We start from the raw sequence: 51546 nt of genomic DNA on the forward strand, positions 1-51546 counted from the left end.
AGCAACTCGCGGCTGGCCCTGATCCGTGATGATCGCGGATCTGTTGTTGTCGATGCTGATCTCAGCGCATTGGGGCCCAATCTCACCATTCTTGGCGGCATGGAAAAGGGCGAAGCCCTTGTTAGCTCTGACTACCGCGACCGCCCTGATTTTTGGAGACTCTCATGATCCGATTTTTTCTCTCGTTGTCGTCCTCGGGCTTCTCGCATCTTGCGCCCAATACCAAGAGCCGCAAGCGAACTGCTTTACGTTTCTAGCAGCCGTCGCACCTGTTGAGCCGATTGCCCTGGCCGCGCGAGACTGCCTCTTCACACCCATCGACGGGTCGGAGGGCGACATTGAAGCCTAGCCTCGCCCTTCTGTTTTGGCTCTCTGCAGCTGTCAGTGCCGCGCATGCCCAAGGTGTGCCGACCAATGATAGTGGGCTGACGGTGCGCGATATCGTGGAAACAGGGGATCGCGAAGTCGATCTCGCGACCCAAGCCGATAAGCTCTCTGTGCACGAGCTGATCGCCGAGATTGAGCGCGAGCAATTAGAAACGCTGGCGCGCATCCTTGATGCCCAATCAAGCTTTGGGGGTCAGGGACTGCCCGCAATGGTGTCGGGCTTAGAAGATGGCAGTGGTGATCCAGATCGTTCTGTTAAGGCCGTATACGGCTCTGGCGACATCGATCCTAATCCCGGTGGAACTCAGATGTTTGGCGATGCGTCCCAGAACATCGAACAGCTCATCATCCGCGTCGCCCAAGAGACAAGTGGCTTTGCGGGTGTCGGGCGCGCCGGATTGTCTCCCGTCCAATGGCGCGCCCTCCTTCAGGCTCTGATCTGGCAGGAAAGCCGCTTTACCATTGGTGCCCGTTCTCCCGTAGGCGCGTTTGGCCTTACGCAAATCATGCCGGGCACAGCGAGCGATCTCGGTATTAACCCCGCATACTATGACAGCCCCTATCTTCAGGTGCATGGCGGCGCGCGGTATTTGGCCACGCAACTCAACACGTTTGATGGCAACATCATCAACGCACTTGCCGCCTACAACGCTGGACCAGGTCGCGTGTTTGAGTACAGCGGCGTGCCCCCGTTCGTTGAGACCCAGCATTACGTCACCGTTATCCCTGAACGCTACAATCTCTATCTCAGCCGGATCGGCGGCATCGAAGCCTTGGGCACTATCGATCCTGCTCTACTGGCAAACGCCAACATGTCGATCACGGGACATGGCGCTGCTTTTTACGGCAACAATTCACCCGAAGCCATAAGACAAGCGGCGCTGCGCATCCGTGACATTGTGGAACGCATTTCTGAAACCACCGACATTCAAGAAAGCATGGCGCTCAACACGTATGCGCGGGCGGAACTGGTGCGCTTGATGGCGGCGCGCATCAGATTGCAGGCCGCTCGCACCAAACCGCTGTCCGCGGCCCAACTCGCCCAAGCCTCCGCGCGCATGGCCGAAGGCGATTTCATGGATTTTACAATTGAGGAGCTGGATTGATGCAGAATTCTAAATGGCTTTTGAGAACTGCGTTGGCGGGAACCCTCGCATGCGGCCTGCAGGTGGCAGCACCCTCCTCCGCATTTGCGCAAGGCGTTCCCGTCGTCGACACGCAGAACATCGCCCAAAACATCCAACAGCTCCGGCAGATGATCGAAGATGAGATCCTGCAAAACGAGCAACTGGTGCAGCTTCGCGAACAACTTGCCACCCTCACGGACCAACTCGCGGAGCTGCAGCGGACTTATGAGGCGCTCACCCGCCTCGCCGAACTGCCGGAAATCATCCGCACGCAGATGGAAGATGAGCTCAACGGGCTTTTGGACCAAGAGTTTGGCGACATTATCGCGACGATTGAGGCCATCAAGAACGGTGACTTTTCTGGGTTGTCTGGATCAGGCGCAGGCGAGATCGAAACCCAGATGGACCGCGTTCTGGCCGATCTTGGATTTGATGACGACACGCTGTCCGAAATGGCCAGCAGCGGAAATGCGAGCGCCAACCGGATTGCGACCCAAGCCACGACTGGCGCACTTGTTTCTGCCGCGGCCCAGAACAGTTATGAGGATGCGGGACAGTCTCTCGAACGTGTGGACCGTCTTGTCGGCCTCATCGACGACATGGATGAGTTGAAGGAAAGTGTCGATCTCAACACACGCGTGACCGCAGAACTTGCCATTGCACTGGTCGCCATGTGGCAGCTTGAAGCCATTCAAACCGTCGGTGATGGCACCGGTGGGGTCATCGATGCCGCCACCATCGCCAAAGAGCAGCGGTTCATAGATTTCACCTTGCCTGACCTCAGCGCAGATTGAGGCGGCAAGCGTGGTGAGTGAAAAAGACATCATCGAAGAAGAGCTGGTCTACGGTGCTTTGCGCCGCGAGCGGACATGGCAGCGGCTCGGCCTCATTGGCCTGATCTTTGGCATCTTGGGATGTTTGAGCGCTGCTGCAGTCGCGATCCTCGACGTCGATCCACCGCCCGTCGTCGTGCTTTATGATCCCGAGACGGGATTTGCATTGCCTGAGGTATCAGTCGGCGCGACCACGGTCACAGAAAACCAAGCTATTATCGAAGCCGAGGCGTTTCGCTACATCACCGATCGAGAGGTCTACAACCAACTCGACAATGATGTGCGTGTTAGAAGTGTCCTGCGACGATCAGATGGTGCAGCCGAAGCGTCTTTGCGCCAGATCTGGAACAGCGCCAATGAGGACTACCCTCCCACGCTCTACGGTACAAACGGACGCTTGGACGTCGAAGTCCTGAGTATTAACCGGATCGGCATCAATCGCGCCACGGTCCGACTGCGCAAACGCCTCAATTCTATTAACGGCGTCCAGACCGGCCTCTTCACCGCGACGTTGTTGTTCGAGTTCCGACCCGAGGCCAGCCGATCCATCGATCAGGTTTGGACAAACCCCTTCGGCTTCACAGTGTTGGAATATTCCATCCGCTCCGACAGATTGGAAAATTAGATTGTATCGAATTGCTCAAATTGCACTCTTTGTGGCGCTGCTGCCGTCGTTCGTTCTTGCGGAGGCTATTCCAAGGCGTGGGCCCAATGACAGTCGTGTGCGTGTTGCAACCTATCAAGAGGCGCAGGTCTATCGACTGAACGTATCGCTCACACACGTCACGACCATCGAATTCGGGGAAGGCGAAAGCATCCGTTCGATCATTGCAGGCGACACCGAAGGGTTTGAGATCGACGGTGTTCCCGGCGGCCAGGCCTTCGCCATTAAGCCCGTCGCGCGCGGTGTGCATACCAATGTGACGGTCTACATTAATCGCCGAAGCTATTACTTCAACGTCCAAGAAACCCAAAGCCCTACCTTCTATGTGGTGCAATTTCGCTATCCTGATGATGACGCAAGGACGACCAACGTCGTCGCTCAGCAGGCCCCCAACTATAACTACGGGGCCAGCGCGCAATCTGAGTTCACCCCGACCCGCGTTTGGGATGACGGGACCTTTACCTATTTCCAGTTACCGAGAAACGCGCCAGTTCCAGCGATCTTCCGATATTCAAGCGGTCGCGAGAGGACAGTGAACACACAGGCGCAAGAGAACGGCGTGATCCGTGTATCTGGCGTGAATGCGAAGTGGGTGCTCAGGCTTGGTGATGAGGTAGTTTGCATTCAGGCGACACCGCCAGCGGGGGCGTCGTCATGAGCGATACTGGCAACGTTGATCTCGAAAAGCGTCTCGCGGCTTTAGAAAAAGGTGGCAGTCGAAGTGCTACCGCAAGACCGCGGCGATCACCGCTTTTGGCTATTGCGGTGGTCTTGGTTGTCGGCGCCGGAGGCACAGCGCTCTATATGTTGTCTGGCTCTGATGAAGAGCAAACTTTGCCGACCGCGACCCCGGATGTGTTTCAGAACGAAGGTGACGGCTTCGGCGCCATTGAGGCCATCCCTCCACCCCCCGCGCCGGAAACTCAGATTGTCGTGGCCCCTGCCGCACCCAATGAGCCTAACGCGGAGCTTCTCGCTCAACTGGCCGCCCTTCAGACCCAGATCGAAGAACTGCGCAATGCGCCAGAACCCGCCCTGGAAGAAGATACGGCTGCCGCCGAAGCCATCGATGGGCTGACAGCCCAGATCGCAGCGCTTCAAACAGCGTCACAAGCGGCCCAGCAACAGTTTCAAGACGAATTGGCAGCGCGGGACCGAGAGCTAGAGCAAATTCGTATGGACTTGGAATTGGCCCGATTGGAAGCCAACCGCCCGACACCTGCGCCTGTCCCGCTCGGACCATCTGATGATGAACTACGTGCCCGCGAAGAAGAACGGTTGCGGCGGGAGGAAGAGGCACGCCGCATGGCTGATCTCGAACGCCGCGCCGCAGAGGAGCGCGCATTTCAGGAACGCCGCATCACCTCTCCTACGATTGCCTTTGGTGGAACGTCCGGAGCGAATGAAACGGCTTTGAGTGAACGCACATTTGGCGATGTGACCGACTTTGTGCTGAACGGAGCGCTGCCTACATCCGTTACCCAAGCCGAAATCATCGCCAATCCCTCTAATACGATCATTCAAGGCACTATGATCCAAGCCGTCATGGAAACCGCCCTCGACAGTTCCCTGCCCGGCCAGACCCGCGCCGTCGTCTCAGAAGATGTCTTCAGCTTTGACGGATCGCGCCTTCTCATCCCGCGCGGGTCGCGCCTGATTGGGCGCTATCGTTCTGGCATTGATATCGCACAGCGCCGCGTCACCATCGCCTGGGACCGGATCATCCTGCCGGATAATCAAACCATCCAAATCAGTTCCTTTGGTGGGGATGAACTTGGTCGGTCCGGCGTGACTGGGTTTGTTGATACGCTCTTTGCTGAGCGCTTCGGCTCGGCAGCATTGATTTCTTTAATCTCAGCGGCTCCTAGTGCGGCGGCAGCCTCTGTTGAAGACGAAGCCGCCGCTGGTGTTTTGGAAGATGTGGGCGACGACCTCGCTGATGCCACTGACAGTGTGATCAGTGACTACCTCTCCATCGGCCCTGTCATCTATGTCGATCAGGGTGCGCGTGTCACCGTCATGGTCGATCGTGATTTGGAGATTTTTTGACTCCATGACGCTCAGCTATCTTCAAACCTCGCTTGATAAGCTCACCGCCGCCGCCCGCGACGATGTCATCGAGATTTGCATCAATCCAGACGGGACCTGTTGGGGGGAATTCCAAGGCGATCATTTCATGCGGCTTCTGGATCAGTCGCTAACTGAAACTGAAGTAAAGGATCTCGGCAATCAGATCGCCTCCAGCGCCAATACCACCATGAGCAAGGACAGGCCCATCGTGTCTGTTTCGATTGCTTACAAAGACCGCCCAATCCGCGCGCAGGTCATCACGCCACCCGCCGTACTCTCGGCCATGTCGATCAGCTTGCGGTTTTTCTCAAGTCTCCCGCTTGAACAGATCGAGCTGGCGTTTCTGTTCGGCAAGGAACGTAAGCTTGAGGAGTTGCGGCAGGAAAAAACTCGACAACTACGCGAAGTCGTGGCCTCCGGCGTGATTGACGATGCCCTCGCCTTTTGTGTGGAAAACAAGCTGAACATGATCGTTTCCGGGGGCACCTCGACGGGCAAAACCGTGGCCGCTCGTAAGATCCTCTCTCACGTCCCCCCTGAAGAACGGATCATAACGATTGAAGAAGCCGCAGAACTGCTGCCGGACCAGCCGAATGCAGTGACACTCATCGCCAACCGCGACGCAGAATTCCAATCGGCTGATGTGCTGCTGACAGCGACCCTGCGCATGCGCCCGGATCGGATCATCCTCGGTGAGGTGCGCGGCAAAGAGGCGATGACCTTCCTAGAAGCTATCAACACCGGACATGGTGGCTCGATGACCACTTTGCACGCCGAGACACCGCAACTGGCCGTGCAGCGATTGGCAATTGCCGCCCTCAAGACGGAAATCCCGATGACTTATGCGGATATGGTTCGCTACATCGAGAACTCTATCGACATAAATGCCTGCGTCTCGGACGAGTTGCTGCTGGCGGCTCGCTTTTCGATGAAGAGCGCGCCATCGCTGGATTTCAGCGGACGGATCGACCGCCCCGTTACTTCCGCGACCGCCTCATCCCCGAACGCCCAAAGGATTTGATCCAAAGCCGATGGGATCGGGGCCAGCGCCATCAGATCCATCATGGCCTCGTCCCGCAGGGCAAGCGCTTCGCGAGAGACGACCAAGGCTCCTGTCTCGTCCCGCAGCGGCTCGGCCACGATATTGCCGTCGATCTCAACTAGTTTTTGGGTGTGGATCGGGAACGCCTGTTCAAGATAGCCGAGCACGTAATCGCGCGGCGTCAGCGCGCCTTCGACCAGTTCATCATCGGGGGCCATCATCTCCAAGCGACGCTTCAACAGACTTTCGCCCGTGGAAACCACTTGGATGACGCAGGCATAGCCGTCGGACAGGTCCTGCTGAATGGCGCTGACAATGGACGGCGCTTTCATCCCCATCAGCAGGTGATTGAAGAAGTGCTGCTTTGTACTCTCGAAGCGTGACTTAGCTGACGCTTTGGCGGCAGAGGCATTGGTCTCGCCCGATGCATCATTGACGCCAGTCGCGGTCAGCGCGGCTTCAAGATTGTGATGGATGGTGCGGAACGCACCCGCATAGGCATCATAAATCTCCGTTTGTGCGGGCGTCAGAGCATGTTCCAAGACGTCGTATTCTACCCCGTCAAAGCTCAGGGCCCGCGCCGTGTAAAACCCCAGCGTTTTGAGATCACGTGCGACCACCTCCATGGCTGCCACACCGCCCGCTTCCATCGCCGAGACTAAGCTCTCACGGCTGGGGAAGGGGTATTCGGGTCCTTGGCCCCAGAGCCCGAGACGGGAGGCATAGGCGAGATTGTGGACCGATGTGGCCCCCGTCGCCGAGACATAGAAGACGCGCGCGCGCGGCGTGGCGAGTTGTAGGCGCAACCCCGCAAGACCCTGCTGGGAGGGTTTTGCCCCCCTGCCCTGCTCGGATCCAGCAGCATTCTGCATCGCGTGCGCCTCATCGAAGGCGAGCACGCCGTCAAAGTCGCCCCCCATCCAGTCGAGAAGCTGGTTCAGGCGTGTGGTTCCGCATTTGCCAGAAGACCGCAGCGTCGCGTAAGTCACAAACAGGATACCGTCGCCCATGGTGACAGATTGATCCGGTTTCCATTTGGAGAGCGGCTGAATATCCGCGGGCGAGCCGCCGAGATCGGTCCAGTCGCGCACGGCATCCTCAATCAACGCTGCAGACTTCGATACCCAGACGGCCTTGCGCCGCCCGGAGAGCCAATTGACCAAAATGAGCCCTGCGCACTCGCGACCCTTACCGCAGCCGGTGCCATCACCGAGGAAATACCCCAAGCGGTAAGCCCGCGCCTCTGCATCTTCATCACTGCGCATCATCTTAGTTTGATCGTCATCGATGGTAAACTTGCCCGGTAGATCGCGCGCATGCGCGTCGTTGGCCATGATGATGGTTTCAAGCTGGGCCTCGGAGAGATGACCCTCGGCAATCAAGCGGTTGGGCAGGCGCAGTCCTTCAGCGGCGTGCAGTGATGGCACCGGCGGCGCGACAGAGGCCATAGCGATGCTCTCGACCAGCGGCGTCGGGTGTTCTTGTGCGCCCGCGATGTCGATCCGTTGAGGTCGATAGCGGGCATAGATGTCCGAGATGGGAGTGTTTTCGCGCGGTGTCTCAAGTGTGGTGAAGGACAGCGGTGTAGCAGCGTGTTTAGGCGTTTTGGCGGCAGCGACCCCTGTTTCGGCGGGCTTGCGTCCTTTGGCCCCCGTCGAACGCGTCAGTAGGCCGTGAACAAGCTTTGAGCGTGGTGCCGTCGCTGGCGTTACAATCACGCGCGTCGTGGCGACCTGGTCCACGATGCTGACCGCGGCATCGAGATCGTCAACCGATACGCGGATCATCTCATGGTCGTCCTGGACCTTATCGAAGACCATGAGCTGCGTATCAACGCTGGTGCCGAGCTTGCGATAGACATGATCGGGCATGGTCAGGGCAAGACGCGGTGTGAGAAGGGTCATCGCACGCACCCAATATGCTGCGTCTCGCTCGGGGCTGAAGCCCATCGGCATGATCGCAACAAGTCGTCCACTCGGTGCCAGTCGTTTCGCTGCCCCAATGAGGTGCTTTGCTGCGATGTGCTTATCGCGCGAGCGATCGACCGAGGATGCAATGGGCGGGTTCATCACGATAACACTGGGGGCTGTGGATGAGGTCAGAAGATCATCGATATGTTCGACATCGTGTCCGGTCGCCTCTCTGTCGAACACCACATCGAGCAGCCGCTGGCGAAACGGATCGACTTCGTTGAGCATGAGTTTGGCCCCTTCCCGCTTGGCGAAACCCGCCAATGAGCCGGTTCCCGCAGAGGGTTCCAGCACAGTCTCACCGTTGCGGATCGCAGCCGCGCGCACGGCGAGGGCAGCATAGGGAAGCGGCGTCGAGAATTGTTGCAAGCGGATTTGCTGCTCGGAACGGCGTGTTTCGGTCAGAAGGCGCATGGCGATGTTCTTTTCGGTGCCAAGCGGGTCGGACCCGTTCGCGTCCAAGGAAAGCGCCTGAACCGCTGCGGCCTGCATCATGTCGTAGGCCATGCGCCAATTCCATGTCCCGCTTGCATCACTGCCGCCAAAAGTGTCGCACATGATTTTCGAGAGGAAAGAGCTGCGCAGAGGATTACGGGCGATCTCGCCGGCTATTAGCGACAGGGCGGATTTGAGCTGCGCATTGGTTGGTGTTTGATCGGGGTGCTTCGGGTTGGGATGGGCCATGGTTTCTGTCCTTTGTGATCTGGTTTGAGATTCACAGGACAAAAAGCCTCCTCTACGCTTTCTGACGCGGAGGAGGCCCAAGAAGGGGCTGGAATGAGACCAGGAACGCGCTGTAGGGGGCCTCCTATGGCGCCTGCTGGGCAAAAAACTCTGCCAGCACCGCACTCCCCTCGGCAATTTCGCGACTGATGAGCTCCGATCCCGCCAATGACGCCTTTGAGAGCCGCACAAGGCTGCCGGTTTCCTCAATACGGTAGCACCGCCGTTTTTTGCCGCCCGCGCTTGTAATGGGTCGCTGTGACGATCTGGCAGCTGCTGCCATCGCTGAGATTCACAGGGGATGCGAGCTTGATCTTGTCGCCCTCCGCGTAGTCGGAAATCGCGGCCCAGTCCCGGCACCGCTGGCGCCAGGCATGGCCGTAGCTGTCCGGGACCTTCAACTCTGAAAGTAGCTTAAGAATGCTCAGCGGCGCGCGGGACTCGCAGGGACCGGCACTTTCCTCCATGTCCTTGTAGCCCCAGCACCCGTCGTCCATGCGCGTCAGAAAAACTGCCCCAAAAGTGAACGATCCATCATCATCAATCATGTAGGTGCGATCTTCCAAAGGCGTGCCATCGAGGCATTCAACTTTCGCCGCCGCATACCAAGTCGAGCCAACTTTACTGGCTTTGACCAGGGTCGTGCGTCGCGTATCGGTCTCGAAGGTGCAAAGACGTGTGATCTCTGCCTTTTCATCGGCATAGGTCTGAACCCGCTGATCGGTGTAAAATAGCCAACCCATTTCAGAGTCCTTTCATTCATAAAGATATGTTTTGTCGCCAATGTCCCGAGAAGGCCGAAGGCCTGGCAGGGTATTGGTGATGCGAGTGAAGAAAGGGCGCGTTAAGCCGCCCTCCGGTCTTCAAGTTCCATCAGCGCATCGAGCGGGACGCGATACGGTTGCATAGCATCGAAGTCCTCACAGTTGCCGCAGTTCTGGACGATGGCGAAGGTGTCGCGTGCGTCCTTGAGGGTCACCCGAAATCGTCCACCAAGACCAGATGGAACTTCATAGGTTCCGCCGATGAGAAAGTCCGACGCTCGGCGGCCGAAGACGCGGATGGAATGGCCGTCGGTTGCCAGTCGAATGGCCCCCTGCCCGCGGTCGATCAGGGTTTGCACGTCATCCAGAATGTCCGTGTAAAACTGCCCCGTCAGATCGCGGAACGCCATTTGACGCTGTGCCATCCAATCGCTGTCCCGAAACGGATTGATGCCGTTCGCAAAGGCAAAGCTGGGATCGGACTGCTCGGTGGTGACAATACGGGTGGTAAATCCGTCAATGCCGTTGGAGCGCAGATGCACACCGTTGCCAACGATGAGGATCAGGGCGGGTTTGTCGATTGGCCCGTTCCAGTTGGGCAGGAAGGATGTACAGGAGCGCGCATGCGCCATTTGCGCCGCGACAGCAGTCGCAGAGAACTTGAGAATAGCCATGGGGATGTCTTTCGTGAACGGCGGTCTGAGCCGCATGTTTCTGGGAGTTGTTGGGGAGTTGGATGACCCGCGCCTGGTTGTTCCCAAGCGCAGGCCATCTCGTTGGATCAGGCAGCTTTGGCCAGGTCCGTCTCGGACTGCGCTGCGTCTTCCACCGCATCGGCCGCCAAGCGGGCGCCACCGGTCGTTTGCATCATCGGCGGACACCAGCCTGCGACCGCTGCATGTTGGGCCTCTGTCAGCGTCGCAAACGGTTCGGCAAAGAGCTTGTCGCAGGAGTTGACGATCTCCTTCTTGCTCATGGAGGCCAGTGTCACCGCCTCTTGTGCTAGCCCCAGCTCCTCGCCGAGGATTTTGAGCAACCACGCCTTCTTGAAACGGTTGAACAGCGCTGCGTTCGGCGTCCAATGGGCGCGGACATCCGGCATCACCTCAATTTCAAAGTCGTGCATCAAGCTGTCGCTTTGGCGGCTGCGCGCGAAACAGGATTGCGTGGTGCTTGCCGTGGCATAGGCGACCAACTTTGCCTTCTCGCTCTGATCAAGGGCGCGGAACGCCGCAAACTGATCTGCAGGAGACGTCGCTTCATCCGCCCAAGAGAGATCGAGCGCATCATGCGCCTGAGCAACCTGTTCTAGCGACGTGCCGTCGATCTCGTCCATCTTGGCATGGCTGCGATATTCTTTGCGAGCCTCAACCTTGATGCCATGGGTCACGCTCATGGTGGCCAGGACGTCCGTCACCAGTTTGAACAAGGTCAGATCAAGTGTGGCTTCGGGATGCAGCGTCATCGCAGCCCCAAGCGCCATTGCTCGTTCGGTCTTGAGGTCCTGGGTCAGCGATGCGGGATAGGCGATTGCGCCTGCGCCTTGCCCTTCGACGTCACCTGACGTTCCGCCAGCGCTCGTTGTCTGCGACGTCGTCTCGAGCTTATCTGCAGGCCGGACCAAACCGACATGCAGCGTGATCTGACCGTTTGACCAGGACGCGATGACACCGGCCCGTGCGAGGTCTTCGGCACTATAAGCCTCCTGCAAATCGCGTGCTTCATCCTCAAGCGCATCCACGCGGTCGTAGAGGGCATTGTAGGCGTCAGTCTCGAGATCTTCATCTTCCATCTCGAGCTGGAGTTTTTCCAACTCCGCTGTGATGGCATCGACACGCTTTTGTCCCTCCACATCAGGCTCGATCGGACCTGGATATACGCGGCCGTATTCTGCCATCGATCCATAGTCGTAGCGCACCATCGCATCTGCCCATGCAAACCCCATCTGCGCTTTTGCATTTTCAGCGGCATCAGTGAGTTTTTCCACCATGATTGTCTCAACCAAGCCAATGTCTTCCAGCACAGAATGCTCTTCAAGCAGATCGGCTGCGATTGGCCCACCCCGCGCCTCATAGTCCTCGCGCACAAACGCCCCGATATCATCGCTGACTTGCACACCGCGGGTCTTGAGCGCCTGACGCACCGTATAGGCCTGCACATAGCTGTCGTCGCTTGTCAGCGCCTCGAACACCTCACGCTGCACGTCTTGGCTTGGATGATCCGCAAAGGCCTTCATCGTATCGAGCGTGATCGTTTTAGCGCGGGCCGCCGCGCGAATATCGGGATGGATGAGGCCATAGCGCAGGCGGCCTTTGACCGCTGCGACTGTCGTCCCAAATGTCTTGGCGATGGTGTCTGGCGATTGACCGTCGACCTCCATCATACGTGCAAAGGCCTCAAACTCGTCGATGGCGTTCATTGGAGCCTGCGTAATGTTTTCTGCAAGCGAGAGAGCCGTGGTCACATCGCAGTTCTCCGGCACCAAGCGGCATTCGATCTTGGTCTTCTTAGTGAAGCCTTTGGCAGTCTTATCTGAAAACAGTTCATTGAGTGCTGCATGACGGCGACCACCGGCCAATACGCCAAATTTGCCATCAATCTTTTGCACGAGCAGTGGCTGGATAATCCCCAGCACACCAATGCTGGCTTTGAGATGCGCAATGGCGTCAGTCTCATAGGTTTCGGGTGAGTTGCTGCGCACATTGGCGGGATGGGATGTAAGTTCGCCAATGGCGACGGAGATGGATTTGAGAGCATGTGTCATGGGATGTCCTTTGAGTTGTTACGCCACTCCGACGTTCGAGAGCAGCCTGACCAATCCCCGGATTTGAGGATCACATGACAAAAGGCCTGCTTTCCCTTTGGAGGGGTAAGCAGGCCTTCAGATTGGGAAGGAGGTTCCCTGCCCTACCAGTCGGATGCCATCATGATGGTCAGCACGCGCATGGTCGTGGCAGCATTGTCGGGTGCCTCAGCGCCATAGCGGAAATCACTGTCCGCTTCATACAAATCGATCTTCCAGAAGATTTTCTCTCCGCGGATGTCTACCGCACCAAAATCGTGCCAACCGCTCGGATCGTTCTCAGGCTCGAATAACTAGAACTCACCAACGGCTTGCACGGCCTCAAGGGCCAAGCCGTCTTCAGCCATCGCCAAGGAACTGGTGAGGTGCATCCGGCCCGGAATGGGCTTGGATGGGGTTTCACCCAGGCAAGTGAGTTTGCGAAACGCATCGTTCTGTTCGGCGATGACGGTTGGGTTAGGACCATCTGTCGTGGAAGCTAAGGAAGTGGTCATGGGTCTGTCCTTTCAAGGAAGTTGAAAACACAAAACCCAAAGCTTGCCTTCCCTTTTTGAGAACCGCCGTATGCGACAAAACCAAACCTCTCAGGCTGCCTGACCGGTGGCCCCTGCCCTGCCCGCCTCTGAGCGTGCAATCAGATAATCGCAGGCCTTCTGGGCATCCGCCGCATGTTTGAAGATCGCCGTCTTGTCCGAGCGCAGCACACGCAGCCAGTGATACAGATACGACGCGTTCAGCTCGAGCGTATGCGCGGTGAACCCAAGTTCTTGGCCCAAGAAACAGGACGTCAGTTCTGCACCAATCTCTTCGCGGGAATAGGCCGTGTTGCCAAACCGGCTGAGACCGTAGTCTCGGTTCAAACGATGCGGCGCCTTCGTCGCATGGGCAAGCTCATGGGCCCAGACGCCGTAGAAGTTCAGCGGGTTCTTGAAACGCTCGATGTTTGGCATGAAGACCTTGTCGACAGGTGGGCTGTAGCGCGCCTCCGTCCCCGAGAAGACGGTGGTGATGTCGATGGCATCGAAGAAGGCCTGCATGTCCGGGATAGGCTCTGCAGGCGGATGATCTGGGAGCAGACAAAGGTCTGGATGGAATGCCTCCGGCAACCCATCGATCTGGTCGGCATTGAACACGCGATAGGACTTTTGAAACCGAAACACGCGAGCTTCATCGGGATCGGTGCTGCCCACCTGTGCATCGTCATCGGCCTGTGATCTGCTTTGCCCATAGTAGACAACAACGAACGATCGCTCGCCTTTGCGGATGTTGGCATCCAGCGCGTTCGCCTGTGGCACGGTCATCCAGAACGGAGAGGTATATCCGGCTATCACCGTGCGCATGGTCAGCAGGAAGTTGTTCACGCCCTGATAGGGCTCGCTGTTGTGGCGCAACGGGCGCGCGCTGCCACCGGCGGTCCATGGTTTGCGCCATGGCAGAACACCACGCTCGATGATGCGGATAAGCTCATTGGTAATTGCTTCAGGGGCGTCGAATTTAGACGTGCGGGAACGGTCCATGACTGGCCTCCTTTCGGTTGGGTTAGATTGCGCGATCGATGCGCGGATCGTTGATGATGCGTGCGCCGAGGAGTTCGGCCGCATCGAGATATGCTAGGAGCGATACTCGGCTGGAGGACGTCCAAGGCTCTGGATCAACCGCGCCGTCCATCGTGACCCTCGGCAGGTTTGCGAAGGCGACGATCTCGTGGACGGGGTGGCAGTCGATCAATGGCGTTCCAAGCCGAACGGCCAAACTGGTGAGCGGGAAACGTTCAACGGGTGCATAGAGCGAGACTGTTGTCAGCCCGAGGTGAAGAATGGTTCCTCCCCCACCGCAGCTCACATAGGCGTTGGGGTTGTTGAGTGCTTTGTGGAGATAAACCATATCCCGGCGGATGGCTATGCGCTCAAGCTGGCGCGCCTCCTCAAGCTCACCGGATCTCCTTAGCTCTCGGTGTCGCCACCACGACCGAGCTTCTGCGCGTAGCACGCGCAATACTTCTGTTTGGATGGGAAATTCCTTGTCAGGACAGACAGGCCGGAAACCGGACCGGACCCTTCAGGAACACCCCACAAGGGTTCTTGAAGACAGTCCCAAAACAAGAAGGAAACTTTTACTTTAGGATAGTGCTAGGCTGCATCTGCAATGGTGGAACGCAAAATCTCTCAAGACACTGGTGAACCGGTTATCAGGAAATTATAACAAAAAACCACACGCACTTATCTTTTAAGCTATTGATAATTATATGTAAATGTATCAAAAAGCGTGTTTTCGTACCATCCCTGAGTGTTTAATTGGGCTCCATAGCGGCTGAGGTTAGCAGTGCGCGTAACGTATAGGCTATGCGCCGTGGTATTCTGTAGATTGACCAACTGGCCCTGCCCCATCTGTTGTGGATCCTCTGAAATCGGTGCAGCTATCGACCGCAAGTCTTTGCGCCTCATACTAGTGTTGACTGAGCGGCGGTTCATCAAAGCCGGCATTGCCGCTTGGAAAATTGTCCGCGGACAATTTCGAAATCAGACTGCATATTTTTGCGCCGAAGCCAAACGCCGGATGAGCTTCTCTGGGCTAAAACCTTCGCTCTTTGACCCCGTGGTTATTGATCTAAAATAAGCTCCGACTGCTTTGATCTTGTCATGGAATTGCATGATGGCCCAAACAGTTGCTGCGGTTCTTAACGCACCCAGTTGTTTATGCGCTGCCTCGTAGCTTTGAGGACTGATCCCTATCATAGGGGCCAGCGTTCGTGCGTGAACAATGACATCATGTACAGTTTCAATTCTTCTTAGCGAAAATTCGGCTGCTTCGGGACAAGCCGATAGCAATTCTGGTATTGTGATTGGAGCATCTGAAGGCACAGGTGTGGTCTGTTTTTTTTGTGGGATGTTCTCTTTATCAATATATTCTTTATTTGACCTATGATGGTGCCGGACATTTTGACCGTCACTGGCGGTCATTGTAGTCGTTAAATTAAAAGTTTCATCATCTGGTGACTCTGCTTTAACTTCTTTGATTGGTAAGGCTGAGAGAATTTCCTCACATTCTTTAAGGGACAATTTTCGACGTAGAACACGAAAGACGTTCAGAGCCATCTCATCGTTTGGGTTGTCGATCAGGCTTGCATTGGCTGCCGCGCGTATTTTGGCACGCAGATAGTCAATTTGCTCTCGTTCCTTCATGACCTTAGCAGCCATCGAAGCAATCTCATGCAGACGATCGAAAAGTGGCGAGAGGTCAAAGCCAAAGCGAAGGGCTTGACCTGCGTGGCTGTTGTGTTTGGTGAACCGTTTGCGATTGGGGCTGTCACGACGAACGAGCAGGCCAATTTCTTGAAGCGTCGCGGCGTGGCGTCTGATTGTTCTGTCTGAGATGCCATTTCGCCGGAACGTGAGTGTTGCGTTTGATGCAAACACGGTGTGGTGGTTGCGCTTTGGGGCGAGGCACGAAAGCATCGCGTCCAATGTCGAAATCACCGACGCACTGAGACCGAGCCGCGGGGCTGCGTTTCGGAGGGTTGCCACGACGATGTGTCGCTCTGGAATGGAATTGTCCGCGGACAATATTTCTCTGGTCCGCAGCCCAGTGGGTGCAGTTGCTTGTGTAAATGCCATGTTTTTTCACGACAACCTGATGTGAAAGGCTCCGGTATCTCTGAAAATCAGAAAAAAGGCCGCAAATATCCAGCAACCGAATCGGTTGTTGTTGACTGGCGCGGAGAAGCTGGTAAATCTGAAAGTGCAAAGAACAGATTGGGCTCTCCTAGGGAAACCTTGGGGGGCTCTTTCTTTTTTGGGTTGTTGGTCGTGCTCCTTTTTTAAGTTTTACTGCTCGGTCGACATCAGTCAGGCTTTTGCTCTGACTGCCACGCCTCATAGAGGCGCGTAAGCTCCGCTTCTGCGTTGTTATGCATCCACTGGGCAAATTCTGGGGCATCAGACTTCGACAGCTTGAATGTCAAAGCACGGGCCGTTTCTTTGACTTCTGCCAAAGCCGTCCCATCACTAAGTTTGATGGAGAGGGTAGGGGGTGCGGCGGGTTTGTCTGGAGCCTTAGATTTCAACGCCTGAGCAATGGCATCACTGACCAAGCCAAAGCGGTCGTCGGAGCTCTTGGCAGCATTAAACTGAAGCGTTGCGGTGATCTGTTCAAGATCGACGCTATCGCTGCGTGACTGGTCTGCCAGCTCTTCCCAACGTCTGCGTCCAATGCCATGCGCAGAGCCGATCTTCTCGATGACTGACTTTGGAATGGACCGTGCAACTTTGGTCATGCGCGATAGCATTGGCTTGTCCACAGCGAGTGCATCCAGAATGATTGCTTGCTCGTAGCCACTCGTAGCCAGCTCGGTGGCGAAAAGCGCTTTTTCAATGAAGCTGGGATCCAAGCGTTGAGTATTCTCTTGTCCCTGGGCAAGAATAGCCTCTTCATCAGAAAGAGACCTGACAAGTGTTTTCGCGGGGATTCCGAGTGATCGCAAGGCACGCAATCGGCGGCGACCATACACGATTTTGTAGTGTCCGGGTTTGTCCGCGATGGGGCGCACCATAATCGGCACTTGTTGGCCGTGTGCCTTAATGCTCTCGGCTAGCGCCACAACATGAGCATCGGTGAAAGTGAGGCGGTCCTTGGGGCCGTTCTCTTCAATGACATCAACGGAGATTTCTCTTACCGCGTTGCTCGCGACATCCTTCAAAGTGGACTTAACGCCGCTCATTGCGCCGGTATTCGGGAACCGAGCCTTTTGTTCTCCGGCTGGTGCCGCAGTGTCGGCCGCTTCGGGTGGGGGAGGGGGCTGGAACAGGTTTCTACGGGCCATTAGTCAGTTTCCCTTCCCCAAGCTTGTTGGATCGTCTTTTCAAACTCGTCAGCCACGCCATTAACAGACTCTAATATGCGGGTTAGTGTCTTCTTTACGACTTGTGAGGGATCCAGCTCATAGATGGTTTGCTGGGTCATCCCAGCGTCGGAGATTGCTGTGGATTTGAGCATGGGGGTGGTCAACACTTGATCCAAGAGAATTGACCTTAAGAAACCCGCCATTTGTGATTGTGGTACGTCGGTTGGTTCATATCGAGCGACCAAAAACTTAAGGAAGTTCCAGTCGATGGGTCCGGCCGCCTCCTCGAGCGTTTGGACAGTTTCTCCAGCCATTTCAAGGAATTGAGCCATTGAGGCGACATCCAACATGCTTGGAACGACCGTGATCAGAAGGCCGGTAGACGCCAACAACGCTGTCATCGTGGTAAAGCCAAGTTGAGGCGGGCAATCGATGATGACGAGATCGTAGTCTGCTTCGACCTCGTCGAGCGCGATAGCAAGGCGCTGAGTGAATGGTGGGTCGATCTTGTGTTGAAGCGCATAGGCCGTTTCAGTCTCATACTCGGACAGCAAGAGACCCGCCGGAGCGAGGTCAAGGTTGTGAAAATAGGTCTTTCTGATGACTTGGCTTAATGGGACCGGGTCTTCGTACTTTAATGCGTCATAGACCGTACCACTCTCAGCAAATTCGATCTCGGGACGGTATCCGAACATCGTGGTCAAGCTGGCTTGAGGGTCCATGTCGATCGCAAGCACGCGATAGCCACGTAAGGCGTAGCGTTGGGCCAGATGGATCGCGCTAGTTGTCTTGCTAGACCCACCTTTGAAATTGACAATGGAAATTACTTGCAAGGCGTCGTTCTCTCGGCGTCCAGGGAGATATGCCTCGCCATTTCGTCCAGTCTTAGCCATTATACGGCGGATTTGGTCAATCTCTTCTGCGGTGTAGAGCCTGCGACCTCTGGAATCAGTTTCTACATCAGGGAAATCGCCTTCCTGATGACGCGTCCTAAGATTGGACATGCTTATGCCAGTAAGTTCCGATACTTCTGCGGGATGAAACTTACGCAGCGCTTTTCTACTATCGGGCTGGAAGCTATTGCGCATATGATTGTTAAGCGCTTCCGACAGGCGGGCAGCGTTCGACGCAATAGATGCTGCGATAGACTTGGTCTGCGCGATATTTGCGTTAGAATTCATGCTGCCCTCACGACCTCTTAGTGGGTCATCTGTGTTTCGTCGCTAAAAGGCGTGATTTACGTCAGATTGCGACAATTGATCTCATGACACGCAACTTATCCCCAGGCAACAATTTTTTGGTCTTTTCGGAAGCAGTTGGTTCGTCTGTTCAGCTGTTATGACTGAAAAGACTTAGTTAACATATTGAAACAAAACACGTTTTTTTAATTTTGATGGATCTTCGCAACATGTTGTAGCACTTAGGCACATGGTCGCAATTGATAGCAGACATGTCTATCGCTCGAATCGGTTTGATCTTAGGAACTTCTGGATTTTGTTGTTGTGGACACTAAATCGATGCGGCGGCCCTAGGTTCTGGTTGCAGATGGCTATGTCGCCTTGAAACGAGATTAAATTTCAACTTTCGCGCATGTCAGGTGCGCGAAAGTTGGAATTTTGACCCTAGCCATGAAGAACTCGATATAGCACCGGGTATTTTCTACTCAAAGCGTAAGTCTTATCGTGCAGTGTGTCGCGACATCTATTGTCTTTGTGAGTGGGGCAGGGGACGTTTGAAGCTCTTCACTTTCAATCGGTAGTGAACGCTTTCGTTCAGTCGCTGGATCCCATGCGGGACCAGCAGAAAATCCGTGAAGATGTACGTCATTTTTTACGTGTAGTTACACAGCAATAAAAACGTGTATGCAAACGACATACTTTACGTCTAAATGTACGTCACATAATACGCGTAAAGCACCGACAACTTCTTTAGGAAGGTAACCCTCCCATCATGGCTACCCCAAATGAAAAACTTGCAGCCTCGCTCGAACTTCTCAAGGAGCAACAAGTGGAACATGGTAACGTGCTTCGAAGCGGTGAGCTTAGCCGGACCCACAGAGAGAGGCTCAAGAAAAATGGTTTCCTAACGGATGTCATTCTGGGCTGGCTGATCGTGACACGACCACAAGACAAGTCCCATGACTCGACCTTCTGGTATACATCATTCTGGGATTTCTGTCGCCGGTACTGCCACGAACGCTATGGAGTAGAGTGGTGCTTCTCGTCCGAGCAATCTTTACTTTTGCATGCCGAAAGTACCCATATTCCGAAGCAAGTGATCGTTTGGACTCCCAAGGGGTCGGGGAACAACACAGTGCTGCCGTTCGATACGTCGCTGTACGACCTCAAGAAGGACCTACCTCCGAAGAGCGACATCGTCACAAAAGATGGGCTGCTCATTCTCTCCGTTGAAGCTGCACTCATCAACGTCCCCGAAGCATTCTACCGGTCCTACGCAATGGAAGCGCAAATTGTCTTGAGCGGTTTGAGGAACACAGGTCGCTTGCTTGTCAAATTGCTCGACGGCGGGCACGTTTTGGCCGCAGGGCGGATTGCGGGTGCGTTGCGTCGCGTTGGCCGCGATAATGAGGCCGACACAATTCTCAAGAAGATGAAGGCCGCTGACTACGATGTCCGGGAAAGGAACCCGTTCGTGGATGGTGCCCACGTGATGCCCCTCGAAGTGGGCAGCTCGCCACTTGCGGCTCGGATCAATGCCGCGTGGGACACACATCGCGACGCCATTCTGGGCATATTCCCTGACGAACCAGGTATGCCTGCAGACAAAGATACGTATCTGGCGGTGATCGACGACATCTACGTCAACGATGCCTACCACTCACTGTCTATTGAAGGCTATTCCGTCACTGCAGAGTTGATCGAGCAAGTGCGGCAGGGGTCCTTCGACCCTTTTGGAAATGTGGAACACAAGAAGGATATCGATGCGCTTGCGGCCCGCGGCTACTGGCAAGCCTTTCAATCCGTTCGGGCGTCGATTGAAAGAATACTAACGGGGGCGTCGGCAGGGCAGGCGGCCAGACAAGATCATGATAGTTGGTATGAAGAGTTGTTCCGGCCGTCTGTGACGGCAGGTATCTTGAAGGCTGGCGCATTGGCTGGCTACCGAAATCATCCAGTGTATCTACGGGGATCACGTCACACGCCGCCGCGCGTGGAGGCTATTGCCGACGGTATGGAGACCCTGTTCAAAAGACTCGAAAACGAAAATTCCGCAGCGGTTCGTGCTGTTCTTGGACACTGGCTACTCGGTTACATCCACCCATATCCCGACGGAAACGGGCGTATGGCACGTTTCTTGATGAACGCAATGTTTGCATCCGGCGGCTACCCTTGGACAGTTATCGATGTTGAGCATCGAGCAGCATATATGTCTGCCTTGGAGTCGGCGAGTGTTGGGGGTGACATCGTTCCGTTCTCAAAACTGATCGAGGATCGAATGCGATGGTCAACTTCTCTTTCCCAGTGAGCCAATTGACCTGTTTGTTTGGGCACTTGGACAGAACAGCAGGAAATTTGCACTGCTTACAGGACCCCATGTAAATCGGATTTTTGAGATGGTTCATATCTCAAGCGCGGACGTCCTTTTGAAGGAAAGCATCTAACCGAAGGCATTTTCGAACGGTATTTGAAAATCGCTGAGATTTGCGTTTCTAGTTTAGCGATAGTGATTGCATCGAAAACCTCACAAACTAGAGTAATTCGTGAGAGGGTTTTGTTAATGTCATCAATACTAAAGCTTTTCCGAGTTTTATTTTCTTACGCGCTCTATTTTTTGTTGTGCATGGTTGCCGTAGTGACTGTGTTTCAAGACTGGCCCATGGGCGGTCAAATGCTCTTTGCCTTTGGGTTACCTATCGTTTTGGTTTGGTGGCAAGAAAAGAGACGCTCCCGAAAAGTGGAAGCCAAAGTGCTTGAAGCGGAAAGCACAAACACAAGAGTAACTCAGTCCGCGCCAGCGGCCCGCGTAAGTGCCCACGAAAAACGTGTCGAACGTGAGCGAGAGAGAACTCGCGAAGCGAATGTTATTCAATCATCGTCGACAGCGCCGCCCAAACCACCAAAACAGGACTACGCGGAAATCGTGCGTGCCGGCCAGTCTGCGGCACCAGCACTTTCGGCAATTGCAAAGCGGTATGAGAACCCGCGGCCAACAGCACACAAGCCGCAAACGAATTCACGTAAAAATGGCTGGATACCAGCGGCAGAAACAGCGACTGTTGCAGGGCGGAATATTGGCGGAATGGTTTATGTTGGCACGCCGCCATTGCTAAACAACTATGGGCACCGCGACAAATGCAGGGCTTTCATTGACCCTTCGCTCCCCATAGCTAAGCAGAACAGGGATATATCTGGGACAGAAATGAAATATTGGCCTGGCTATTCTGAAATACCTCCAGAATGTAGGGCTACCTATCTCGATTGGCTGGCAGGTGGCCGGAAGGACGCGTGGTTCGACCCAGGCTATATGTTCCTGTATTTCTATGGGTTGGAACGCAGGTTTTTCGTCGATCAATCCAATGTGGACGCAAAGGATATCATCGCGGAAGTCCGAAGATTAATTTCCCTTTATCCTGAAAACCATTCGGTAAAGCGGTACCTCGGTGAGTTTCTCGATATTGCTATGCTTACCGAAACTGAGTTTGAGGCGTTGGAGCCGATCTTTGAACGCCAGGGTTGGGAGCTTCCTTTTTCGCTGAAATATGCGATTGGCGCGCGTCTTGATAAGGGAGAAAACCTGAGCGCGGACTGGGTTCTGAGCTGGTTGATGTGCCATCCAGAAAGCCATTTGCGCACGCCAGCAACGCGGTGCCGTGATGAATTCTTGGCGTTGTTCAAAATCCGATTTGAGGATCGCTTTCCCAGCGGCCTAAAGGTCAGCAAGCCGCGCAAACATCTCAAAGCCACCTATCGTGCAGCCTCAAGCGAGTTCGAAGGGACTCTCAATCCGACAGCCGATGGCAAACCCGTTCCTGATATCTCTGGCTTACGAAAGCCGGTCGAGATTGCACAGGAAGTCGCTGATGAAGTCATAGACGATCTTGATAAGCTGAGCCGCTATCTTGGTCGGAACCCCGAGGGCAGGGGAAGCATCGAAGCGCACGCCCTTTTGCCACTAGATCTGTGGACCCTGTTCCCGTCGACAGAAATGGAAGCGCTGAAAGAGTGGGCGAGGGGGATCATGCAGGGCGGCGGACTTATTCCGCTGGCCGACGTGATAGAGAAGCTCGAAGGACAGCGCAGTACGAAAATTGGAAAGAGACAGCTAACAGGGGCGGCGGATGCTCTGGCGCGTCTTGGATTTGGGCTAGCACCTGATCCGCGCTTTGCACTGCGTTCACCGAAACCGGAAGAGCCGGTGGTTTTGTTTGATCTTGGCGAGCAGATTGAAAAGCTGGAAGATGTTTCGGCAAGCTATCAGACCGCGTTGATGGAGTTGGCCCTTGCCTCGTTTGTTGCCCATGCTGACGGGCGTATCGCCGAAGCTGAACGCAAAGCGTTGGAGACCCAAGTTGCATCTGTTGAGGGGCTGAGTGAGCAGGAAAGGCACCGGCTTCAGGCAAACATGGTTTGGTTCCTTGCCGTGCCGCCTGACATGACGCTGCTGCGCCGCAAACTCAAAGATGTTGGTGTGGAAGACCAAACGGCGATGCGTGCGGCCTTAGTGGGTGCGGCACACGCCGATGGTGTCATCCAATCCGAAGAAGTCGCCAGCATCGAAAAGGTGTACAAGGCATTGGGCCTTGATCCATCACTCGCCTATTCCGACCTTCACGCTGGTGAGATTGCAGACGCGCCACGCACTGTTCGTGCGGCCCAGCCGGGCAATTCTGGAGAGGCCATTCCTGAACTACAAAAGGCAACCGGGCCAGTGCTGGATGCATCACGGATTGCCGCGATCAGATCAGATACGGCGCGGGTGTCTTCTGTCCTTGGGCAGATATTTGAAGCAGAGGAAGAAGCAGAAGAGGGCAGGGACCCCAAGGATGCAACGCTGTTTGCTGGGCTAGATGCAAAACATGGGGCACTGCTGTTGGACTTGGTGGGACAAGAGAACTGGACCGAGGACGCATTCGAGCAGCTTTGTGGAAAGCATGGATTGATGTCGTCAGGTGCATTGGAGGCCGTAAACGAATGGGCCTTTGAGGCCTATGACGAAGCCTTACTTGACGAGTATGATGGATATGACGTGTCTCCCGAGATTGCGGATGCGGTAAAACAAAAATTAGAAGGGGAGGGGCGTCATGTCTAAATTGAAGCCACGTGAACGCGATGCGATTGTTCAGGCTTTGCGGGCGGGGGTCGTGCCAAAACTGGGCCTGCGTCATATTCAGGTAGGGCGCGTTCGTGAGATCGAAGAACTTGTGAAGGACATGGAACGCATCGCGGATGGTGGCTCTGCCATCCGTTTCGTAATCGGAGAGTATGGATCCGGCAAAACCTTCTTTATGAACCTGATCCGTTTGGTGGCTTTGGAAAAAGGGCTTGTGGTGATGTTCGCCGATCTCGCCCCTGACAGGCGCATTCATGCGACTGGTGGTCAGGCACGTGCCCTCTACGCAGAGATGGCGCGCAACCTATCGACACGCACAAAGCCGGATGGTGGTGCCTTGGCGAGCGTGGTTGAACGGTTTGTCAGCCAAGCGCACCGAGATGCCGAGGAAAAAGACGTGCCTACGAGCACCATAATTCGCGAGCGTCTGAGCCATTTTGAAGAACTCACTGGCGGTTTTGAATTTGCAGAGGTCATTCGCCGGTATTGGGAAGGCCACGAGAACGGGGACGACGAACTTAAATCGGCAGCACTTCGTTGGCTGAGGGGAGAATTCGCAACCCGCACAGATGCGCGCAAAGCACTTGGCGTGCGCACGATCGTAGATGATGCGAGCGTTTACGATCATCTCAAGCTGATGTCGGCATTTGTGTGCGAGGCGGGTTACAAAGGGCTGCTTGTCGGTCTTGATGAAATGGTGAACCTGTTCAAGCTGACATCGTCCCAAGCGCGCAATGCGAACTACGAGCAGATTCTTCGGATTTTGAATGACGTGCTTCAGGGCAGTGCCGAGAACCTTGGATTCTTGATGGGGGGCACGCCAGAGTTTTTGATGAACACACGACGTGGGCTTTACAGTTACGAAGCACTTCAATCGCGGCTGGCAGAAAACACCTTCGCCCGCGATGGGCTCGTCGATTTGTCGGGGCCGGTTGTGCGGCTGGCCAGCCTGACGCCTGAAGATCTGTTTGTTCTATTGGCCAACGTCAGACGCGTGATGCAGGACGATGAAACGGCTTTGCCGGATACAGCGCTGGAAGCCTTTATGAACCATTGTTCCGACCGGATTGGGGAGGCCTATTTTAGGACGCCGCGCAATACTGTGACGGCTTTTGTGAACTTGCTGTCTGTGCTGGAGCAAAACCCAGGCGTTGAATGGAGCGACCTGATTGAAAAGATCGACGTCTCAGAAGATCGAGGCGAAGACATGAGCGAAGTAGAGGAAACGACTGGTGCTCAGCCAAGTGGTGACGACGATCTGATAAGCTTCAAACTCTGAGGCGCGAGGATGAGTAGCGCCTTTGACCAACTTGCCCGTCCTGTCCAGAAATGGATCAGACAGCAGGGGTGGCGTGAGCTGCGCGATATTCAGGCGCGCGCAATTCGGACCATTTATGAGAGTGAGAACGACCTCATCGTCGCAGCATCGACGGCTGGTGGTAAAACAGAGGCAGCTTTTTTTCCATTGATCTCTCAGGTGCTGGATGCGCCAGCAGAGGGTGGCGGGTTCGACGTGCTCTACGTCGGGCCACTCAAGGCGCTGATCACCGATCAAGCGGGGCGGCTGGAAGGCATCTGCCAAGAGGGGGAGCTTCCAGTGGTGCCGTGGCACGGCGATGTGTCGCAATCAGTCAAAACGCGCGCGATGAAAAACCCCAAAGGGATTTTGCTGATAACGCCAGAGTCGCTTGAGGCGTTGTTCGTACGTCGGGGTTTAGAAATCGCGCGCCTGTTCGGTGCAACCCGGGCTGTGGTGATCGATGAGTTGCACACTGTGCTCGATAGTGAGCGCGGGGTGCAATTGCGATCCCTGCTAACACGTCTTGAGTTGGCAATCAAAAGGCCCATCCGCCGGATTGGACTATCTGCTACGCTTGGGGATATGGACCTCGCGCGGGCTTATCTGCGACCTGACAATGCTGAACGCGTCACATTGATCGAAGCAGACGGTGGAGAAGCGGAACTGAAACTCCAGCTACGTGGATATCTTTCCGGTGGAGAAGACGACAACACCCCATCTGCCACAGACGCTGTCACAGCGCATTTGTTCGAGCATTTACGTGGAAGTGACAATCTTGTGTTTGTCGGTGCCCGTCAACGTGTTGAAATTTACGCAGACCGACTGCGCAATCTTTGCGAGCAAGAGCATCTTCCCCAAGAGTTTTACCCGCACCATGCCAGCCTTTCGCGTGACCACCGTGATTTTGTTGAACGCCGCCTTAAAGACAGCAGCAAACCGACCACAGCTGTCTGTACATCCACACTAGAGCTTGGCATCGACATCGGCGATGTGACCTGTGTCGCCCAAATCGGAGCACCCTTCACCGTCGCAGCCCTGCGGCAGCGATTGGGGCGGTCGGGACGCAGGCAGGGCCAGCCAGCCATCCTGCGCCAATATGCTGTAGAAACGAGACTCACTTCGGATAGCAGCTTTGTGGATCGTCTGGGACTAAGCTTGGTCCGGTCTATTGCGATGATTGATCTGTTGCTGGAGGGCTGGTGCGAACCACCGAAACCGCAAGCGCTACATCTGTCGACACTTGTCCATCAAATTCTATCCGTAATCGCACAACGGGGAGGGGCACCCGCAAATGTTCTATACAGCGTGCTGTGTCGCGAAGGCCCGTTTCGGCAGGTCACTACAGCAATGTTCACTGATGTGCTGCGTGCGCTTGGGCATCCGGAAACTGGCTTGATAGAGCAAACGGACGGTGGGTTGTTGCTCTTGGGGCAAACTGGGGAACGGTTGGTCGAACATTATAGCTTTTACGCGGTGTTCAAGACCCCCGAAGAATACCGGTTGGTCTCAAGCGGGCGGGATCTTGGGACATTGCCGATCGACAACATCCTCTCACCTGGGATGATGCTCATCTTTTCCGGACGCCGTTGGCTGGTTCAGGAAGTCCATGATCGGGAAAAAGTCATTATGGTCAAACCCGCTAAATCAGGTGTGCCGCCTGTGTTCGGTGGTGACCCGGGCGAGATCCATGACCAGGTGATCGCGCGCATGTTCGATGTGTTGGAGGGCGATACCAAACCCCTGTACATGGACGCCAAAGCACTCGAAATGCTTGAAGAAGCGCGGCTCAACTACACCCAAATGGGTTTTGCCGTCGCGCCTCTGGTCAAATTGGGTGAAGAAACCTCAATCATCGCAACCCGCGTAGGGACGATGAAAACGACAACCCTAGCGCTTGCGCTGAGAAGTTTTGGGTTTTCTGTTGAACAATTTGATGGCTTTCTTGAAGTGGGATCGGGGGACGAAACCCCGTCACTAACCGAGGTTCTCAAGCGGATTGGGGAAGGCGAAGACGTTGATCTATTTGCAGATGCTGGGAATCTGCTGACGGAGAAATTTCATCCGTATCTAACGCGCGAATTGCTGGAAATGGATGCTGTTTCGTCGAGGCTTGAGCCGAATAGCTTATCGATACTGGTGAGGGCAATCACTCCCCGCATAGTGGTTGCTTAGAATCTCAAAGCCTAAACATCAGCCGCGCCGACGAGACTCTCAGCAAAGCGCATTTTTGGGCTGCGGGGATGCCAGCCATCAGGCTGGCTGATTGGCGGAGATTCGATAAGTCGACAGTCTGCCTTCGTCGATCCAGTTTATTGCCAAGCCCCGGACAGGCTTATCTGATAGCGTTTGCGTAATGAGTTGCGCATAGCTCTCAAGCTGGGGAAGGTAGGTTTGAAACCTTGCCTCAGGATCAGGGCAGGGGCCTGATTTATGGTCTAGAATGAGGAAGCCATCGGGGCCCTCTGCAAAGCAATCGATGATCGCGTTGGTTTGTGAGCCGTCCGGCCTGATCTCTTGCAGGGGCAGTTCAAAGTGGAGCTGATCATAACCTTCTGCGGCAAGTCTGTTTCGCAATATTTCAGCCTGCATGGATATCTCATCTATGATCTTTCGCGGAAGACCTGTCGCAGCAATGAGTTGCTCTGAAAGGTTGGGCTGATTGGTCAAGACACGGAATGCTAAGTGCAGGATGGTGCCGCGATCCGCCGCCGATGCAAATACCGCATCTGATGTATCAATCGCTGCTCCAAGTTCTACGGTGTCAATTGCTGTTGGCGTTTGAAAGGCGGTTTGCTCCTGCGTCGAGGGACTTTGTCGCCAGGGCGTGTGCGGCGCATCGACATTCTGACGTGGTGCGCCAAAGCGAGGATAGCCTATTAAGACACCTTTCGGCTCAACTTCGGGCATGTCTGATGCGCCATCGGTGACATTTGCCACAAATTGTTTTCCGCAAACCTCCAAGAAGCCGACGCCGGTTTGAAAGCCACCGCGATCCCTAAGCAAATCAACCATTCGCTCGGCCCTGTCCCTTGCTTTAGTTTTTTCTCGTGGCAGTGCTAAAATCAACCGGTCGCGTGCGCGCGTTAGAGCAACATAGAGTTCTCGCGCAGCCTCTTGTTCGTCTTGTTCTTGATGGGCCTCGGCAAAAACAGCCTGTGTTTCGGGTGCATCAAATCTTGGCAGATATCCGAGGTTGGCATTGCTCAAGACATTGCCCAAGTCTTCAAAACCGTCAAATGCGGCGCTGAGTGTTCCTGGCCTCTCGGCAAATGTTTGATCCAGACCCGCGACAATAGTAATTGGCCATTCCCGCCCTTTCGCGGAGTGCCAAGTTGAAATCTCAATACCGGATGAGGACCAACCATCGGGGTCGGGATGTTTGTCCCATGCCTTGTCTGTCTGGGCGATAATCCAGCCAAGGAAGATTTGCATTCCATATCCATGAAAACCGGCAGCGCTGCGCAGGTCCGTGGCAAGACTGTCAAAGGTTTGCGCTTCGGCTTCCAGCCGGGCCAAGTCGGCAAGCGCTTGAGAGGGGCCGTCGATGCCCGCCGCCCATTCACGAAAGTTGGTGGACCCAAGCATCTCAGCAACCGTGTCTGCGACAGGGCCTAATTGCTCAGCTTCATGCAGCGCTGCGAGAGGTTCGAGCGCTGTATGCGTGTCCAGAACGCGGTCGACTGCATTGCGCAGGGCGTCCTCAATGGGCATGCGCGGAGGCCCCAGTGTCAACCAAGTCAAAGCGGCCAATTGGTCACTTGGATCTGCGATATAAGCCAATGCAGCGCGTGCGACCCGCATGGCAAGCGATCCAATCCAGCCTGATTGCTGTAAGCGCACGGGGAGCCCATGGACTTCAAGGGCAGCCGCGACTGCTTCGCACTTTGAGCCAGTGTAGCAAAGCACCGCAATATCGGAGGCTCTTGCGGGGCGCATGACTTCGGTGGCTTTGTCGAACACTCGAGTATCGTCTGCTAACAGGCGTGCGATGCGATCAGCGACGCAGCCAGCTGTAGTATCGCTTCTGCCTCCGGGTAGGGTGATGACTTCGAGTGCTGGCTCCCCCGTTTCTTCACGAACAGGGGTCAGTGCATTGTATCCTTGTGGAAATAGGACGGATCCTAGGGCATTCACAAATTCCATAATGCGAGGGTCGGACCGCCAGTTGCGGTCAAGTGGCGTGACAGCTGAAGCATGGGAATCTTGCAGGGCTTGACTCAACCGCGCGTCAGCCCCTTGAAATCCCATGATCGATTGCTTCGTGTCACCAACGATCAAGGCAAGTTTGGCACCCTGCGCCAACCGCCAAAGAAGTGTGAATTGAACGGGGTTTGTGTCTTGGAATTCATCAATGACGACGCAGTCAATCTCGCCCAACACAGCCGCAAGGATGTCTGGCTGGTTGCGGAGCAACGTTTCGGTTTCGACGATCATGTCGGCGTAGTCGATCAGGCCGGCTTTGCGTTTTGCTGTTTGATAGGCCTCCAAAACTTCCTGTGCTCCGGTAACGAGTGCGGTCACCTTGGCGCAAGCGTCTGCCAAGGGCCCAGGGTGGCGCAATAACTCATCGGCACTGTCGGTGACCGCGTCAGCTAGTTGGTCATACCCTTCGGGTGTCGGAGACCCCCGCATAGATTTACGCAATCCACGGAGTTTCTGCCAAAGTTTCCAATCCGTTTCGAGGGTTCCGTCTTGCGCGGCTTTTTGCAGGTTGCGATGGTCGCTCGTGAATGCTTTTTTGGCCGTCGCGTTGCACTCAAGTATTGCCCCGAGAGATTCTGGAAACATGTCTAATAGGGCGATAACGGTTCTGCGTAGCGTTGCGTTTAAGACCGCGCCATCCGCCGCGCAGGGCCCGTAACTCTCCTTCAAAGCCGCTATTGCGGGAGCCAGGATTTCTGGGTCAGACCCTCGATCACCCAAACCCCGGATGAGGTCGACGGTTCTTAGAACATCACTTCGAAATGCGTCTTCTGCGCTTGCCGCTGTCAAAAAATTCCAGCGATAGCCAAAGCGCGCGAGGTTCTCCATCAGAGGGCGCAGGCCCGCACATTTTGCCAATTCCATTCGGATCAGCAGGTCGCGCTCGGGTTCGCTCAGCAACCGGTTCCCAGGGGACCTACCTGCAGCAAATGCGTGTTCCGTGAGCAACCGTTGGCCAAGGGCGTGAATGGTCCCAACATAGGCGTGGTCAATTTCCAACGCATCGGAAATACGGTCGCGTTTCATTAGCTCGGCCTGCACACGACCCCGCAACTCAGAAGCCGCGGCCTCTGTGAATGTCACTGCGAGAATGCGCCCTGGTGCGACGCTGCCGTCTTGAACCCAATTGGCGAGGGTTTTCTGGATGTGATAGGTCTTGCCAGCTCCGGCACCTGCTGGAACGATTGAAAGCTGGGTCATCATTGGCCCTCCTCGTCATTGGACGCAAGGAAAGCAGACACAAACGCATTGTCTTCGAGGGCGTAGGCCGTAACGCCGCGATCTTTTTTCAGTGTTGCAGCTTCATCTTCGTGGTTGAGGCGGATTGTGCCGCCACCGACTTCCGTCACAACTTGCGCCAGATGGTCCATCGCTTGTTTGGAAGCGTCGATGGAGGCGTGTTCTACGCGGGGCAAACCTGCGCCGGAAGCATCGGACAGCACAGTGCCATCGAGCATCGTGTGATAGGCCGTCACAATATCGGCTCCTTGTGCGACGAGGTCGGTCAAGGGGGTCTGGATTGATGGCCGTTCAAGCATGGCCTGATAGAGCGCAACTTGCAGATCCCACCCCTTAGCCATTCGATCCCGGCGGCCGCCTGAGCTGGAGCGTTTGTGATCTATAATCAAGATACGCCCATCAGGGAGCTTAAGCAGGCAATCCGCGTTACCACGTAGCAAAAGCCCACCATGGTCGCCTGCAAGACTGATCTCATTGTGCAGCACCTCAGCTTGAGTTTCATGAAGAAACACGACCCAGTTTGAGGTGACATTATATGCCTCGCGCAGAAGGCTTTGGCGCTCTGTATCCCACGCGTCATTAGACAGCCAAGCGGCATAGCGCCGGATTGCATCGTCCACCGCTGCTGGAACCCCATTCGCGATTTTCGTTTGGTCTGGCATTTTAGTGCCTTCAGGAAAAACAACTTCCATCACGTGGTGAAGCAATGTGCCAAGTGTCATCACATCCAGTGTTTCTGGGCCCCAAGTGCGATCCTTCGCGCCAAGTTCGTCCAGCAGCCATGCCAATGGGCTTACGATGAGCGTCTCAAGCCGCGATGGTGATTGTGGGGCATGGCCTGTTTCGTCGTCCTCACGTAAGCGCAGCAGATCCGAGCCAAGATGCAATAGCCCTGTCGCAGGTACGCTTGGCTCTCCACCAGACGCAACAGGCAAAGGAGCCTCCGCTGCGACGGGCCATAGACTTTGATCTTCAGCGTGAATGTCCCGGATGGCCTTTTCAGAGGACTCAAAGCCCATCATATGCGTGATAAGTGACAACCCAGTGGAAGGTGCCAACTTTTCGCCGCCGAGGGTGCAGGCTGGTACCAGAAAAGTTGTCGCTTCTGAAGCTGCGCAAAGCTGACGCCTGAAAAGCTCAACACCGCGCGCCATTTTTTGCTGGAGTCCGGCAAGGTGCAGGCCCGTATGCTCTCGGATCAAGACAATTTCGCTCTCGGTAAAGAACGGGTTACTGGCTGGTGGACGTGGCCATGTCCTGCCTGCAAGTCCAAGAACGATCAACTGTCGAACAGGTCGCCAAGGCAAGGCGGTCTCGGCAAACAGCGAGACGCCTTCGACGAACCGATTGTGACCCGAAGGCTCGCTAGGTCTAGGTAATGCGATTTTGCGCAGGAGTGGCCAATCGATTTGATCCGCTACTGCGGTTCTTATTGCTTGCAGCTTTGGCCAAAGGCCGGCTTCTGGTGTGGCTTTAGCGATAGCCGTGAGGCGGCCAAAAAGCTGTTCGGGAGACGAGCAGGGATGCAATGCGTCGAGCAATTCGCGGGCAGATCCATCGAGCCCGGCTGCGGTTCTCGACCAGCCGTAGTCCATCTGCTCACGCGCCATTCGCAATCCGGTTTCTTTTGGCCAAGGCATAGAAGGGGCGATGTATAGGGAGGCAATCGCTGTGCGGGGAGCTGGACGCTCCAGTAATGCGAGTAGAAGTGTCATCAGCTCGCCGACGGTGTCCCGCGACGCGGGCTCCATAGGTATCCCCGAAAGAGGCAATCCGACACGGTCAAATGCCTCCACTAAAGCGCGCTGATAGCTGGCATCATCTGGAACGAGAAGACCGACCTGAGCGGGGGTGTCCACGATTCCCGCGTCCAGTAGGCTTTGAACTCTTGCGGCCGCGAATTCTGCTTCTTGGCGAGGATCACGCAAGCCGAAAATCTCAACCGTTTTGTCGGGGCTAACTTGAGGCGCGGTCTTGCCAAGTCCTGCTTGAATGGCTCTTAGGGCTCCATTTGCAAAGATGTCTTGGGAGGTCGCCGAATTGCGCCATGCCAAAGCTGCATCATCTGGGACGGGACCGTGGTGCGCCAACAAAGCGTCTGCCAGTGCACTTTCGGCAGGATCTGCAAAGGGACTCTGCTCGTAATCGAGTATTGGCAGAGCTTCGAGCGCATCACTTGCGTTGCTGCGTAACACGTGAACCCAGGTGGACAGCGGTGCGGGAAGGCCATCAAGCTTAAGCCAAAGATCAATAAGTGCTGTTAGGTGGGTGCGGGCGCGACCCTCGGGCATGGTGCTTAAGTTAATCTCGTTTGGATCCAGAGTGCGTGTAGCTCGCATAACGGCGAGAAGCCCGTCCTCGACTGCGGCTATCGTTTCCGCAGGGGCAGCGCTGAAGCTTTCTGACCAAGGGGCTTGGTCACCCGTAAGAAGATTTTGTAGTGCGAAGGGCTTACCCAATGGTGCAAGATATACCTCCTTAAGAAGATCATCTGTTAAGTGGCGTACAGCACCTGTCACTGGGGAGGCAGTAAGTAACGGATTAATACGCATAGTGGGCCTCTACAAATCAGAATGACTTAATTATTAAACGTTCAACCATCTAGCGTACGCTTTTATGTCGATCATAGGGACGGTCCCTGAAAACTGTAGCTCTGAAATCAAGTGAAAAAGGAAACCAGTTGCAGGTTTTCCTCCATGGTGAATTTCATAGTCTTGGTTCTTGCGGTCTAATCCAAAGTAGCCGTGGCTGGCTATGCAACCGAGATCAAGATGCCCCTTTGCCGTTGGATCGCCCAGATTCTTGATCATTGAATCGCCTATTGGAGGGCTCCATTCAGACTCGAGCGATAACATTCCTCCAAGAATGTGTATTGGTGATTTTGCAGGATACTCCCCACCCGCATGAGGGATCGGTAGGCTCGTCCGTTTCAACTGTCGCACGCTGCTAATTTTGTCTTTCGAATACCTTAGTAGTCCAGCATCCATTGTCTGCTTGGCTTCAAAAACTGCGTAAACACTTTCGGCGGGCACTATCTTTGCGGCTTTAAAATTGAAGATAAATGGTGAGTATTGTCTGTCAAACACGACAACATCCATCTGGTCGCTGAAATTACCTTCGCTATCGACAACATGCGCGGATTCAGTTTGATATCGCTTTGGTAGATACGTTTGCAGCAGTTCCAACCATACTTGTTCGCTCGCGTCACCTTTTGTGCCAGGATGGGCCAATGCTTTCCGTGCGGTATGAAGTTCATTCTGTATACCGTCATGAAGCGAAGACATCATCTCCGGCAAATTCCACTCAGCCATGATTAAACCCTTCGTGGTAAATTGGTGTCGATAGGCACCTAACCAACATACACAGACCGGCGATTGCCATGTCAGGACACCCCATCTTGAAACGGTGGCGTCGGGATTGTTTGACGCGCTATTTTTAGCGCGCGAGAAGCAGTTACTTTGGACGACGGATATGCATCCAAAATAATGGACGGGATCAAGCGCTGTGTGAGATCAGAAAACGCGAACCCATGGTTCCGTTCATTGGTTTCACCAGTCGCATCAACCAATGCCTCGATTTCGACAGCAGTTAAGCCAAATGGCGTTAAAGCACTCGTCAACACAAGGTTACGTTGTTCTAATTGAGGCCGTTTAAAAACCAAGATTTCAGCAGCTCTCCGTTTGACAGCTGGGTCAAGCGCTGAGAGCCTGTTGGTGCACATAATGACAGCCGCTGGAAGTGATCCATTTGCCAATCGATCAATGCCTCTAATAAAAGCGTTCACGCCTGCCTTGTCTTCGTGATGCATCTGAGATGACACACGCGACTGAGCCAAGGCATCTGCCTCATCAATCAGAAGTATGACGCCTCCTCGAGCTTTTCCTTGGCTACTCAATAATTTTGAAGCTTCTTGTACCGCGTGATCAAATGCCGCTGTGACCATCTGGGTCATCTCTCCAACGCGACCCTGCCCACGTGTCGAAAGACTCATAGGTAACAAAGTAATCTCGATGTCTTCCTGGCGCGCTACCATGTCCCCAATGGTCTCTGCCAACTCCGTTTTGCCAGACCCGACATCCCCTGAAAGGACGACCAACGGTGGACGCCGAAGGATGTCAGAAACAAAATCTTCTGCACCGGGATGAAAGCGAGACGCCCATGCCACCAGTCCCGCAGAATTGATTAACGTTCCCAACATTTTTGAAAGCCGCAGCTTTTGATCGTCTAGCCCGACAAGACGGGACAATCGCTCTTGCGCTTCTGGATCTGGGAGCAGCATGGTGCGCTCGAAAAGCGCTATGTTCTGACCTTGAGCGTTCATCATGCCCAGCTCCTCACTGATGATCTGTTAAGGGCACGTCCACCTGCGCTGTAAGAGCGGTCTTGCTCCAAGTATCCGCTTACGCCAGGGACGTCGCCGTAGCTTCTGCTGATCGGAAGCCCTCGTTTGAAGTCTGTTTTTTGGTTTTCTGTCAATTGAGACCAGGCAGACGAATATGTGAGAAAGCTTGCAAAAGCTGCACCCGATACATTCGCACGAGGACGAATCTTGCCGGGGTCGTCATCAACACCGTTCCAACCATTCAAATCCAGTGCGGTGTAAGTCACTGTCGGCTCAATCCAATCGCCATTTCGCTGGAACCCATATGTTACTTCCCGCAAATAGCCCGCCTTCAACAAAGCCGTCAGCTCGCCCTCATAGTCATCAATCTCACGATCACTCGGGTTGTTATAGAAGCGCTGGATGCGTTTAAGATCGGTCGCCATTTTTGACGCCATGTGCCGAGCGTGCGTTATCGTAAACGTTTGGCTCTCAGTGTGTGTAAAACTCATCGTCATATCTGATACCTATCCCTGAAAAGCCGAGCCGAAGACACGCTGCCAATGTCGGATCGTGTCTTGTTTTGTTGGGCATCGCAGAGCCGTCTCAATCGCATCACCGGCGTCCAACGCCGCATCAACAATGTCGTCAGCTTGCGCTTGCGTATAAAGCTGCGAGACATTGTTCTCTGCGTTGACAGGGTCAATGATCTCTACGGGGGTTCCAAAGACTTTTGCCGTCGACTTTGGATAATAGTCGTCGAAAATGATGCGCTCATTTAGTCCGGAATTTGCAATGTAACTGAAGAATGCCTGTAAGGCCTCAGGGTAATCAGAAAAGTCCTGGCCCTCATCCAGCATCTTGGACAAGACCATTTCTGCCATGAACGATTTGAAGCGGAAGCCGTCCTTTTCACGCTTTTCCTTGCGTAACCAGTATTTTACCAACCGAATGACTTGAGCGAAATCCTTGTCCGCCAGCGTCTTCCGCTTCCGGATGAACTCGAGGTGTCTTGGCACGCAGGTCCGCAAAAGGGAGCCATCTTCTTGGTTTACAAGGTTGCCATACCAATCTGGATCCCCGTCATACAAAATCGGCACGATGTCTACATCTAGCCCACTGCCAAGAAACGAGACAGTAACACAGTAAGTTTTTGGCTGGACTTGCTCGGGTTTGAAATTTGGAAACGCTTTGCGCAACCGCTCCGCAAGATATTCCATTAATGCGTCGATGTCCGATGGAACATCCGACCCGCTGATGTAGCAACCAACATCGATGTCGTTGAGTGTCCTGAGGCCAGTGCCTTTGGCCAAACTTCCCGACAGAAGCATCTTGCGAAGTGCAAAATCTGGGTGATCTTTAAGATAGCCTTCCAGCTTATCGCGCAGGTTGCGCGCCTGCATTCCAGCTTATCGCGCAGGTTGCGCGCCTGCATTCGAAATTTATCCGCTTTGTCTTTGGGCAGGTTGACCTTGTCTGTTCCGAACTTTGCAATCTCCGCGTGTCCAATGTGGTCTCTACTCATCACTTTTGTCCTAATATTTGCCCAAAACAGGGTGCTCTGGCGGCTCTTGCTTGACCGGTATCCGTAACTTCTTCATAAGTTATTTAGTCATTTTGCGATAATGAGTCAATAAACTAGACTGGTTATTCACCAAAGGGGAAGATAAGTGGACGAAATTGACGGTGTAAGAGCATCCAAAAAAGCGAAGTGGAACGTCAAAAAGCGATTAGAATTCATAGAGTTCCGCTTGTTTTGGGATGCAAAGTTGAATCGAAAGGATTTGGTCGATACTTTTGGGATTTCTGCGCAGCAGGCATCGGCCGACATCGCAACCTACGAGGAGATGGGGCCCCAAAATCTAGCCTACGATTCGGCCCAAAAAACCTACCTCCGAACGGACAGGTTCTCTCCAAAGCTGATAGGGGCTTGGACTCATCGGTATCTGCTTCAACTGGTAGCTATCGAGAACGGGTGGATGGACGCTGAAGATACCTGGTTTGAAGATGAACAGCCTGTGGAAATTAAAACGCTGACAAGAAAGCGTGTCGACTCTCAGGTGCTGATGAGTGTTCTAGATGCTATCCGGGAGCGCAAGAGTCTTGAGATGTTCTATCGCTCAATGACTGGATCAACGGCGTCCGACAGGCTGATTGAGCCACATGCGTTGAGCTATAATTCTGGCCGATGGTATGTGAGGGCTTGGTCCGCCGAACACAATGACTTCAGAGACTACAATCTTAACAGGATCGAGCGGGCAAATGCTGGTGTCCCAGCATCAATTGATCGTGCCTTAGATTTTCAGTGGCACCACACAATTGATCTTGTCATCATCCCCAATCCGGAGCTCCCCAAAGAACGTCAGGCCGCTGTCGAGTACGAGTATGAAATGAGCGACGGCAAGATCGAGGTGAACTGTCGGCTCTCAGTGAGCTTTTATCTTATGAGTGAACATAATCTTGATGTTGAGTCCGGGGTCCTAGATCCGCTCAAACAACAGCTAGTTTTGAAAAATAAAGATGAAGTGTTGCAGACCCGTACGGTAGCAAGAAAACTATCCAAGGATGCACTCAAACGCATCGGCGGATCTGATCACTCATGATCCTCGATGCACTTTTGTTGTTTGGGAGCCGAGCTAGGGGCGATCACTCTGATTCCTCAGACATTGACCTTCTTGCAATTACAGAAAACGAAAAGCCAACGGTCTCAGGTTGTGCCGACGCATCATTGTTTCATTACAGCTTTGACTGGCTTCAGAATAAGGCTTCATCCGGGGACCTTTTCGTTTGGCATTTGGTTACTGAAGCCATCGCGATTTATGATCCTGCTGATAATTTGAGTGCCCTGAGGCAGGAGTTTAGGTTCAAAGGCGATTATCGAAAGCAAATCACACAGGCCTCTGATGTGGGGTGGCTAATTTCACTTTCGGGGGATGAGATGTCGGCGGAAGAGGCAAATCGATGGCTTGCTTGGGCTGTCAGGACAATTTCGATAGCGCATGCTGCTACCTTACAGAAGCCCGCCTTCTCCGGATCTGCGCTTGCGAAGGTACTCGGATATCCTGATATTGAAGTGCTTGTATGTCAGAAGGACAAGAAATCCTTTGACGACGCTGCTCGAGGGCTTCTCAAAAGCTTTCTTGTGGCAATGGGTTCCGGCGAACCTATTCACTCGCCATATTCTATCGACCGGTTTCGCACCCATTTTGAAGCTACGAGAAACGAGGTTGGCCTGATTGTTTTGAATGAGCCGCTGGTTGGATCGCTCTACTAGATGTTAGAATTTTATGGCACCCACAAAACCTCGACAGGCCTATCTGACTCTCGTCAGACTGGCTGTTGTTCGTGCGAGCCGCAGGTGGAAGCTGCGCGCACTTTCTCAGCCGTAATTTTATTGCGACCCTGTCAGTAATTGATCTGTTCAAATCCATAACGTCCTTCATAATCACGCCAATCTACGAAGACGGATCGATGATAGATGCTTGGGCAGTTGGAGCCCCACCGTTCCAAACCAGTGTGCGCGTCAGGCAGGGCGGTCGGATCTGAACGAGCCCAGGAAAAATCACCCTGGGTTCCATAGGTACCAAGGGAAATGGTAGCAGACCGATTACAGTCGCCGTCGCGGCCGGACTCGTGCTGTCGTGCATACCGAACATCATAAACGCGGATAGAACGCACGAAATTGAATTCCGGACCGCTGATGTCGATATCAGCGCGATCTTGGACCAGCTGAAACGCAAGACCTTTGGTGAGCAACCTTGTATCTGGATCATCGAGTTTCAGGATGGTGACTTCAGTGGTGATGTGTTCGGTGGCAGGCGTCGACTGTGGTCGAGGGCGATTTTGGCCAGAGAATAAGATATCATAGAAGCGGCTGGGATCATTCGGCGGGGCAATCGAACGATAGGATGCACCCATGGGACACCGCCAAATCTGTAGTGGCGGTTCAACGGGCCAAGGTGTGATCCGGCGGATGAATTCAGTACGCGCGCGTGCGCACGGAACCGATGCGGGCCAGCCGCCAGATAGGCAGAGCAGTATCGCACAGTCGATTTGGTAAGTTTGAGCTTGGACACGATTGGCGGCACCAATGAACAAGCCGAGCAGTGCAAGTACTGCTAAAAGTGTGTATGTTCGGATCGAGCAAAGCATGTGAAGCATCCTAGCGAGCAGGGTGCAAACAGCATGACTCCAAAAGTATACTACTGCAACTCACAATATATAATTGATAAAAGTCGCGTAAGGTTTATTATGTTAATATCTGTCTATAGCATCAGCCCCAAACATGAGGAAGACTTACTCCAAAACGGAATCAACCGACACCTGGCCCAAGATCACGCTGACTGTATATCATAGACCAGACATCCAGATCATCGGTCATTATCCGGGTCGCTTCATTTAGCAAAGATCGAACGTGAAAACGCCTAGGCTCACCGCAATCCATTTCTGCTACCAGTCGAGACTGTATGTCTATAAGCAAGTCCGCAACTCGGCTTGACTGATCAGCCGCAGCTCGGAAATCGCCCGTTGCTCGAATACCATTAATCGCTGCGCCGCAAACAGGAAGAATTCCTCCAAAAAAAGTGACATAAGGTTTCATCGCTTTGTATAGCTCGGAAACATCGAAAAATAGCATAGTTAGATAAGCGATGCCGATTCCAATGGTCCCTAACAAAAGAGAGGTCGCCAAAATATGCATGCGATGGTCGAGAGTGTTAAGCCTGTTGGCGTTAGAACGGTGATATTGTATTTGTCCCTCAAGTTCATGAGTAACTGCAAACTCAATCGCACTATTTAGGGTATCAGGATTTAGCTGCCCGTTCGGTGGAGGTATCTGCCTCAAATGAGAGCGTATATACCAAGCGATCCAAGAGTTTTCCGATGCCCTAACCGGCGCTCCGCCAGAATGAGAAGGAACACTTCCGATCAACAGAGGCAATCGTGTCGTTCGCAGAACTTCAGCAATATTTCTGTAGTCAATCCAACGATCTTTCCACCTTAATCGCGCACCAAGGTAAACGAGCATGAGGATGAAAAAGATCACGCCAAGTTCAAGCGAGACTAATATGCCTTTGCTATCATAGACGGCGCTTTTGTCTGCCTGAAAAACAATCAATAGTCCGGCAGCGACAGCGATCACGGAAAGTAGAAAGTTAAGTATGTAGGCAGTCCTAAAAACATGAGAAAAATAAACCGCTAAAGAATCCGTACGTTGCCATAGCTTAAAGACAGTAGCGTTGATTCTTTCGCTGTAGGCTTCTCCGCCGACATCATTCGCTGTTTTTGCCAAGTTATCCCAAGAACTATCCGTTGTTTCGGTCAGACTCAGAACCGGCCAAAAAGCACTGCGAACACCAAATGCGGCTTGGAGAGCGTAGAATCCGGACGATAGCGTACTTGTGCGAGGTTTCTCATCCATGAAAACATCGAGGCGCTCCGCTGGGTCAAGACCCACGGCATGACGGCCATACACTAGGTTCGTGACCATCAACGCAAACCAATCAAACAGCCTCCAAACCCACTTTAGCGGTCCAGCACTTACGTGACTATTTGCTTCGGCAGCTTGCTCCAGTATTTTACTTTGCCTGGGCGGGAACAACATAGAACCCAAATTATCTTGGATTACTTTGGCTGCATCTTCTTGCTCATCTTTACGTCTGTCACATTCGTCCGAGAAACAACCATCGATCGAGGGATCCACTGCATCTTCGCTTGGAACCCACACACCAATTGAACCAGTAAGTGTGATACGCACCACGGTTAGGCCACGTCGTTGTGCATCTCGCATAACGTCCCGGGTTCCTCCGGGACCGTTGTCAGTCTTGCCATCCCAAATGGCTATCAGTGCATCAGCATGATCTAGCATCAATCGACCACAAGAAGCGTAGGGCGATAGTCCTAGGTGATTCTGCCCTAAATCAATCTCGGTCCGAGTCGCACTGCGGATAGATTCCGGGCTATTGTCGTCAACCTCCCATATTCGTTTGAAAGCCGACGTTTCCTCATCTGTAAACTGTTGTCTTTTCACGAACTCCCCAGCTGCAAAAGGCAAAAAGAAATGCATGTCGCATTCTTCCGCTACTGCGGCTTCAACCGCTAACATGTCGGCACCATTTGCTAATGAAGCGCAAAACCGCAATTTACGAGGTGACAAATCCATAAACTTGGAATGACTATCTGACTCCTCGACAGCCCTTTTGTACGAAGACGTCACCAAGCGAAGCGCATCTCGACATTTCGTGCCAAGCATGACTAAATCCGAGCCATTGTCCTCCAAATGCTGCAGACGGTGCCCCGAAAAGCAAATTCGCAGTTGAATACTTGGCACTTGAAAAGGTGACATTCCTACATTGCTCACAACTGTGCCCTCCAAAAATTACGCTACAAGAATGGACCACAGTCGCGCAGCTGGCCTTATCTCTCTTTACAAAACCAGTCACGCGCCAACCTCGCAACCATAAATCCTTAGTCAATCGCCGATTCTACGGCTATCCTGCTCAGACTGGATCCTTGAATCTGGCGATAAGCAAAGTTGACGGCATTTCTGGATCTTAGCAAGCTTGGCGTCACCTACGGAGCAAACTATGCAACAAAATTCCACTGCTTGGGTTAGCTCAGAACTACTTTTTTGGCATAATACTCAGAACTGGTGCATGTACTTTGAGCCAAACCTCCTACTCCAACCTGGCCAGCACGCAGAGAGCGCTGAAAGCAAACGACGGATACGAAACCTTGTTGAAGCTTCAGGTATTGATGAAAAGATGATCACGATTCGACCTGAACCAGCAACTAGAGAAGAAGCAGAAACATTTCACACCAAAGAGTACCTCGACAAGTTAAAGGCGGTTTCGAACTCTGGCTATGGTGATGCAGGAGAACTTTGCCCAGTCGGCAAGGCAAGCTATGAAATCGCGTTAATGTCGGCCGGCGCGGCCATGACAGCGTCTAGACAGGTATTGTGTGGGAACGTCAGCTACGCTTATGCGCTCACGAGACCGCCAGGTCACCATGCGGTAGCCGACTCTGCTAAGGGCTTTTGCCTCCTAAATAACGGCGTTCTGGCTGTCAAAGATAGCTTACGAAATCCCGAAGTTAAGAAAATCGCAGTCGTCGACTGGGATGTTCATCACGGAAATGGAACAGAAGAGGCTTTTTACTCTAATGGCAACGTACTAACAATCTCTGTACATCAAGACGCACTTTTCCCGTTACACACTGGAAAGCTCTCTGACCGTGGCGAGGGCGCTGGCTTTGGGAAAAATTTAAATATTCCGTTGCCTGCGGGGTCAGGAGATGGCGCTTACCGCTACGCATTCGAACAAGTCGTTCTACCAAGTTTGCTTCGATTTAGTCCCGACATGGTTTTTGTTGCTTCAGGTTTTGATGCCTCGGCAGCTGATCCAATTGGAAGAATGATGTTGCACTCTGAAAGCTATAGATGGATGACCGAGGAACTTTTGTCTGTATGCAATGATCTGCACGCCAAGGGTCCGGTTTTTTTGCACGAGGGAGGATATTCTGAGCAGTACGTACCCTTCTGCTGCCATGCCGTGCTTGAAGTACTTACTTGCTTTGAACGAATACCTGATCCTTTTGTGGAAATATTCTCCAACTACGGTGGCCAAGTGTTAAAGCAACATGAAAAAGAAATCATTGACAGAGCCAAAGGCTACGTAAATGAGATAAGTGTGTAATTTGGATCTTGAAAATGAATGAAAGTGCAAAAGGTCGAGACAAGACGGATGAGTTCTTAGCAGATCCCCTCCTTTTTTCGAGAAATGGCAGTGACCCACTCTTCTCTGATTACATTTTTGGATCGCGTAATTTTTTTACATCTGATTGCAGTCTCGCGAAGATGGTGCTTCAAAGCGGAAGCGAGTCATTTTCAGGAAAAATCGGCAACCGAGTTGTTGCTGCCGAACTGTTTGGAACTTCTGTTCTATACGAGGATGGTCACGCTCACAAAAAACTCAGAAATGCCCTATCACCACTTTTTCGATCGAAGAAAACCGATATATCAGAGGTGGTTTACTCCTTTCTTCAAAGAAACAAATATCACTGTCGAGAAATTGCCCGATCCAACTTGCATTTCTTCTTTCAAATTCTGAGTTTACAGATTACCTTAGCCTATTTCAATCACCAGATCGAAAGTGAGTTTCGTGCCGCAAAACTAGTAATCTTGATTGATCGATTGTCGAAAGGACTATTTGTAAACGAGGCAAAGCGCGATGAAGACCATGTGTATAGAAGTGCTCGGAAAGCAAGGAATGTTCTTATCCGGCAGACTATGATACCAAAGTCTAGTCCAATCGCTATAGCTCTACGCACTGCTGGTTTCGACGATAACGTTATCTTGGATCAAATCATAACACTTATGTTTGCTGGCGTAGATACGATGAGTGCAACACTTACGTGGGCGCTGGGAAAACTAACAAATCACCAAGATCATAGGTTGTCTCCGCGTGACGCGGTACACCAATGCTTAGTCGAACGGCCGCCCGTATATTTCATACCTCGAGGTGCGGCCAAGGCGGCGACAATCCATGACAAGACGATAGAACCAGGAGAAGTCGTTAACATCATGATCTCGTCACTTCATAAGAAACTCGAACAAGGCGAAGGTATGTTCTTGCCTTACGGTATGGGCGTCAAAAAATGCCCTGGCCAAAGCTTCAGTCTCATGGTTATGGATGAATTACTATCAGAGCTAACCCGCAACTTTACTGTTACGCTCACTGGTGGCAACTTGAATAAGGCAGCTTTTGTCCCAGGTCAACGCCCAGCAGAACCACCGAGCCTCAAACTTCAGCCGCGGAAGCTTGCAAAAATCAGTGACAATCAAAACTCGGTAACCTAAGATTATTTAGAAGCAATTGGGTGAATTGAAATGCTAGAAACCAGAACGTATCACGACATCAAATTCTCATCGGTTGGCATTGGAACATGGGCGATTGGTGGCCCATATTGGACCCAAGACGAACCGACTGGATGGGGGGGGCCATTGGACGACAATGACTCCGTCACAGGTTTAAAGATGGCAATCTCAGCTGGCTTAAATCACGTTGATACGGCAGATGTATATGGCTATGGGCGGTCCGAACGTCTTGTAGGGAAAGCTCTATCTGACGGACCACAAGTAACACTTGCGAGCAAGGTCGGGTTCGTTAGCACTTCTTCGCCAAGTGTCTACACAGCGGAAAACATACGATATCAAATTGAGCAATCTCTACGAAACCTGCGTCGAGAGGCTCTGGAAATCTATTACATACACCACTGCGACTTTGGGCCTGAAAATCAGTATCTGGAAGAAGCTTCTGATACCCTTCACAAATTGAGAGATGAAGGGAAAATTCTAACTATTGGTCTTTCAGGCTACTCTGCGGACGATCTGATAGCAGCTGCGAAAGTCCTAAAGCCGCAATTTATACAGAGCTGGGCAACCATAGAACATCGCGAATATATTAACCCTGAAATGCCTCTTGCCAAGTTCATGCTTGACAACGACATTCGTTTTGTCGCCATGATGCCTTTTGGCCAAGGTCGAATCTTAGGAAAGTACTCCGCAAAAAATCCACCGAGCTTTGAGCATGGGGACAACCGCATCGGAAACCCTGAGTTTGAAGGTATATCTCTTGGCGAATTCGAACCTAAGCTCAAGCAACTACAAGATCGTTTTGGAGAGACGCCCAACGAACTTATAGTTCCAGCACTTGGCTATCTTTTGAAGCATGAAGTCGTGGCTTCGGTAATACCAGGGTTCCGAAATAGTGAGCAAGTTTCTGGCCTGATCGAGGCAAGTAAAAAATCGTTTACCGACGATGACAAGAGTTTTATTGATGATTTGTTTCCTCTAGCCAACATGCCAACGCATCCGTGGTATGAGTAAAGATCTTATGATCCAACTTGAGCGTATTAGCCAACTTGTTGGTCACTGTGGGCCAGCCTCAGTGTCAATGATGCTGAGATTCTTCGGTGAAGAAGTAAATCAGAATGAAATCGTAGTGCAAGCCGGTCTTTCAGAAAGCATAGAAAACATTGGTAGCCGGATGGACCAAGTGTCTCTTGCCCTTTCTAAGTTGGCCCCAACGTACATAATGCTTGGCAAATTCCTATGTACAGAAGATGACATAGATACTGTAGTGAACCGCGTTCAAATACCGCTTGGGGTTGAATGGCAAGGAATTTTCGAAAACTCGTCTCAAGGGCGGTTCGAAATTGGACACTATTCTGTTATCAATGGCTACTCGAAAGCGTCTAAGGACTTTAGCTTGGTTGATCCTGATGATGAGAGCGTTTATTCTAATGGCTCGATTCCAAAAGAAGTATTCCTTCCTAGATGGTGGGAGACAAATATTATGAATGACGGAAAGCGGTACTCGTCTCAGCGATTTTCGTTCGTTGTGATTCCGAAAAATCATGAAAATCAATTGAGGCAGTTAGGGTTTAGGTCGATAACACACAAATTCATTCTGGATTTCAGCAATCCCGCACAACAATAAAGAACCCCAGGGCATCAGGCTGATCGTCTAAAGGATGAACCCAATAGCGCTCAAACGCTGACAGTTCTGTAGCAGATTGTTTTGAATTTGTGTCGAACGCCCAAGAGCCACCTCTGTAAGATCTTGAAAAATCATCTCCTCCTTCGGCAGCATCATCATATACTGGTGGGCTACCAGGTAGCCGCTTGGTCATGCACCAGCTCCAACAGTTGCCAACTAGGTCATGTACTCCCTCGACAGATGCACCTTCGGAAAAAATCCCCACGGCAGATGTCGACCGAATATCCAATACATTGCATTTCGCATAATCAAAATCGTCGCCCCAAGGATAGGTCCAAGTTCCGTCAGGACCCCGCGCTGCCGACTCCCATTCGTGCTCCGTCGGCAAACAAATTTCTTGAGAACCATCCATGAGGCCTCTCGCTCGCATTTTCTTGGTAAGCCATTTGGTATATGCATAGGCTTCATACCAAATCGTCCCAATTCTAGGATGGTTTGATAGACGAAATACCTCGGTATAATCGACTGGGGATTGGCGGCCATTCACGACAATGTGCGTCCATCCGGCCTCTGTCCAACAGTCTTTGTGCGCCTCTGAGTACCCTTCGTCATCTATAAATGATTGAAACTGCTTGTTTGTAACAAGGTATTTTGACATCTTAAACTTGGGAACCCTAACCATTTCTTCTGGCTGCGAATTCCCAAAATTAAATGACTTTTCAGCTATTTCACACCATTCGAATATGGGTAGTTGCTTATTATCTATGCGGCAAACGCCAGCTCGACTGTCACGCATAGTGCGGCCTAATGCACGACCAACTGCGGCCCTGCCTTCACTCTTCTCCATTTCGTCTTTCAAACGGTCTAACCAGTTAGCTGATAGATCATCCAACAATAGTTTGCTTGTCTTACAACCCGACTCAGTTATGCATCTTGAAGCAAGTTCTGGGTTAATGCTAGACATCCAACTCAAAACCCGATCGGGCCTATCAGCGTTTTTTCCAACCAAAAACACAAAGGCCTCATCCCACGATGTCTTGTGCCACCAACCATCTCTTTCGGGAAACCCAGGTATGGAGCCACCTGTTCTGACAAGGTCGTCTAGCACGAATGAGGCAAAAAATGCACGAAATAACTGATGGGAGAACTTGACGCTACTTTCGACGGTCAAGAGCTTTTGCCTGACGGCAATATCCAAATGGTCTTTAACCTCTTCACCAAACTTTTCAAATATTTCATCCTCTGCCAACTCAAACTGGCTACTGCTAATCATCAGGTACGCCAACTTAGAAAGGAACGATAGAAGCCCATCAGAGTGCAATGAAGCATCAAATTTTCCAGCAGTATCCTCCTCTGCAATCGAAGTCAAAACTTCAAAAAACAAATTGAAAAGCTGAAATCGATTGCTCGTCGGCCTCCTTTTAGATTTGTAAATTTCAATAATGATTACCAGAAAGAAAGTGTTCTTCGCTAATGTCAGAAGGCTGAAAGGATCATCTCGCTTCTCAACCCACATATTCCAGTGATAGTATTCCGCAATTGGATTTTCTGATCCACTGTACTTCCAGAATGTGGCCTCATCTCCACCTTTTTCGATGAACTCAGCAAGAAATTCTTCTGCTCTTTCTTCATCAACTAGTGACCAAAAAATACGCTCGGCTTCCCGTTCACAAGATGCAACCTGATGAATAATTCGCCTAATCCGATCAGGATTCAGATCGTTGATCTTGAACAACTCGAGATCAAGGTCCTTTTCGGCGGTATACTCAGCAGATAGACATGTAACACAAGTCGAAAGCTGAGGGTTATCTTCTAGAAACTTGGCCAAAGCAGTAGATCTAGACCTTAGGTCTGTTTTCGAACCACCTTCACTCAGTCCGTCCATAAGGAGAAATAGTCGGCCCTCAGCTACCAACTCGTCAAAGTGAGTCATGACATAGGGTGTGGGCGTGTCTACATTTGTCGTGATGAATGACTCTACGCTATCCTTCCCGTCATATCCTTCAAGCGGAATAAATACTGGAAGCAAGCAAGTGCTTCGCGTCTCTTGGTTCTCTAGCTGGGAGAGCGAAGCTTCAGAAATTTCTTCCTCCAACTTACGCAGAGTCGTCGACTTACCAGATCCAGCTCCACCAGTTACAATTACCCTTATCTCATCACCGAGCGCCTTTTGATCGAAAGTCTCAAGAAGGCTCTTTGAATAAGTGTCAATATCAGGACGATCGACCTTCCCAATAGCAGATTCTATTTTTTTCCTAGCAGGTACAATGTCTGAAGCCCGACTAAGCCCTCCCCATACGTGTTGGTACTCCAGGGGAATAAAGGAACCTGCTAGATATTGACGTGCACCTTTTGAAATAGCCTTAAGAAATCTAATTTCTTCCTTCTTTCTATCGGCAAAGACTTCCTGCACAAATGCAAGCGCTTCGCCATCGGCTCCGTCTGGGTTCTTAAACTGCTCTATCACCTGATCAACGGCTCCCCCTTGATAGGTAAGCGGGCAATCTTCGATCTTATAAGGCATTATCCTTTTCTGCCTGTCCTTAGCCACAGCATATTCTTGTGTAACCTCATCAGAAGCTATGGAGTTATTACTAACTATAGGAATGAATGCACTAGCTTGCTTTATGACCAGATCAATTCGCTTACGCCAGTCTCCGTCCCTGGCATAACCTTCGGAAAAGAAGGTGCGATAACCACCTTGTTCTAAGACCTTCGTCAATCGCTCCGCGTGAAGTCGGTCAATTGTTGAATAGGAAATAAATACATCAAATTTTTCCATGTCGCATTCCCAGTTCTTTTAGGCTTCTCTCTAGATCAAGGTCAACGGCCATGACACCAGTATTTCTAAGGGCCATTTCCAGCTTTAGGAAAGACAACTCTCTACTTGAGGCATGGCAAGCGACGTTGACCCATGGCTCGTCAGCTAAAAAATTGACGTGTAAATCCTCTTCGAAAATTGACACAAAAAATCCGTCATACTCATCACTAATTCCCAAAATTGCGCTCTTTTGCTCTTCCGAAAGCTCTTCAGACAACGAAGAGGGTAATAACATCGCACCAGAGATATAACCGTTTGGATTAGTTGAAGGCTCCTTTGGCATCACTCCCTTAGCACAGCTTAAAGCCGCGGTGAGGATATCGTATCCCCAAATTCTCCGTATCCAATCACGAATATAGAAACCGCCCATTCGTGCGTTGATATCGATTAACTTTGGCTGTTCACTAGAGATAATATACTCGAGGTTGAATACCCCTGAAATAAGGCCAACTTCGTTCAAAGCCAAGACGGAAAGTTCTTTAAGTCTATTCTGTACGTTGACCGGCAGCAAACTAGGCATGCTCGCCGTCAATTCGGCAAAATATTCGGTCCCCGTAGGCCCATTATCGGTGACAAAGCACGCCACAGCTCTTCCTGCATACATAACTATATCAACATCATGTTCGCTTCCGCTGTGTCGTTCACAAATAACCACGTCGTTACCAAAACCCAGTCCGATTCCTGGCAAATCGCTCTCGTCAAAGTAGTCTCGCTTTACTTTGTTGTAGAGATGGACTGCCTTCTCGTAGTTTGGGGCTTCAAAAACCCCTGCAGCAGACGAACCAAAGGCCAATTTTAGCAGACTGGCCTTTTGAGCTGCTGCTTCAAACCACTGCTTTAGATCATCATGGTCAGAAATTTTTTGGGTTTTTGTCGCAAGGTTACGAACGTTCACGTCGCTTGAGTTCAATAGCTTTTGCTGTGTACGGTCTTTGTCTTTCGCAAGACTTGCCGAGCCATAACCGTTGGACGGCAAGTCCAAATGAAGACCCACAATTGCAGCTAAGGGTCCACAATCCTCCCAAAGGGTCAAGACACCTGCCACTTTGTATTTTCGACTATTCACAACATCGCGAATTTTACTCGCGGTTTCTTTATCATGCTTATGATCATGAAGATTTTTTACTCTAATCACATCTCCGAAGAGGTGAGATGGAACTCTATCATTGTCATCGCATACCAATATTGTGGGGACTTCTTCTTTCTTCAAATCTCTATAGCAATCAGCTTTGGAACTACCGCCGTACCCCACAATTAGAATTGATCCGCTCACTGGCTTTCTCCGATAGTGGCCTCAGAACACGGACCTCACCTACATCTAGACCTTCACGCAACATTGAGGCGGCTAGGCATTGATTGCAAGCGGTGGTTCCATGAGGAGAGAACTTTCTCCATTTTTTAGTGGGAATGTAGAAGATATCCCGTGGTGATGCCTTCGACATGGTGGCTCAACTTAGGGCGATTACATACTTGACAAACCCACACGTAAGGCATAGATTAAACTCAACAAATTAGAGGTTAATCCAATGTCCGTTCTTTCCGCCAAATACATGCACGACGAAGCCGCAGCCTTTGCGCACGTTGAGGGTATGCTATGGACTGATGGACCTGTTTGCCCACACTGTGGCGTTGTTGATCGCGCCTACAAACTGGAAGGTGTCCGCACCAAGCCCAGCAAAAAGAACCCAGAAGGCAAAGAGCGCTTTGGTCTGTGGAAGTGCCGTGACTGTCGCGGCCAGTTCACCGTTCGTAAAGGCACCATCTTTGAGGAAAGCCACCTGCCTCTGCACCTTTGGCTGCAAGCAATTCACCTTATGGTATCCAGCAAGAAGGGTATTAGCAGCCATCAGCTACACCGCGTTCTGGGCATCACCTATAAGAGCGCATGGTTCCTGACCCACCGCATCCGTGAATGCATGCGTGATGGCGCGCTTGCTGGCTTTGGCGGCAATGGCGGCATCGTTGAGGTGGACGAAACCTTCATCGGCAAAGAGCCAAACATGACGAAGGCCAAGAACGCCCGCGGCTACGCCCACAAGATGAAAATGGTCACGCTGGTGGACCGTACTACCAAACGCGCCAAGAGCATCATCGTTGACGATCTCAAGAAGTCTACGCTGATCCCAATGCTGCAAGAGAACATTGCCAAAGAGTCTTACGTTATGACGGACGAAGCGGGCCAGTATAACAACATCGGCGCGGGTCGCGTATTTGACGCGCACGGCTGGACCCATCACGGCGCTGGTCAGTATGTCGATTACAGCGATAGCGAAATCCACACGAACTCGGTTGAGGGCTTCTACAGCATCTTCAAGCGCGGCATGAAGGGCGTGTATCAGCATTGCGGCAAGCAACACTTGCACCGCTATGCTGCCGAGTTTGATTTCCGCTACAACAACCGTGCTGGCAACGGCGTGGATGATGCAGAGCGCAGCGCTATCGCCCTAAAGGCAGTCGTTGGAAAGCGGCTGACATATCATCAGCCCAATCAATAAGTTAGGCGATAAGTAGCTGATTCTCTTGACAGAATCGTGTCTAGGGATTATATGAACATCAATCCGATGCGTGAGCGGTCGGTATTTGACGGTACATAATCCATCGGGGGGAGCGCAAGCGCTCCCCTCTAGTCGTTATGGAAGGTGCTTCGCACCCCATCCCCAAATTTTCCCAAACGGGGACCTGTTGTACTTACTCTCGACCATTATGTCCGCAACTTTTCCTCCAAATGCACCCAGCGTCACTTCGTGCTTCAGATTATGGCGGATCGTATAGTGAGACGGGTGAGCAATCAGATCGCAAAGCTGTTAGCCTGCTACGTTATCCTTCTTTGTTCTGAACTTTAACTGAGACGAAGGAATACACTTTTCAATTATTGCGACAGGCGAAAATCGAGTGCCATTTTCCTTGAAGTGGGTAAATTCTGCTTGAAGGGCTTTATCTTGATGTTTGCCCCGAGCTTCGGGCATAATGTCGCCAATCGTTGAGCGCTTGTCCAAGAACAGCGCGTATTTCTCGACAAGAATCTCCAAAAGCACATGGTAAGGGTGGGTTCTTTCCCAGTGATATTTTTTGGAAAGCTCTTCCTTATCAACCAGCGCGGTGATTACCGTGTACTCAGCCTCATTGAAAACAGCCAAAAACTTTTCATTAAATCTGGCCCGCACTTCCGGAGCGCCAAGCCCTTGAAACGGCCCCTTGCACCGCCTAATGTCTGATCTGTGCAGGCATATCGGCTCGTCGGGATCTTCATTAAGGATCTCAGCTTTTATCCTGTTGAGCGCGGGAACGAGAAAATCACGTGCGTGATCGACACGCATGATAACCCCAGTTAAGCTCAGGTAGCGCTTCTTATCGAGGTCTAGGCGGGTCATGCTGTCGACCCCGTGTTCATCTGAATACATACAGTACATGGAGAAAGTAATGACAGCCGCAGAGCAAAAGAGTCAACTAGACCGCTTCAAAGAGGCCGCCCGCGAACTAGGTGCGGACGACAACGAAACGAAGTTCAACGAAAAGCTAGGCAAGCTGGTGAAGTCGAAGCCACAAACCAAAAGGGATGGCTAAGGAAGCTCAGGTAGATCGGAAATACTCTTAGCGCCATTGTAAATTGCTAGGTAGTCGGTTTCGCCAAGCTCTTTTAGCTCCGCCT

Annotated in this window: 36 protein-coding genes and 3 pseudogenes; 18 read left to right on the forward strand and 21 right to left on the reverse strand. The window is 52.6% G+C overall.

From position 1 onward, the window contains the following. Window positions 1–404: 404 nt before the first annotated feature. Genes ABJF76_RS05180 through ABJF76_RS05205 form a run of 6 tightly spaced genes read left to right on the forward strand, consistent with a single transcriptional unit; the run spans window position 405 to window position 6102 of the window. Window positions 405–1493, forward strand: coding sequence for a lytic transglycosylase domain-containing protein (locus tag ABJF76_RS05180; RefSeq protein WP_348135733.1), 1089 nt, complete (start codon window positions 405–407; stop codon window positions 1491–1493). After that, complete coding sequence (locus tag ABJF76_RS05185; protein ID WP_348135710.1) at window positions 1493–2308, forward strand: type IV secretion system protein; 816 nt, start codon at window positions 1493–1495, stop codon at window positions 2306–2308. Before ABJF76_RS05180 ends, ABJF76_RS05185 begins: the two co-directional genes overlap by 1 nt. Window positions 2309–2318: 10 nt before the next feature. Further along, window positions 2319–2972: a type IV secretion system protein gene (locus ABJF76_RS05190; protein ID WP_348135712.1), complete on the forward strand. Its 654-nt coding sequence runs from the start codon at window positions 2319–2321 to the stop codon at window positions 2970–2972. A gap of 1 nt (window position 2973) precedes the next feature. Further along, complete coding sequence (locus tag ABJF76_RS05195) at window positions 2974–3669, forward strand: TrbG/VirB9 family P-type conjugative transfer protein (RefSeq protein ID WP_413822532.1); 696 nt, start codon at window positions 2974–2976, stop codon at window positions 3667–3669. Next, complete coding sequence (locus tag ABJF76_RS05200; protein WP_348135714.1) at window positions 3666–5060, forward strand: TrbI/VirB10 family protein; 1395 nt, start codon at window positions 3666–3668, stop codon at window positions 5058–5060. The genes ABJF76_RS05195 and ABJF76_RS05200 overlap by 4 nt, the downstream gene beginning before the upstream one ends. A gap of 4 nt (window positions 5061–5064) precedes the next feature. Next, window positions 5065–6102 (forward strand): ATPase, T2SS/T4P/T4SS family, encoded by a 1038-nt coding sequence (locus ABJF76_RS05205; RefSeq protein WP_348135715.1) that lies wholly within the window; start codon window positions 5065–5067, stop codon window positions 6100–6102. Here the strand turns inward: ABJF76_RS05205 and ABJF76_RS05210 are convergent. The 10 genes and pseudogenes from ABJF76_RS05210 to repA all read right to left on the reverse strand — a co-directional run. Further along, window positions 6018–8777 (reverse strand): annotated as a pseudogene (locus ABJF76_RS05210) (strawberry notch-like NTP hydrolase domain-containing protein); the annotation flags it as partial. The gene ABJF76_RS05205 and the pseudogene ABJF76_RS05210 overlap by 85 nt on opposite strands. 124 nt (window positions 8778–8901) lie before the next feature. Beyond that, window positions 8902–9559, reverse strand: a pseudogene (locus ABJF76_RS05215) (DUF6927 domain-containing protein). 101 nt (window positions 9560–9660) lie between these two features. Next, the gene (locus ABJF76_RS05220; RefSeq protein ID WP_348135717.1) at window positions 9661–10254 is read right to left on the reverse strand and encodes a regulator; all 594 of its coding nucleotides are present in this window, start codon (window positions 10252–10254) and stop codon (window positions 9661–9663) included. A 107-nt stretch (window positions 10255–10361) separates the two neighbouring features. Beyond that, complete coding sequence (locus ABJF76_RS05225) at window positions 10362–12344, reverse strand: ParB/RepB/Spo0J family partition protein (RefSeq protein WP_348135718.1); 1983 nt, start codon at window positions 12342–12344, stop codon at window positions 10362–10364. Between the two features lie 143 nt (window positions 12345–12487). Beyond that, window positions 12488–12877: pseudogene (locus tag ABJF76_RS05230) on the reverse strand (DUF3768 domain-containing protein). A 90-nt stretch (window positions 12878–12967) separates the two neighbouring features. Then, window positions 12968–13900 (reverse strand): ArdC family protein, encoded by a 933-nt coding sequence (locus tag ABJF76_RS05235; protein ID WP_348135719.1) that lies wholly within the window; start codon window positions 13898–13900, stop codon window positions 12968–12970. Between the two features lie 22 nt (window positions 13901–13922). Continuing rightward, on the reverse strand, window positions 13923–14267 hold the full coding sequence (locus ABJF76_RS05240) for a hypothetical protein (protein ID WP_348135721.1): 345 nt from the start codon (window positions 14265–14267) through the stop codon (window positions 13923–13925). 635 nt (window positions 14268–14902) lie between these two features. After that, entirely contained in the window at window positions 14903–15997 is a 1095-nt protein-coding gene (repC, locus tag ABJF76_RS05245) for a plasmid replication protein RepC (protein ID WP_348135723.1), read from the reverse strand. Between the two features lie 227 nt (window positions 15998–16224). Next, complete coding sequence (gene repB, locus ABJF76_RS05250; RefSeq protein ID WP_348135724.1) at window positions 16225–17202, reverse strand: plasmid partitioning protein RepB; 978 nt, start codon at window positions 17200–17202, stop codon at window positions 16225–16227. Continuing rightward, window positions 17202–18404 (reverse strand): plasmid partitioning protein RepA, encoded by a 1203-nt coding sequence (gene repA / locus ABJF76_RS05255; protein ID WP_348135726.1) that lies wholly within the window; start codon window positions 18402–18404, stop codon window positions 17202–17204. The genes repB and repA overlap by 1 nt, the downstream gene beginning before the upstream one ends. Before the next feature lie 769 nt (window positions 18405–19173). On the opposite strand from repA, the gene ABJF76_RS05260 reads away from it, so the two are divergent. From ABJF76_RS05260 to ABJF76_RS05275, 4 genes are all read left to right on the forward strand, one after another. Further along, window positions 19174–20709: a Fic family protein gene (locus ABJF76_RS05260; protein ID WP_348135727.1), complete on the forward strand. Its 1536-nt coding sequence runs from the start codon at window positions 19174–19176 to the stop codon at window positions 20707–20709. Between the two features lie 252 nt (window positions 20710–20961). Then, window positions 20962–23493, forward strand: a complete 2532-nt coding sequence (locus ABJF76_RS05265; RefSeq protein ID WP_348135728.1) for a TerB N-terminal domain-containing protein — start codon at window positions 20962–20964, stop codon at window positions 23491–23493. Then, window positions 23486–24793: an ATP-binding protein gene (locus ABJF76_RS05270; RefSeq protein ID WP_348135729.1), complete on the forward strand. Its 1308-nt coding sequence runs from the start codon at window positions 23486–23488 to the stop codon at window positions 24791–24793. Before ABJF76_RS05265 ends, ABJF76_RS05270 begins: the two co-directional genes overlap by 8 nt. 9 nt (window positions 24794–24802) lie before the next feature. Continuing rightward, window positions 24803–26986 carry a DEAD/DEAH box helicase gene (locus ABJF76_RS05275; protein WP_348135730.1) on the forward strand — a complete coding sequence of 728 codons (2184 nt, stop codon included), beginning with the start codon at window positions 24803–24805 and terminating at the stop codon, window positions 26984–26986. Between the two features lie 78 nt (window positions 26987–27064). On the opposite strand, the gene ABJF76_RS05280 is transcribed toward ABJF76_RS05275, so the two are convergent. From ABJF76_RS05280 to ABJF76_RS05305, 6 genes are all read right to left on the reverse strand, one after another. Continuing rightward, window positions 27065–30217 (reverse strand): UvrD-helicase domain-containing protein, encoded by a 3153-nt coding sequence (locus ABJF76_RS05280; RefSeq protein ID WP_348367844.1) that lies wholly within the window; start codon window positions 30215–30217, stop codon window positions 27065–27067. Then, complete coding sequence (locus tag ABJF76_RS05285) at window positions 30217–32595, reverse strand: PD-(D/E)XK nuclease family protein (protein ID WP_413822533.1); 2379 nt, start codon at window positions 32593–32595, stop codon at window positions 30217–30219. Before ABJF76_RS05285 ends, ABJF76_RS05280 begins: the two co-directional genes overlap by 1 nt. A 246-nt stretch (window positions 32596–32841) precedes the next feature. Further along, window positions 32842–33567 carry a DUF6602 domain-containing protein gene (locus tag ABJF76_RS05290; protein WP_348135682.1) on the reverse strand — a complete coding sequence of 242 codons (726 nt, stop codon included), beginning with the start codon at window positions 33565–33567 and terminating at the stop codon, window positions 32842–32844. A gap of 71 nt (window positions 33568–33638) precedes the next feature. Beyond that, the gene (locus ABJF76_RS05295; RefSeq protein ID WP_348135683.1) at window positions 33639–34580 is read right to left on the reverse strand and encodes an AAA family ATPase; all 942 of its coding nucleotides are present in this window, start codon (window positions 34578–34580) and stop codon (window positions 33639–33641) included. After that, a complete protein-coding gene (locus ABJF76_RS05300; protein ID WP_348135684.1) occupies window positions 34577–35095 on the reverse strand; it encodes a hypothetical protein in 519 nt (172 codons plus the stop codon). Before ABJF76_RS05300 ends, ABJF76_RS05295 begins: the two co-directional genes overlap by 4 nt. A gap of 9 nt (window positions 35096–35104) precedes the next feature. Continuing rightward, window positions 35105–35980, reverse strand: a complete 876-nt coding sequence (locus ABJF76_RS05305) for a CBASS oligonucleotide cyclase (RefSeq protein ID WP_348135685.1) — start codon at window positions 35978–35980, stop codon at window positions 35105–35107. A 267-nt stretch (window positions 35981–36247) separates the two neighbouring features. Between ABJF76_RS05305 and ABJF76_RS05310 the strand changes: the two genes are divergently transcribed. Next, complete coding sequence (locus tag ABJF76_RS05310) at window positions 36248–37180, forward strand: transcriptional regulator (RefSeq protein WP_348135686.1); 933 nt, start codon at window positions 36248–36250, stop codon at window positions 37178–37180. Further along, complete coding sequence (locus tag ABJF76_RS05315) at window positions 37177–37851, forward strand: nucleotidyltransferase domain-containing protein (protein ID WP_348135687.1); 675 nt, start codon at window positions 37177–37179, stop codon at window positions 37849–37851. The genes ABJF76_RS05310 and ABJF76_RS05315 overlap by 4 nt, the downstream gene beginning before the upstream one ends. A 131-nt stretch (window positions 37852–37982) precedes the next feature. Here ABJF76_RS05315 and ABJF76_RS05320 read toward each other — a convergent pair whose 3' ends face one another. Next, complete coding sequence (locus ABJF76_RS05320; protein WP_413822534.1) at window positions 37983–38729, reverse strand: hypothetical protein; 747 nt, start codon at window positions 38727–38729, stop codon at window positions 37983–37985. Between the two features lie 160 nt (window positions 38730–38889). Beyond that, complete coding sequence (locus ABJF76_RS05325; protein WP_348135689.1) at window positions 38890–40935, reverse strand: DUF4231 domain-containing protein; 2046 nt, start codon at window positions 40933–40935, stop codon at window positions 38890–38892. A gap of 226 nt (window positions 40936–41161) precedes the next feature. On the opposite strand from ABJF76_RS05325, the gene ABJF76_RS05330 reads away from it, so the two are divergent. From ABJF76_RS05330 to ABJF76_RS05345, 4 genes are read left to right on the forward strand one after another with little or no spacing between them, the layout of a single operon-like run. Next, window positions 41162–42271, forward strand: coding sequence for a class II histone deacetylase (locus ABJF76_RS05330; protein ID WP_348135690.1), 1110 nt, complete (start codon window positions 41162–41164; stop codon window positions 42269–42271). Between the two features lie 14 nt (window positions 42272–42285). Further along, window positions 42286–43434 carry a cytochrome P450 gene (locus ABJF76_RS05335; protein ID WP_348135691.1) on the forward strand — a complete coding sequence of 383 codons (1149 nt, stop codon included), beginning with the start codon at window positions 42286–42288 and terminating at the stop codon, window positions 43432–43434. A 30-nt stretch (window positions 43435–43464) separates the two neighbouring features. Then, entirely contained in the window at window positions 43465–44463 is a 999-nt protein-coding gene (locus ABJF76_RS05340) for an aldo/keto reductase (protein ID WP_348135692.1), read from the forward strand. Next, window positions 44456–45076: a C39 family peptidase gene (locus ABJF76_RS05345; protein WP_348135693.1), complete on the forward strand. Its 621-nt coding sequence runs from the start codon at window positions 44456–44458 to the stop codon at window positions 45074–45076. The genes ABJF76_RS05340 and ABJF76_RS05345 overlap by 8 nt, the downstream gene beginning before the upstream one ends. Here the strand turns inward: ABJF76_RS05345 and ABJF76_RS05350 are convergent. Then, window positions 45054–47858 (reverse strand): SUMF1/EgtB/PvdO family nonheme iron enzyme, encoded by a 2805-nt coding sequence (locus ABJF76_RS05350; protein ID WP_348135694.1) that lies wholly within the window; start codon window positions 47856–47858, stop codon window positions 45054–45056. The two genes, ABJF76_RS05345 and ABJF76_RS05350, sit on opposite strands and share 23 nt — an antisense overlap. Beyond that, window positions 47845–49170, reverse strand: coding sequence for a hypothetical protein (locus ABJF76_RS05355; protein WP_348135696.1), 1326 nt, complete (start codon window positions 49168–49170; stop codon window positions 47845–47847). The genes ABJF76_RS05350 and ABJF76_RS05355 overlap by 14 nt, the downstream gene beginning before the upstream one ends. A 253-nt stretch (window positions 49171–49423) precedes the next feature. Between ABJF76_RS05355 and ABJF76_RS05360 the strand changes: the two genes are divergently transcribed. Next, window positions 49424–50392 (forward strand): IS1595 family transposase, encoded by a 969-nt coding sequence (locus tag ABJF76_RS05360; RefSeq protein ID WP_348135697.1) that lies wholly within the window; start codon window positions 49424–49426, stop codon window positions 50390–50392. Between the two features lie 309 nt (window positions 50393–50701). On the opposite strand, the gene ABJF76_RS05365 is transcribed toward ABJF76_RS05360, so the two are convergent. Beyond that, complete coding sequence (locus tag ABJF76_RS05365) at window positions 50702–51268, reverse strand: hypothetical protein (RefSeq protein WP_348135699.1); 567 nt, start codon at window positions 51266–51268, stop codon at window positions 50702–50704. Window positions 51269–51317: 49 nt separating this feature from the next. On the opposite strand from ABJF76_RS05365, the gene ABJF76_RS05370 reads away from it, so the two are divergent. Continuing rightward, on the forward strand, window positions 51318–51461 hold the full coding sequence (locus tag ABJF76_RS05370; protein ID WP_348135700.1) for a hypothetical protein: 144 nt from the start codon (window positions 51318–51320) through the stop codon (window positions 51459–51461). Window positions 51462–51546: the final 85 nt, after the last annotated feature.

The sequence above is a fragment of the Tateyamaria sp. genome (genome assembly GCF_039940735.1).
Classification (GTDB): domain Bacteria; phylum Pseudomonadota; class Alphaproteobacteria; order Rhodobacterales; family Rhodobacteraceae; genus Tateyamaria.

Coding starts and splice junctions, on each gene's coding strand:
- ABJF76_RS05185 (WP_348135710.1), top strand. CDS start 1,493: ATGCAGAATTCTAAATGGCTTTTGAGAACTGCGTTGGCGGGAACCCTC.
- ABJF76_RS05200 (WP_348135714.1), top strand. CDS start 3,666: ATGAGCGATACTGGCAACGTTGATCTCGAAAAGCGTCTCGCGGCTTTA.
- ABJF76_RS05205 (WP_348135715.1), top strand. CDS start 5,065: ATGACGCTCAGCTATCTTCAAACCTCGCTTGATAAGCTCACCGCCGCC.
- ABJF76_RS05220 (WP_348135717.1), bottom strand. CDS start 10,254: ATGGCTATTCTCAAGTTCTCTGCGACTGCTGTCGCGGCGCAAATGGCG.
- ABJF76_RS05225 (WP_348135718.1), bottom strand. CDS start 12,344: ATGACACATGCTCTCAAATCCATCTCCGTCGCCATTGGCGAACTTACA.
- ABJF76_RS05235 (WP_348135719.1), bottom strand. CDS start 13,900: ATGGACCGTTCCCGCACGTCTAAATTCGACGCCCCTGAAGCAATTACC.
- ABJF76_RS05240 (WP_348135721.1), bottom strand. CDS start 14,267: ATGGTTTATCTCCACAAAGCACTCAACAACCCCAACGCCTATGTGAGC.
- repC (WP_348135723.1), bottom strand. CDS start 15,997: ATGGCATTTACACAAGCAACTGCACCCACTGGGCTGCGGACCAGAGAA.
- repB (WP_348135724.1), bottom strand. CDS start 17,202: ATGGCCCGTAGAAACCTGTTCCAGCCCCCTCCCCCACCCGAAGCGGCC.
- repA (WP_348135726.1), bottom strand. CDS start 18,404: ATGAATTCTAACGCAAATATCGCGCAGACCAAGTCTATCGCAGCATCT.
- ABJF76_RS05260 (WP_348135727.1), top strand. CDS start 19,174: ATGGCTACCCCAAATGAAAAACTTGCAGCCTCGCTCGAACTTCTCAAG.
- ABJF76_RS05265 (WP_348135728.1), top strand. CDS start 20,962: ATGTCATCAATACTAAAGCTTTTCCGAGTTTTATTTTCTTACGCGCTC.
- ABJF76_RS05270 (WP_348135729.1), top strand. CDS start 23,486: ATGTCTAAATTGAAGCCACGTGAACGCGATGCGATTGTTCAGGCTTTG.
- ABJF76_RS05275 (WP_348135730.1), top strand. CDS start 24,803: ATGAGTAGCGCCTTTGACCAACTTGCCCGTCCTGTCCAGAAATGGATC.
- ABJF76_RS05280 (WP_348367844.1), bottom strand. CDS start 30,217: ATGACCCAGCTTTCAATCGTTCCAGCAGGTGCCGGAGCTGGCAAGACC.
- ABJF76_RS05285 (WP_413822533.1), bottom strand. CDS start 32,595: ATGCGAGCTACACGCACTCTGGATCCAAACGAGATTAACTTAAGCACC.
- ABJF76_RS05290 (WP_348135682.1), bottom strand. CDS start 33,567: ATGGCTGAGTGGAATTTGCCGGAGATGATGTCTTCGCTTCATGACGGT.
- ABJF76_RS05295 (WP_348135683.1), bottom strand. CDS start 34,580: ATGATGAACGCTCAAGGTCAGAACATAGCGCTTTTCGAGCGCACCATG.
- ABJF76_RS05300 (WP_348135684.1), bottom strand. CDS start 35,095: ATGACGATGAGTTTTACACACACTGAGAGCCAAACGTTTACGATAACG.
- ABJF76_RS05305 (WP_348135685.1), bottom strand. CDS start 35,980: ATGCAGGCGCGCAACCTGCGCGATAAGCTGGAAGGCTATCTTAAAGAT.
- ABJF76_RS05315 (WP_348135687.1), top strand. CDS start 37,177: ATGATCCTCGATGCACTTTTGTTGTTTGGGAGCCGAGCTAGGGGCGAT.
- ABJF76_RS05320 (WP_413822534.1), bottom strand. CDS start 38,729: ATGCTTTGCTCGATCCGAACATACACACTTTTAGCAGTACTTGCACTG.
- ABJF76_RS05330 (WP_348135690.1), top strand. CDS start 41,162: ATGCAACAAAATTCCACTGCTTGGGTTAGCTCAGAACTACTTTTTTGG.
- ABJF76_RS05335 (WP_348135691.1), top strand. CDS start 42,286: ATGAATGAAAGTGCAAAAGGTCGAGACAAGACGGATGAGTTCTTAGCA.
- ABJF76_RS05340 (WP_348135692.1), top strand. CDS start 43,465: ATGCTAGAAACCAGAACGTATCACGACATCAAATTCTCATCGGTTGGC.
- ABJF76_RS05345 (WP_348135693.1), top strand. CDS start 44,456: ATGAGTAAAGATCTTATGATCCAACTTGAGCGTATTAGCCAACTTGTT.
- ABJF76_RS05350 (WP_348135694.1), bottom strand. CDS start 47,858: ATGGAAAAATTTGATGTATTTATTTCCTATTCAACAATTGACCGACTT.
- ABJF76_RS05360 (WP_348135697.1), top strand. CDS start 49,424: ATGTCCGTTCTTTCCGCCAAATACATGCACGACGAAGCCGCAGCCTTT.
- ABJF76_RS05365 (WP_348135699.1), bottom strand. CDS start 51,268: ATGACCCGCCTAGACCTCGATAAGAAGCGCTACCTGAGCTTAACTGGG.
- ABJF76_RS05370 (WP_348135700.1), top strand. CDS start 51,318: ATGACAGCCGCAGAGCAAAAGAGTCAACTAGACCGCTTCAAAGAGGCC.